General features: G+C 64.6%; 57 protein-coding genes and 1 pseudogene (2 of these 58 running past the window's edge). 27 read left to right on the plus strand and 31 right to left on the minus strand.

Annotation, left to right across the window (positions count from 1 at the left end; translation table 11 throughout):
* Positions 1 to 123: the 3' end of a TRAP transporter permease gene (locus tag DWB23_RS17375; protein WP_121744037.1), read on the plus strand. It extends 2586 nt beyond the left edge of the window; the window shows 123 of its 2709 coding nt (coding positions 2587-2709); its start codon lies beyond the left edge, outside the window; the stop codon is at positions 121 to 123.
* 139 nt (positions 124 to 262) lie between these two features.
* Here the strand turns inward: DWB23_RS17375 and DWB23_RS17380 are convergent, their stop codons facing one another.
* From DWB23_RS17380 to DWB23_RS17390, 3 genes are all read right to left on the minus strand, one after another.
* Positions 263 to 463 (minus strand): hypothetical protein, encoded by a 201-nt coding sequence (locus DWB23_RS17380; protein WP_121744038.1) that lies wholly within the window; start codon positions 461 to 463, stop codon positions 263 to 265.
* Between the two features lie 175 nt (positions 464 to 638).
* Positions 639 to 2006, minus strand: coding sequence for an aspartate aminotransferase family protein (locus DWB23_RS17385; RefSeq protein WP_121744326.1), 1368 nt, complete (start codon positions 2004 to 2006; stop codon positions 639 to 641).
* Positions 2007 to 2343: 337 nt separating this feature from the next.
* Positions 2344 to 3666, minus strand: coding sequence for a dicarboxylate/amino acid:cation symporter (locus DWB23_RS17390; RefSeq protein ID WP_121744039.1), 1323 nt, complete (start codon positions 3664 to 3666; stop codon positions 2344 to 2346).
* A gap of 331 nt (positions 3667 to 3997) precedes the next feature.
* On the opposite strand from DWB23_RS17390, the gene DWB23_RS17395 reads away from it, so the two are divergent.
* The gene (locus DWB23_RS17395; protein ID WP_238717494.1) at positions 3998 to 4870 is read left to right on the plus strand and encodes a hypothetical protein; all 873 of its coding nucleotides are present in this window, start codon (positions 3998 to 4000) and stop codon (positions 4868 to 4870) included.
* 19 nt (positions 4871 to 4889) lie between these two features.
* Here the strand turns inward: DWB23_RS17395 and DWB23_RS17400 are convergent, their stop codons facing one another.
* Complete coding sequence (locus DWB23_RS17400) at positions 4890 to 5510, minus strand: IMPACT family protein (RefSeq protein ID WP_121744041.1); 621 nt, start codon at positions 5508 to 5510, stop codon at positions 4890 to 4892.
* Positions 5511 to 5731: 221 nt separating this feature from the next.
* Here DWB23_RS17400 and DWB23_RS17405 point away from each other — a divergent pair, with 221 nt between their 5' ends.
* The gene (locus DWB23_RS17405; protein ID WP_121744042.1) at positions 5732 to 6121 is read left to right on the plus strand and encodes a DUF7522 family protein; all 390 of its coding nucleotides are present in this window, start codon (positions 5732 to 5734) and stop codon (positions 6119 to 6121) included.
* 114 nt (positions 6122 to 6235) lie between these two features.
* Here the strand turns inward: DWB23_RS17405 and DWB23_RS17410 are convergent, their stop codons facing one another.
* Positions 6236 to 6739, minus strand: a complete 504-nt coding sequence (locus DWB23_RS17410) for an amino acid-binding protein (RefSeq protein WP_121744043.1) — start codon at positions 6737 to 6739, stop codon at positions 6236 to 6238.
* Positions 6740 to 6859: 120 nt separating this feature from the next.
* On the opposite strand from DWB23_RS17410, the gene DWB23_RS17415 reads away from it, so the two are divergent.
* On the plus strand, positions 6860 to 7657 hold the full coding sequence (locus tag DWB23_RS17415; RefSeq protein ID WP_121744044.1) for a hypothetical protein: 798 nt from the start codon (positions 6860 to 6862) through the stop codon (positions 7655 to 7657).
* Between the two features lie 9 nt (positions 7658 to 7666).
* Here the strand turns inward: DWB23_RS17415 and hisB are convergent, their stop codons facing one another.
* Positions 7667 to 8254, minus strand: a complete 588-nt coding sequence (hisB, locus tag DWB23_RS17420; RefSeq protein ID WP_121744045.1) for an imidazoleglycerol-phosphate dehydratase HisB — start codon at positions 8252 to 8254, stop codon at positions 7667 to 7669.
* Between the two features lie 333 nt (positions 8255 to 8587).
* Between hisB and DWB23_RS17425 the strand changes: the two genes are divergently transcribed.
* Both DWB23_RS17425 and DWB23_RS17430 read left to right on the plus strand, forming a co-directional pair.
* A complete protein-coding gene (locus DWB23_RS17425) occupies positions 8588 to 8857 on the plus strand; it encodes a hypothetical protein (RefSeq protein ID WP_121744327.1) in 270 nt (89 codons plus the stop codon).
* Between the two features lie 124 nt (positions 8858 to 8981).
* The gene (locus tag DWB23_RS17430) at positions 8982 to 10514 is read left to right on the plus strand and encodes a TrkH family potassium uptake protein (RefSeq protein ID WP_121744046.1); all 1533 of its coding nucleotides are present in this window, start codon (positions 8982 to 8984) and stop codon (positions 10512 to 10514) included.
* A gap of 480 nt (positions 10515 to 10994) precedes the next feature.
* Here the strand turns inward: DWB23_RS17430 and hisA are convergent, their stop codons facing one another.
* Positions 10995 to 11729, minus strand: a complete 735-nt coding sequence (gene hisA, locus DWB23_RS17435) for a 1-(5-phosphoribosyl)-5-[(5-phosphoribosylamino)methylideneamino]imidazole-4-carboxamide isomerase (protein WP_121744047.1) — start codon at positions 11727 to 11729, stop codon at positions 10995 to 10997.
* A gap of 70 nt (positions 11730 to 11799) precedes the next feature.
* Here hisA and DWB23_RS17440 point away from each other — a divergent pair.
* The 3 genes and pseudogenes from DWB23_RS17440 to DWB23_RS17450 form a co-directional block, all read left to right on the plus strand.
* A pseudogene (locus DWB23_RS17440) lies at positions 11800 to 13353 on the plus strand (SLC13 family permease); the annotation flags it as partial.
* A 236-nt stretch (positions 13354 to 13589) separates the two neighbouring features.
* Complete coding sequence (locus DWB23_RS17445) at positions 13590 to 14753, plus strand: inorganic phosphate transporter (RefSeq protein WP_121744048.1); 1164 nt, start codon at positions 13590 to 13592, stop codon at positions 14751 to 14753.
* A 43-nt stretch (positions 14754 to 14796) separates the two neighbouring features.
* Positions 14797 to 15222, plus strand: a complete 426-nt coding sequence (locus DWB23_RS17450) for a universal stress protein (protein WP_121744049.1) — start codon at positions 14797 to 14799, stop codon at positions 15220 to 15222.
* A 131-nt stretch (positions 15223 to 15353) separates the two neighbouring features.
* Here the strand turns inward: DWB23_RS17450 and DWB23_RS17455 are convergent, their stop codons facing one another.
* Positions 15354 to 16043 carry a hypothetical protein gene (locus DWB23_RS17455; RefSeq protein ID WP_121744050.1) on the minus strand — a complete coding sequence of 230 codons (690 nt, stop codon included), beginning with the start codon at positions 16041 to 16043 and terminating at the stop codon, positions 15354 to 15356.
* Between the two features lie 432 nt (positions 16044 to 16475).
* Between DWB23_RS17455 and DWB23_RS17460 the strand changes: the two genes are divergently transcribed.
* The 3 genes from DWB23_RS17460 to DWB23_RS17470 all read left to right on the plus strand — a co-directional run bounded on the left by DWB23_RS17460 (position 16476) and on the right by DWB23_RS17470 (position 18659).
* Entirely contained in the window at positions 16476 to 17657 is a 1182-nt protein-coding gene (locus DWB23_RS17460; RefSeq protein WP_238717495.1) for an inorganic phosphate transporter, read from the plus strand.
* Between the two features lie 249 nt (positions 17658 to 17906).
* Positions 17907 to 18296: a ferredoxin Fer gene (gene fer, locus DWB23_RS17465; RefSeq protein WP_121744052.1), complete on the plus strand. Its 390-nt coding sequence runs from the start codon at positions 17907 to 17909 to the stop codon at positions 18294 to 18296.
* Between the two features lie 183 nt (positions 18297 to 18479).
* Positions 18480 to 18659 carry a hypothetical protein gene (locus DWB23_RS17470; protein ID WP_121744053.1) on the plus strand — a complete coding sequence of 60 codons (180 nt, stop codon included), beginning with the start codon at positions 18480 to 18482 and terminating at the stop codon, positions 18657 to 18659.
* Positions 18660 to 19005: 346 nt separating this feature from the next.
* On the opposite strand, the gene DWB23_RS17475 is transcribed toward DWB23_RS17470, so the two are convergent.
* Positions 19006 to 20355 (minus strand): DolP-mannose mannosyltransferase, encoded by a 1350-nt coding sequence (locus DWB23_RS17475; protein WP_121744054.1) that lies wholly within the window; start codon positions 20353 to 20355, stop codon positions 19006 to 19008.
* A gap of 1 nt (position 20356) precedes the next feature.
* Complete coding sequence (locus tag DWB23_RS17480) at positions 20357 to 21448, minus strand: NAD-dependent epimerase/dehydratase family protein (RefSeq protein ID WP_121744055.1); 1092 nt, start codon at positions 21446 to 21448, stop codon at positions 20357 to 20359.
* Between the two features lie 502 nt (positions 21449 to 21950).
* Between DWB23_RS17480 and DWB23_RS17485 the strand changes: the two genes are divergently transcribed.
* From DWB23_RS17485 to DWB23_RS17495, 3 genes are read left to right on the plus strand one after another with little or no spacing between them, the layout of a single operon-like run.
* Complete coding sequence (locus DWB23_RS17485; RefSeq protein WP_121744056.1) at positions 21951 to 22865, plus strand: decaprenyl-phosphate phosphoribosyltransferase; 915 nt, start codon at positions 21951 to 21953, stop codon at positions 22863 to 22865.
* A gap of 28 nt (positions 22866 to 22893) precedes the next feature.
* On the plus strand, positions 22894 to 23574 hold the full coding sequence (locus tag DWB23_RS17490; RefSeq protein ID WP_121744057.1) for a PHP domain-containing protein: 681 nt from the start codon (positions 22894 to 22896) through the stop codon (positions 23572 to 23574).
* 2 nt (positions 23575 to 23576) lie between these two features.
* Positions 23577 to 24554 (plus strand): lysylphosphatidylglycerol synthase transmembrane domain-containing protein, encoded by a 978-nt coding sequence (locus tag DWB23_RS17495; protein ID WP_121744058.1) that lies wholly within the window; start codon positions 23577 to 23579, stop codon positions 24552 to 24554.
* Positions 24555 to 24630: 76 nt separating this feature from the next.
* On the opposite strand, the gene DWB23_RS17500 is transcribed toward DWB23_RS17495, so the two are convergent.
* Positions 24631 to 26040, minus strand: a complete 1410-nt coding sequence (locus tag DWB23_RS17500; protein ID WP_121744059.1) for a sodium:solute symporter family protein — start codon at positions 26038 to 26040, stop codon at positions 24631 to 24633.
* Between the two features lie 131 nt (positions 26041 to 26171).
* On the opposite strand from DWB23_RS17500, the gene DWB23_RS17505 reads away from it, so the two are divergent.
* Both DWB23_RS17505 and DWB23_RS17515 read left to right on the plus strand, forming a co-directional pair.
* Entirely contained in the window at positions 26172 to 27344 is a 1173-nt protein-coding gene (locus DWB23_RS17505) for a M24 family metallopeptidase (protein WP_121744060.1), read from the plus strand.
* A gap of 406 nt (positions 27345 to 27750) precedes the next feature.
* Entirely contained in the window at positions 27751 to 28182 is a 432-nt protein-coding gene (locus DWB23_RS17515; protein ID WP_121744062.1) for a DoxX family protein, read from the plus strand.
* A 152-nt stretch (positions 28183 to 28334) separates the two neighbouring features.
* Here the strand turns inward: DWB23_RS17515 and DWB23_RS17520 are convergent, their stop codons facing one another.
* Positions 28335 to 28955, minus strand: coding sequence for a TetR/AcrR family transcriptional regulator (locus DWB23_RS17520; RefSeq protein WP_121744063.1), 621 nt, complete (start codon positions 28953 to 28955; stop codon positions 28335 to 28337).
* Positions 28956 to 29050: 95 nt separating this feature from the next.
* Here DWB23_RS17520 and DWB23_RS17525 point away from each other — a divergent pair, with 95 nt between their 5' ends.
* From DWB23_RS17525 to DWB23_RS17535, 3 genes are all read left to right on the plus strand, one after another.
* Entirely contained in the window at positions 29051 to 29968 is a 918-nt protein-coding gene (locus tag DWB23_RS17525; RefSeq protein ID WP_121744064.1) for an ABC transporter ATP-binding protein, read from the plus strand.
* Entirely contained in the window at positions 29961 to 30746 is a 786-nt protein-coding gene (locus DWB23_RS17530) for an ABC transporter permease (protein WP_121744065.1), read from the plus strand. The genes DWB23_RS17525 and DWB23_RS17530 overlap by 8 nt, the downstream gene beginning before the upstream one ends.
* A gap of 96 nt (positions 30747 to 30842) precedes the next feature.
* Entirely contained in the window at positions 30843 to 31913 is a 1071-nt protein-coding gene (locus DWB23_RS17535) for an A24 family peptidase C-terminal domain-containing protein (protein WP_121744066.1), read from the plus strand.
* Between the two features lie 49 nt (positions 31914 to 31962).
* Here DWB23_RS17535 and hisH read toward each other — a convergent pair whose 3' ends face one another.
* The 4 genes from hisH to DWB23_RS17555 form a co-directional block, all read right to left on the minus strand.
* Complete coding sequence (hisH, locus tag DWB23_RS17540) at positions 31963 to 32607, minus strand: imidazole glycerol phosphate synthase subunit HisH (RefSeq protein WP_121744067.1); 645 nt, start codon at positions 32605 to 32607, stop codon at positions 31963 to 31965.
* 114 nt (positions 32608 to 32721) lie between these two features.
* Complete coding sequence (locus DWB23_RS17545; RefSeq protein WP_121744068.1) at positions 32722 to 32952, minus strand: hypothetical protein; 231 nt, start codon at positions 32950 to 32952, stop codon at positions 32722 to 32724.
* Between the two features lie 80 nt (positions 32953 to 33032).
* The gene (locus DWB23_RS17550) at positions 33033 to 33452 is read right to left on the minus strand and encodes an HIT family protein (protein WP_121744069.1); all 420 of its coding nucleotides are present in this window, start codon (positions 33450 to 33452) and stop codon (positions 33033 to 33035) included.
* A gap of 581 nt (positions 33453 to 34033) precedes the next feature.
* On the minus strand, positions 34034 to 34735 hold the full coding sequence (locus tag DWB23_RS17555) for a uracil-DNA glycosylase (RefSeq protein ID WP_121744070.1): 702 nt from the start codon (positions 34733 to 34735) through the stop codon (positions 34034 to 34036).
* Positions 34736 to 34828: 93 nt separating this feature from the next.
* On the opposite strand from DWB23_RS17555, the gene DWB23_RS17560 reads away from it, so the two are divergent.
* The 3 genes from DWB23_RS17560 to DWB23_RS17570 all read left to right on the plus strand — a co-directional run bounded on the left by DWB23_RS17560 (position 34829) and on the right by DWB23_RS17570 (position 41265).
* Positions 34829 to 35071 (plus strand): hypothetical protein, encoded by a 243-nt coding sequence (locus DWB23_RS17560; RefSeq protein WP_121744071.1) that lies wholly within the window; start codon positions 34829 to 34831, stop codon positions 35069 to 35071.
* A 160-nt stretch (positions 35072 to 35231) separates the two neighbouring features.
* Positions 35232 to 38489 carry an isoleucine--tRNA ligase gene (gene ileS / locus DWB23_RS17565; RefSeq protein WP_121744072.1) on the plus strand — a complete coding sequence of 1086 codons (3258 nt, stop codon included), beginning with the start codon at positions 35232 to 35234 and terminating at the stop codon, positions 38487 to 38489.
* Positions 38490 to 39150: 661 nt separating this feature from the next.
* Positions 39151 to 41265, plus strand: coding sequence for a M61 metallopeptidase family protein (locus DWB23_RS17570; protein WP_121744073.1), 2115 nt, complete (start codon positions 39151 to 39153; stop codon positions 41263 to 41265).
* Between the two features lie 9 nt (positions 41266 to 41274).
* On the opposite strand, the gene DWB23_RS17575 is transcribed toward DWB23_RS17570, so the two are convergent.
* The 4 genes from DWB23_RS17575 to DWB23_RS17590 all read right to left on the minus strand — a co-directional run bounded on the left by DWB23_RS17575 (position 41275) and on the right by DWB23_RS17590 (position 44414).
* Positions 41275 to 41817, minus strand: coding sequence for a heme NO-binding domain-containing protein (locus DWB23_RS17575; protein ID WP_121744074.1), 543 nt, complete (start codon positions 41815 to 41817; stop codon positions 41275 to 41277).
* A 144-nt stretch (positions 41818 to 41961) separates the two neighbouring features.
* Complete coding sequence (locus tag DWB23_RS17580) at positions 41962 to 42816, minus strand: ribose-phosphate diphosphokinase (protein WP_121744075.1); 855 nt, start codon at positions 42814 to 42816, stop codon at positions 41962 to 41964.
* Between the two features lie 99 nt (positions 42817 to 42915).
* A complete protein-coding gene (locus DWB23_RS17585) occupies positions 42916 to 43440 on the minus strand; it encodes a hypothetical protein (protein WP_121744076.1) in 525 nt (174 codons plus the stop codon).
* Between the two features lie 74 nt (positions 43441 to 43514).
* Positions 43515 to 44414 carry an HVO_0234 family beta-propeller protein gene (locus DWB23_RS17590; RefSeq protein ID WP_121744077.1) on the minus strand — a complete coding sequence of 300 codons (900 nt, stop codon included), beginning with the start codon at positions 44412 to 44414 and terminating at the stop codon, positions 43515 to 43517.
* 200 nt (positions 44415 to 44614) lie between these two features.
* On the opposite strand from DWB23_RS17590, the gene glmM reads away from it, so the two are divergent.
* The gene (gene glmM, locus DWB23_RS17595; protein ID WP_121744078.1) at positions 44615 to 45979 is read left to right on the plus strand and encodes a phosphoglucosamine mutase; all 1365 of its coding nucleotides are present in this window, start codon (positions 44615 to 44617) and stop codon (positions 45977 to 45979) included.
* A gap of 64 nt (positions 45980 to 46043) precedes the next feature.
* Here the strand turns inward: glmM and DWB23_RS17600 are convergent, their stop codons facing one another.
* The 5 genes from DWB23_RS17600 to DWB23_RS17620 form a co-directional block, all read right to left on the minus strand.
* Positions 46044 to 46535 (minus strand): HPP family protein, encoded by a 492-nt coding sequence (locus DWB23_RS17600; RefSeq protein ID WP_121744079.1) that lies wholly within the window; start codon positions 46533 to 46535, stop codon positions 46044 to 46046.
* Between the two features lie 110 nt (positions 46536 to 46645).
* Complete coding sequence (locus DWB23_RS17605) at positions 46646 to 47053, minus strand: universal stress protein (RefSeq protein ID WP_121744080.1); 408 nt, start codon at positions 47051 to 47053, stop codon at positions 46646 to 46648.
* Positions 47054 to 47115: 62 nt separating this feature from the next.
* Positions 47116 to 48285 carry a DUF7118 family protein gene (locus DWB23_RS17610; RefSeq protein WP_121744081.1) on the minus strand — a complete coding sequence of 390 codons (1170 nt, stop codon included), beginning with the start codon at positions 48283 to 48285 and terminating at the stop codon, positions 47116 to 47118.
* A 6-nt stretch (positions 48286 to 48291) separates the two neighbouring features.
* Positions 48292 to 48663, minus strand: coding sequence for a phosphoribosyl-AMP cyclohydrolase (hisI, locus tag DWB23_RS17615; RefSeq protein WP_121744082.1), 372 nt, complete (start codon positions 48661 to 48663; stop codon positions 48292 to 48294).
* A 100-nt stretch (positions 48664 to 48763) separates the two neighbouring features.
* Complete coding sequence (locus DWB23_RS17620) at positions 48764 to 49057, minus strand: hypothetical protein (protein ID WP_162989862.1); 294 nt, start codon at positions 49055 to 49057, stop codon at positions 48764 to 48766.
* Between the two features lie 237 nt (positions 49058 to 49294).
* Between DWB23_RS17620 and DWB23_RS24140 the strand changes: the two genes are divergently transcribed.
* Positions 49295 to 49423: a DUF7577 domain-containing protein gene (locus DWB23_RS24140; RefSeq protein WP_275086373.1), complete on the plus strand. Its 129-nt coding sequence runs from the start codon at positions 49295 to 49297 to the stop codon at positions 49421 to 49423.
* 78 nt (positions 49424 to 49501) lie between these two features.
* Here the strand turns inward: DWB23_RS24140 and DWB23_RS17625 are convergent, their stop codons facing one another.
* The 4 genes from DWB23_RS17625 to DWB23_RS17640 all read right to left on the minus strand — a co-directional run bounded on the left by DWB23_RS17625 (position 49502) and on the right by DWB23_RS17640 (position 53342).
* Entirely contained in the window at positions 49502 to 49732 is a 231-nt protein-coding gene (locus DWB23_RS17625; protein WP_121744084.1) for a hypothetical protein, read from the minus strand.
* 167 nt (positions 49733 to 49899) lie between these two features.
* Entirely contained in the window at positions 49900 to 51486 is a 1587-nt protein-coding gene (gene serA, locus DWB23_RS17630; RefSeq protein WP_121744085.1) for a phosphoglycerate dehydrogenase, read from the minus strand.
* Between the two features lie 118 nt (positions 51487 to 51604).
* Entirely contained in the window at positions 51605 to 52501 is an 897-nt protein-coding gene (locus tag DWB23_RS17635; RefSeq protein ID WP_121744086.1) for a DMT family transporter, read from the minus strand.
* A gap of 109 nt (positions 52502 to 52610) precedes the next feature.
* Positions 52611 to 53342, minus strand: coding sequence for a hypothetical protein (locus DWB23_RS17640; protein ID WP_121744087.1), 732 nt, complete (start codon positions 53340 to 53342; stop codon positions 52611 to 52613).
* 201 nt (positions 53343 to 53543) lie between these two features.
* Between DWB23_RS17640 and serB the strand changes: the two genes are divergently transcribed.
* Both serB and DWB23_RS17650 read left to right on the plus strand, forming a co-directional pair.
* The gene (gene serB / locus DWB23_RS17645; protein WP_121744088.1) at positions 53544 to 54194 is read left to right on the plus strand and encodes a phosphoserine phosphatase SerB; all 651 of its coding nucleotides are present in this window, start codon (positions 53544 to 53546) and stop codon (positions 54192 to 54194) included.
* A gap of 462 nt (positions 54195 to 54656) precedes the next feature.
* Positions 54657 to 55067 carry a hypothetical protein gene (locus DWB23_RS17650; protein WP_121744089.1) on the plus strand — a complete coding sequence of 137 codons (411 nt, stop codon included), beginning with the start codon at positions 54657 to 54659 and terminating at the stop codon, positions 55065 to 55067.
* Positions 55068 to 55251: 184 nt separating this feature from the next.
* Here the strand turns inward: DWB23_RS17650 and DWB23_RS17655 are convergent, their stop codons facing one another.
* Together DWB23_RS17655 and metX are read right to left on the minus strand one after the other, a co-directional pair.
* On the minus strand, positions 55252 to 55437 hold the full coding sequence (locus DWB23_RS17655) for a multidrug transporter (protein ID WP_121744090.1): 186 nt from the start codon (positions 55435 to 55437) through the stop codon (positions 55252 to 55254).
* A 396-nt stretch (positions 55438 to 55833) separates the two neighbouring features.
* A protein-coding gene (gene metX, locus DWB23_RS17660) for a homoserine O-acetyltransferase MetX (RefSeq protein ID WP_121744091.1) crosses the window boundary here: on the minus strand, positions 55834 to 55850 show its 3' end. 1237 nt of this gene lie beyond the right edge of the window; the window shows 17 of its 1254 coding nt (coding positions 1238-1254); its start codon lies beyond the right edge, outside the window; its stop codon occupies positions 55834 to 55836.

Below are 55850 nucleotides of genomic sequence, written 5' to 3' on the forward strand. Positions count from 1 at the left end.
TCGGTGACGTTCCCGCTGCGAGTCATCGGCTTGGCGATTCTCGTCGCGCTGTCGTATCGCAACCACTCCCGCCTGCCGAGCAAAAGCGCCGAGACGTCGACGCCCGCGGCGGGCGACGTCTGACGACGGTTCGTTCTCGATCGACCGGTTGATTTTTTAAATACGATCGGTGTGAGATGACTCGTGAGTGCGTACGGCTCAGCGTCCACTGCCGGTGAACGCGGCGGCGGCTCGGTGACGGCGTTTCGGACGATCGTCACCGCTACAGCGGCGCACTTCCCGCCGGGCTCGTAGCGACGGCTGCGGCGGTAACGGACGGTACCCCAACCACACCTGCAACCGCGTACGAGTCGTCATCGTCCGGCGTCCGTCGAACGGAGGCGACGCGTTCGTCGTCCGGCGAGAGCTGCGGCTCCGATACCCGTCGCAGATCGTCGTACTCGGTCGCAGTACTGGCGTTCACGTACGCTGTTTCCGGGAGAAGCGTAACAGGCGTTCGCGTTCCGGTACGTCGTACGGGAAGAAAGCCTCGGAGTCAGGTTGGCGGTGGAATGACAGATCGGAAGTGCGGAGGGGGTCACAACGAAGAGTGCTCGAGGAAACGGTCGAGTGTACCGGCCCCTGATTCGGAAACCGACTCAGAGTTCAGTGAACACCGCATCGGCAGCATCGAGATACGACTCGAGGTGGGACTCGTCGTGAGCGGCCGAGAGGTGGTGGCGCTTGTACGGGTTCGGCGTGAAGAAGTGGCCGCGCTCGCGCATGCCCGCCGCGAACGCGCGGAAGCGCTCCTCGTCGAGTCCGAGCACGTCCTCGTAGTCACGGGGTTCACCGTCCACGCCGAACTGAACGGTGAAAATGCTCCGGTGGCCGACGATCCGTCCGTCGATGCCGTGGTCCTCGAGTAGGTCGGTCAGTCCCTCGCGGTAGCGATCGCCGAGATCGGTCAGATACGCCTGGATATCCTCGGCGACGATGGTATCGACGGTCTCACGTGCAGCGGCCAGTCCCGGGAGACTGCCCGAGTACGTCCCGCTGATGACAACGCCGGACTCGTTGTCCCCGCCCGCCTGAGCGAGCAAGTCCGATCGGCCGCCGACGGCCGCCACGGGATAGCCGTTGCCCAGGGCCTTCGCGACGCACGTGAGATCGGGCGTAACGTCGACCTCGCCCTGCACGCCGTGTGGCGAGTGACGGAAGCCGCTGATGACCTCGTCGAAGATCAACGGGACGTCGTGTACCGCGGTCGCCTCGCGTAGCGTTTCGAGAAACTCAGTTCGCGGGAGCAGACAGCCGACGGAGTGGGGAACGGGCTCGAGGATGACCGCCGCGAGGTCGTCGCCGTGGTCGCGGACGATCGCCTCGACCGTGTCGGGATCGTTGAACGGAGCGACCAGCGTGTTCTCGACGGCCGCTGAGAGCATGCCGTCGGACTCGGGATAGCGCTCGCCGACGCGGTCGACGGGCGGGTAGACGCTGACGTCGACGTAGTCGTGCCACCCGTGGTAACACCCCTCGAACTTCAGTATTTTCTCGTTACCGGTGGCGGCTCGCGCGAGTCGGATCGCATGATACGTCGCCTCGCTGCCGCTGTTGCAGAAATTTACCATCTCGACGCTGGGCAAGAGATCGACGAGGCGTTCGGCCACCTCGACCTCGAGAGGTGCCGTGCCCGCCCCGTACAAGACGCCGTCGTCGATCGCCGCTCGAGCCGCCGCGTCGACATCCTCGTGGGCGTGGCCGAGAACGATCGGTCCGAACCCGAGGTGGTAGTCGGTGTACTGCTCACCGGCGACGGTCGTCAGCGTGGCGCCCGACGCCGACTCGAAGGCGACGTCACCCGTGTCGTACGCCTGCGCCCGCAGCCCCGTCTGTGCGCCGCCAGGGATGATTTCGCGTGCCCGATCGACGATCGATTCGTTTCGGTCTGCGTTCGTCGCGGAATCATCTTCGACGTCCTCCGCACAACCGGCATCGTGGGATTCCGTCCGCTCGAGATCGGTCACGGTGCCCACCCCGACGACGGTACCCTCCCGACCACGGTTGCCGGTCCCGATTTGTCGGTGACGGGTCGAGGAGGTGAGCAGGTGGTCACGCCCGTCCGAGCGGATTCACTCGTTCCCACCCTACGGGCGGTGCCATCGATCCAACTCGATCGGACAGGATCGCTTTTCGGTAATCGGGACCCCCATCCACCCCCGGTTTGCCCGCTCGAGTCGCACGAGGATGTGAACCCAGACGGCCTCGTTCGTACGGCTTCAGGGCCGTATCCGTCGAGTGAATTCACGGTCGAGGTCGCGAGTGTTCGCGTATGCTGTCTCATTGTGTCGGGATAGTGGGTACTCAGTCGTCGTTCGTCATGCTAGCGGCCTCCTCACCGAACTCGGCGGGCGCGTCAGCCCATACGCCGGACGTAAGGTCGATCGCGTCGTTCCACTTCGCAACGACCGTCGTGACCGCCAGATCGCCGGCGATATTGTTCATCGTACGGAGGCGGTCGAGAAGCGGATCGATGCCCGCGATCATCCCGATCACCTCGAGCGGGAGTCCGACCTGGGTCAACACCGCGGCCATCATGACCAGACTCGCGCTGGGAACGCCCGCAGTGCCGATGCTCATGAGGAGCGCGGTCAGCAGGATGGTGAGCTGTTCGACCAGCGTGAGTGAAACGCCGGCAATGTTCGCCGCGAAGATGGCGACGATGCCGAGATACATCGCCGTCCCGTCCATGTTGATCGTGGCCCCCAGCGGGAGCGAGAAGCCGTATACGCGTTCTTTGACGCGGAGATTCTCGTCGGCGTCCGACATCGAGATGGGGAGCGTCGCGGTGGACGACCGGATGCTGAGTGCCGTAATGAGCGCCTCCTTGATGCCACGCAGGAAGGCGACGGGTGACACGCCGACCGCACCCCGAACGATGATCAGGAGGTAGACCAGCGTGATCTGGAGTCCGACGGCGATCGCGAGCGTCATCGAGAGGGAGAAATACGCTCCGACGGCCTGGACGCCGACCTCTCCGAACAGCGCCGCCATCAGCGCGAACACGCCGAGGACGCCGAATTCCATGATCCCCCAGACGATTTTGAACATAACCTCCGCGCCGGCATCGACCACGTCGAAGATGGTATCGATACCGTTTCGGACGGCCGAGTCGGGTTCGACTTCCGCTCGAACCATCGTCATTCCGAGGCCGAAGGCGAGCGTGAAGAAGATGATCGCGAGGATGTTCCCCTCCGCCATCGCAGCGATGGGGTTCTCGGGGACGATGTTGAACACCTGATCCGTCAGGGACGGCGTCTGTTCGGTCTGGACCTCCGTCTGCTCTAAGGTCATTCCCGTCCCGGGATTGATGAGGTTGCTAACGCCGAGTCCCATCCCGATGGCGACGGCCGTCGTGGCGAGATACAGGAGCACGACCTGTCCGCCGATCCGCCCCAGGTTTTTCGGGGTCAGTTCCCGCGTCGCCATCAGCAGCGTGAAAACGATGATCGGAACGATGATCATCTCGAGCAATCGGACGAACAGATCACCGATCGGCTGGAGCGACATCGCCGGCCGTCCGACAGCCAACCCGACGAGGGCGCCGAGAACGAACGCTATTCCGATCCGATAGACGATCGGGACCGATCGATATTGTCTCCATGCTGAGGTGAATGGGCTAGCCATACTCTCATGTGATACGCTTTTGAAATTAGGTGATAATACTTCCGGAGTACAGACCTACATGTCTATTCGCTATCTGTAGGACACTGCTGTCGTAGCAACTACAAGTTACCGCACACCTGATCGCACAGCTATCGGGCGATCAGTGTGTGGAAGGGTGGAGTTGTTTCTGTCAAATGAATTGATGTTGGGAAGTGATCGTCATGCCGCCGTATCACAACCGCGCCCGCCTGTCGGACGAGCAGTCGGGGCCGGAAGCGTCGCCAGCGATCGAGGTCTGCGGACGAGTTCCGAATTAGTTGTGTTTTTAACACATCCGGCCGTACAATAGCTCGTGACTGGCAACAATTTGGTCGCCCCACACGCGTCCGGCGACCGCGATAGTGGCGCTCCGGACACGGCGTTTCAGGTCATCGTTGCCATCTACAGCGGTGCGCTCCTCGCGGGACTTGCGACGATAGCAGCCACGTTGACAGGTGCCGTTCCAGCCGGTTCGCCACTCCTGGGCGCTCTCACGACCACGTACGCGGTTGGTTTCGTGATCGGCACTGTCGCTGGAGTCGCCCTCTCGAGCGTCGACCCGCACCTTCCGCGTCGGCTCGGGCGCACCCCGCTTCGACGGCTGGCGCTTGTCGCCCCAGCGGTCTTCTTCGTCGGTGTCTGGCTCGCGCCGCTCGAGGCCACCGTCGACGTCGTCGCGGTCTGGTCGACGATCGCCGTGTTGGCGACGGGGTACGTCCTCTCGCAACTGGCGGGCAATCGGTACGTCGACACTGTCACTCCCGGCGACCCCGAGGAGACGTGGCGGTGGGACCCGCCCGGCTCCGTCCGACTCGACGCCGCCCTCTTCGCGCTGTACGCGGTACTCGGAGCGGGCAACGCGGCCAGCGGGAACTGGCTGCAAGCGCTGGTGTGGCTGACGGTCGGCGCCGCCTGGATCGCGAACAGTCTCGCCGAAGGTCGGTGGTCGTTCGGTCCGAGGCGCACTCGCTGCGAAGTTCAGTTCTACGACGCCGGCCTCGTCAAACGACGACCGTACACGCGGTCGTTCGTCCCGTGGGACGAGATCACCCACGCCCGCTTGCGCGACGGCGAACTCGTCCTCGATCGCGGCCTCCGCGACGTGCGCTTCGACCGCGACGAACTCGAGGATCCCGAAGCCGTTCTCGAGGCCGTCGATCGGCGGCTGGCCCGGAACCGATCGTAACGGATCCGTATCGAACGGATCACTCGAGGTCGACCCGGCCGCTCGTCGCGCTCCGGAGTCGATCTCGAAACGCGTCGGCCTCCTCGAGCGGCACCCGGACGACGAACGAAACCGTCGCCTGATAGTCGGCCTCGAACTCGTAGCCCTCGCTCTCGAGGATGCCGCGGACGGTTCCCGAGTCGTCGTACTCGACGGTGATCGAGACGGACTCGTGGGGCCGCTCTTCGACGATGTCCGCGGCGTCGATGGCCGCTTTGACCGCGCGGGAGTACGCCCGAACGAGGCCGCCGACGCCGAGGTTCGTCCCTCCGTAGTAGCGAGTGACGACGACCGCGCAGTTCTCGATCTCCCGTTGAGCCATCACGTTCAGCGCCGGCTTGCCCGCGGAGCCGGAGGGCTCGCCGTCGTCGCTCGAGTACTCGCGGAGGAACTGGCTCTCCCGCTCGCTCTCGTCGCCGGTCCGCACCCGATAGGCGGGGACGTTGTGGGTGGCGTCCGCGTACTCCTCGCCGACGGCGTCGATGAACGCCTCGGCAGCTTCGACGGACTCGACGGGCCGAACGTGTCCGATAAACTCCGATCCCTGCACGACGAAGTCGGCGGTCGCCGGCCCCGCGACGGTGCGGTACGTTCGGCTCACGGCCGTTCACCGCGCCCGTGGCGTGCCGGTCGCGCTCTCGAGCCGTCGCTCGACGTCCCGTCGACCATGGGGTCGCTACTTCCGCCGGCGAAAAGAGCCCGTCGGTCCCCCACGAGCGATCGACGGGTCAGTCCTCGGTGGGAGCCACCATCGCAGCGTTCGTCTCGAGTTAACTCACCGGGACCAGTATGTTCTTACTTCCCACGGTGGTTCGTGACACCATGGACGACGAAGCTATCGATCCGATGCTCGCCGACGAACTGCTCAGCGCCTGCCGAACGACGGTCGGCGACGAACTGCGCAGTATTACCTACTTCACCGAGGACGTCGTCGAGCAGGTGTATCTCCGATCGGACCTCGACAGAACGGCCGATCTCGTCGGCTTCGCCGATCACGAGCGACTCGGCTTTCGCTCCCAGTCGGCGTACCGGAACACCCAGCTCGGGGAGTACCTCGCGACCGTCCGGCTGTTCGAAAACGGCTACCTCTCGCGCGTGATTCGCGGGCCACACGGCGTCTGGGTGACGACCGACGAGATGTCGATGGATCGATTTGAGGAACTCACGAGCGCGCTCGAGGCGATCCTCGACGAGGCCGAAAGCGACGACTGAGACCGGCGGCCGTTCCCGGCCGTGGGATTCGCCCCAACGCTGGCGAATCCACCGCGCCGACAGTGATCCGGAACAACGCGTCGCCGGACGCGCTTCGAGAGCCCACAGTGCGGGCTACTGGATCTCGATCTTTCGGACGAACTCGAGGTCGCGAATCGCGGTAAAGACCTCGCCCGAGAGATCCTGATCGGTGATCAGGTAGAGCTTCGGTTCGTCGGTGAACTCCGGATCCTCGCTGATCGTCTGGCGGATCGAAATTCCGTGATCGGCGAGGGTGCCGGTGACACCGGAGACGATCCCCTTCTGTTCGGCGTCACCGGGCGTGATCGTGAGCACTGTCAGGTCGAGCACCGGCGCGAGATCCATCAGGCTCGGCACCTGAGAGATGTTCTGGAAGATGCGGCGCAGTTCCGGATCCTCGAGGATGACGTCGGTCGTCGAGTCGACGACGCGCCGGTCGACGCCGATCTCGCGAGCGATACCCGTGTTCGGAATTTCGATCCCGCCCGAGACGACCCGGCCGTCGTCGTTGACCGAGAAGCCGCGCTCGAGCAGGAGCCGAATAACCGCCTGCTGGCTCGGCGAGCCCTCGAACTTCTCCATGATCTCGTCGAACATTCGTTATCGTGCGTACGCGTGCCGCGGTATAATGTCCGGTGATTGTCTCCGAGCGGTCGTCGGGTGACCGACACCCCGTCTGACGGACGATTTTTGAGGGTTCGGTCAGTAGCGCTTCCCATGCGCGAACTCCGAACGTGTGATTTCTGTGCCGGCGATGCCGCCGGCACCTTCGAAATCGTCCCGCCCGAACTCGAGCCGACCGAGGCCGAACAGCGACGCGTCGTCTGCTGTTCGGCCTGCCGGGATCGGCTCGAAGTCCTGCTCGAACCGCTGCTCGCCCGTGCGGGCGTCGGTAGTGCCGGTGCGACAGCCAGTGCTGGCACCGACGACCGCGACGGTGGCCGCGAGGAACGCCTGACGACCGCAGACGAGACCGACGAAGCTGACGACGCGAGCGGGGCCGTCGTCGCGTCCGCGAACGACTCGACACAGAAGCAATCTCGGACGTCCAGTCCGAACGCGACCGTTTCTGACGGCGACTCCGACACCGATTCGCGGATCGGTTCGGTACTCGAGGACGGGATCACGTTCGAGCGATCCGAAGCCGCGGCGTCGGACCCCGATGGCGAGGAGACGGATGCGGACGGTGCGAACGAGACGACAATCGAAGATACGACGGTCGAAGCCGCGGCCGAAAACGGGGCGAACGAGTCCGGGGCAGCGGAGGACTCGAGTGACGCCGCAGTCGACGACCCGACGGACGATGACGTCACGAGTCGGCCGCCAGCGGGCTACGGCAAGGTCATCAGACTGCTCCAAAACCGGGAGTTCCCCATCCAGCGCAACGCCGTCGAAAACCTGGCCGCCGGAGCCTACGACCTCGAGACACACGAGATCAGTGCGATCGTCGATCACGCGCTCGAGGAGGGCGAGTTCACCGAGAACCGCGACATGCTCGAGCGGCCCGATAACTAGTCGCCCGTCCTAGAGCGTCCCTTTCGTACTCGGCGTCCCCGTTCGCCGCTCGTCGATCCGCGTCGCGTCGTCGAGCGCCCGCGCGAGCGTCTTGAACAGCGCCTCGACCTCGTGGTGGGCGTTCTCGCCTGTGACCTCGAGGTGCACGGTCAGACCGGCGTTCATCGCCAGCGATTCGCCGAAGTGGCGAGCCATGTCGCTCGTGAACTCGCCGATTCGGGCCTGCGAAAACGTGCCGTCGAAGTAGAATCGGGACCGACCGCTCACGTCGACGACGGCACCGGCGACGGCCTCGTCCAGCGGGACCTGTCGGTCGGCGTAGCGCACGATCCCCGACCGATCGCCGAGCGCCTCGTCGAACGCCCCCCCGAGAACGATGGCCACGTCCTCGACCGTGTGGTGATCGTCGATCTCGAGGTCGCCGTCGCAGTCGATCTCGAGGTCGAACAGCCCGTGTTTGGCGAACGACGTCAACATGTGGTCGAAGAAGCCGATTCCGGTGTCCACGTCGGCGTCGCCGGTGCCGTCGATCGCCAGCGCACACTCGATCGACGTCTCGGCCGTCTCGCGCGTATTCGTCGCCGTTCGCTCGCTCATGACAGACCGATATCGCCGCCGGTACAAGGGGATTGCGCTCGCCGTGACACCGTTATGCACACCGTGATGACGGTACGCACATCCTGATTACGCAGCCGAAAGCCACCGCTCGAGCAAACCGGACGGGGACACTAGTTGTGACCACGGCGAACGATCACGAATAGAGTACTGTCTGAGGAGAGCGTATAAAATTTCTAAACAATTCTCAGGCCGTTTCGAAACGTCGTATCGTCTCCGTTACCGAGGTTGAAACGGACCGAAACCACGCTAATGTTCGACCCGTTATATGATCCCCGCAGTGAATGTATGGATAAGACGAGGTGCCTCGAACCGATGTCCAATCACTCCCCGCTCCCGAACGAATCGATCGGTCCGTCCGGCCCTGAATCGGACCGAAAGCACGAGCAACGCTCCCACAGAATCGTCCGCTCGCTCAAAGGCCCAGCGCAGTTCCTGTCGTTTTGGGTCGCAATCGCCCTCCCCTTTGTGCACCTCCCCCTCCTCGCACAGGGACTGGGCAATCCGCAGGTGACCCTCACGTTCCTCACGCTGCTCGCGTTCAACGTCTTCGCGCTCTACGTTGGCCACGGTCACAAGCAGTGAGAGCGGCGGTTCGACAGCTGTCTCCCCTCCACACCGCCGCTTCCGTGTCGCCGGTGGCAACGCCTCACGAACGGACAGGATCTCCAAGAGTTAATGTCCTTCCACGCTCAGATACGGTCACTCGATGAGGATCCGCGTCGACTGGCGCTCGAGTTGTAGTCTCACCGGGACGGTTCTGAAGTGGCTCGCCGTCCCGATCGCCGCCCCCCTCATACTGGCGGTGCTCGACGGCGACGACGCGCTCCCGTTCGTCGCCGCACTCGTCGCCACCGTCGCGGTCGGCGTCGCACTCGAGCAACTGAACGACGATCCGAAGTTAGAACAGCGAGAGGCGTTCCTGATGGTCGCGCTGACGTGGCTCAGCGTCGGCGTCATCGGCGCGATTCCGTTCTACCTGATCGGACTCGGTACCGATCCGAGCTCCGCGTTTTCCGGCTCCCTCGACGGCCTGATCAACGCGCTGTTCGAGAGCATAAGCGGGCTGACAACCACGGGAGCGACGGTGATGAGCGGCTGGGATTTCGAGAACCAGTCCCGCGGGCTCTTGCTCTGGCGACAACTGCTCCAGTGGCTCGGCGGCCTCGGAATCCTGATCGTCGCCATCGGCCTGCTCTCGAACCTGATGGTCGGTGGAGCCCAGCTGATGGAGACCGAGACGCAGACGAAAAACGTCCGGAAACTCCGCCCGCACATCGACGAGACCGCCCGCCTCATCTGGGGGCTGTACGTGGGTCTCACAGTGCTCGCCGCGGCGACCTTCTACGCGCTCTACTGGCTCGGAATGGCCCCCGAGATGGATCTCTTCAACGCCGTCTCCCACGCTCTGACCAGCGTCGCGACCGCCGGCTTCTCCCCGGAGGGGGAAAGCATCGCCGCGTTTACGCCCGCCGTCCAGTGGGCTATCATCCCCTTCATGATCCTCGGCTCGACGAACTTCGTCCTGCTGTACTACGTCACCCAGGGAGCGTTCCGTCAGCCACTCGAGTCGGAGGAGTTCCGGTTCTACATCGGCGTTCTGGTGGGTTTTAGCGCGATCGTCGTGGGGCTTCTCTGGACCGATCCCGCGATCGACGGCAGCGTCGAGTCGACGATCAGACACGGGATCTTCAACGTCGTTTCGATGGTGACGACGACGGGCTTCGCCTCGACGGACTTCAGCCGCTGGTCCGCCGGCGCAGCGCACATGCTGTTTCTCTGTATGTTCATCGGTGGGATGGCGGGGTCGACGACCTGTTCGATCAAAACCCTGCGCTGGCTGGTGACGCTCAAGGCGTTCCGTCGCAACCTCTTTACCTCGATTCACCCCGAAGCGGTGCGACCGCTTCGACTCAGCGACGCCGTCGTCGACGAGGACACGATCCGGGACATCTACGCCTACGTGTTGCTCGTGATCACCATCTTCTTCCTGCTGACGATTTTCGTCGTCGTCGACGCGGCCCGGTTCGCCGATCCGGACGTCACCGAGTTCGAGGCCCTCACCGCGTCGGCCTCGATCTTCCTCAACATCGGTCCCGCGTTCGGGATGGCCGGCCCGATGGACAACTACGCCGGCTTTCCCATCACCACTCGCGTCGTCATGATCGTCATGATGTGGATCGGCCGCATCGAGATCATTCCGGTGCTCGTCCTGCTGACGCCGGCGTTCTGGAAGTCATAAAGACCCAGCTTTTGCGCTGCGGTCTGACGCGCTGGTGACTTTGTCAACCAGCGCGGCGTCCCTCGGCAAAACCTGGACCAAAAGCACCGGAAGACGGTCCTGCTCGCTATTGCTCGCAGGCTGCGACTCCCGAGCCTTCGTTCGCTCCGCTCACGGAAGACACTCCTCCCTCCGTTCCGGCGGCTGTGCGGCCTTCACATCAGTCGTCGGCCCGCTCGGCCTTCGACTTCACTCGCGGTGAATAGCCGTGCAACGGCCTGCCCTCCCCCGGGTTGCACGGCTCTCGCGTCGCTCGAGCCGTGCTCTCGGCCACAGCGACTGATTGTATCAAAGAAGTCTGAACCCCGCCGAGACAGTTCACTCGGTCTGCTCGTCGCTCGTTTGAACGAGTTCCTCGATGCCGCTCTCAGGAATCTCTCTTTTGGGGTCGAAGCCGACCGTCTCGTAGTAGCACGACAGAGCGGCGAGAGCCCGACGACCTCAACGATTATCGACGGCGTTCTGCGCTTCCTCGAGCGTGAAGTTCCCCTCGTACAGCGCGCTGCCGACCACCACGGCAGCGGCACCAGCCTCCTCGAGCGCCCGCACGTCCTCGAGGGTCGCCACACCCCCGCTCGCGATAACCGGAATCTCGGTCGCCTCGACGAGTTCCCGCACCGGTTCGGTAGCCACGCCCTCGAGTCGACCCTCGACGTCGACGTTCGTAAACAGGATCGCCACAGCCCCCAGCTCCTCGTACCGCTCGGCGGCTTCGACCGGCGAAATACCGGCGCCTTCGGTCCAGCCCTCGACGACGACCTCGCCGTCTTTCGCGTCGAGGCTGACGACCACGCTGTCGGGTTGCTCCTCGCTGATCTCGGCGACGATGTCGGGGTTTTCGACCGCCGCCGTACCGAGGATGACGCGGTCGAGCCCGCGCTCGAGCAAGTCGATCGCGTCGTCGTCGGTTCGAATCCCGCCGCCCAGTTGCGTCGGGACGTCGACGGTCTCGAGGACGGCGTCGATGGCGTCGCCGTTCTTTCGCTCGCCCTCGAACGCGCCGTCGAGGTCGACGAGGTGCAGCGACTCCGCACCGGCGTCGATCCACCGCTGTGCGGCCTCGACGGGGTCGCCGTAGGTCTTCTCGGTCCCGCGCTCGCCCTGGACGAGCTGGACCACTTCGCCGTCTTGCAAATCGACGGCGGGGATCACGTCGAACGCCGGAAACACGCTCATGGCGAGTTGCAGGCGGGGCGTCCGCCTAAAGCCACCGACTTCGGCGTTCGCCTCGAGGACGAGAAGAGCACTCGGCCACCGGATGGCGTCGTACGCGGGAGACAGCGTTCACAAACAGCTGTTCGCGACCGTCCTCGCGACCAGTCCCGTCTCCGGCTTTCTCAACAACACGCCGGTCGTCGCGCTGCTCGTCCCCGTCGTCACCGACGTCGCGAATCGGGGTAACACGTCGCCCTCGAAGCTACTCATCCCGCTGTCGTACGCCTCGCAAATCGGCGGCATGCTGACCCTCATCGGAACCTCGACGAACCTCCTCGCGAGCGACGTCAGCGCTCGACTCGGCGAGGAGTACCCCGAACTCCACGGCTTCTCGATGTTCGAGTTCACGCAACTCGGCGCGGTCGTCGTCGTCGTCGGCGCGCTCTACCTGATCTTCGTCGGACACTACCTGCTCCCCCGAGCGCGTGCCGCCGCGCGCGGACTACCTCAAGGAGTACGAAGTCGGCGACTACATCGCCGACGCGGCCGTGGTTCCCGGCTCGCCGCTCGTGGACGCGACCGTCGGCGACGCGGCCGAGAGTCTGGGTGCCGAAGCCGATATCGTTCAGATCATCCGCGAGGGGGATCGGTCGATCGCGCCGTACCAAGATGTCCATCTCGGGGAGGGTGACATCCTCGTCGTTCGTACGGATCGGGACGCAATCACGGCCCTGGAGGACGCGGAGGGCGTCGAACCCGTCGGGTACCCGGACTCAGCCGTGGACCTCTCTTCCGCCGATGGAGGAATCGTTACCGAACTGGTGATCGCACTCGACTCGCGGCTCGTCGGCGAACGGCTCGATCCAGAGGGATTCCGCGAGGAGTTCGGCGCGGCCGTCCTCGGCCTCCGGCGTCGCGGCGCGCTGATCGGCGAGCGGATCGTCGGCAAACGGCTCGACGTCGGCGACACGCTCCTCGTACAGGCACCGTCCGACACCCTCGATCGGCTCTCGAGGCGCGACGACGTGATCGTCACCCGCGATCCGAGTACCGGACGGACAAGGCACCGGTCGCCGTCGTTATTATGATCGGCGTCGTCACGGTCGCTACCCTCGAGATCTATCCGGTCTTGATCTCCGCGCTCGCTGGCGTGGTCGCAATGGTCGTCGCCGACGTCCTCGATCCGAACGAACTGTACGACGCCGTCGAGTGGGACATCATCTTCCTGCTCGCCGGCGTGATCCCGCTGGGAATCGCCTTAGAGCAGTCCGGTGCGGCCGCATACCTCGCCTTCATGGTCGTCCAGACGGCCGGCGTCCTGCCGACGCTCGCGGTGTTGTGGCTGTTCTATATCGTGACGGGGCTGATCACGGAGGTGATCAGCAACAACGCGAGCGTCGTCCTCATGATCCCGGTCGCAGCGGTCGCCGCGGCGGGAATCGGTGCGAACCCGTTCGCGTTCGTGATGGCGGTCACGTTCGCCGCAAGCACCGCGTTCCTGGGACCGATCGGCTACCAGACGAACCTGTTCGTGTACGGTCCGGGCGGCTATCGCTTCGGCGACTATTTCCGAATCGGCGCGCCGCTGCAGTTGATTCTGTCGGTGGTCACCGTACTCGGCATCGCGGTAATCTGGGGCGTGTGAGGCGTCTGGGGCTCAGTGAGGCGACAAAATTCGTTCTCACGCTCGTCCCGCGGTCTGTCAGTTCGTTCCCGTGACCGGTGTGAGCCAAGCGAAACCCGGTTGCAGCGGACTGATTCGAGCGAGCGGTGAGCGGTCGGCAGTAGTAACGCAACACTCCCGGGCCCAATGACATAATTAATATGATATATCAGTAGGTCCCAGTACTTATTTGACGAACAGTCCAGTAGTCCCCCTCGATGGTCGAAACTGTGCTGTTGGTCGGGGTCATCGCCTCGATTTTCGTCGGATTCAATATCGGCGGCTCGTCGACCGGAATCGCGTGGGGACCCGCCGTAGGAGCGGGACTGCTTCGAAAGACCACGGCGGCCGCGTTGATGACGTTTTTTGTCTTTCTCGGCGGCTGGACCGTCGGGCGGAATGTAATGGACACGCTCAGCGGCGACATAATCTCGATCGAAATTTCGCTGGTGGCCGGTGTCGCCGTCCTCTTTTTCATCGGACTGGGTATTCTCATCGCGAACGTCTTCGGCGTCCCCGTTCCGACGTCGATGACGACCGTCGGCGCGATCGCCGGATTGGGGCTGGCGACCGAGACCCTCAACTACGAGACGATCACCTGGATCATCTCGTGGTGGGTCGTCACGCCGGTTCTTGGACTCTGGGTCGGGGCGACCATCGGCCGATATATCTACCCCGAACTCAATCGGCGCTTCGAGATCAGCGCGTCCGAGGGGGCGCTACTCACGCTCGATCGCAGCGGTTCGGCTCCGAAACCAGTACTCGGACCGAACACGACGTATCAGGAACTCGTCGGGACGGTCGTCGTCTTCATCATCGGCTGTTACATGGCCTTTAGCGCCGGTGCGAGCAACGTTCCAAACGCCGTCGCACCGCTGGTCAGTAGCGGCGCGCTCGAGGTCGACACCGCCATCATCATCGCTACCGTCGCGATCGGACTCGGCGGCTTTACCATCGCCCGACGGACGATGGAGTCCGTCGGGAGCGAACTCAGCGAGATCCCGCTGTTGGCGGCGCTGATCGTCATGCTCACTGCCTCGACGATCACGACCGCACTCTCGTGGATCGGCATTCCGATCAGTCTCGTGATGGCGTCGGTGATGACGATTATCGGCCTGGGCTGGGGGCGAGCCACTCGTCCGATCACGGCTCGAGATGCTATTCGTGGCGACACCGACACGGAGCTGGCGATGGGCGCACTGACCGCTGAATCCGACGCGCCGGTCACCAAAATCGGTGAAGCGGAGTCCGAAGAAGTCCTGAACGCGGGCGATCTCTTTAACCCGCGAGCTATCGTGAAGTACGTCTCGATGTGGATTATCGGACCGACGACGTCGACACTGCTTGCCTACGGGTTCTTCGTCGCCGTCGGTATCACCTGACCCACTCCACCGCGTTTATTCGCATGGCCGTCGTAGCTCGCGTATGATTTCGCGCGTTCTCGTTCCGATGGACGGCTCGGAGATGAGCGAACAGGCACTCGAGTACGCTCTCGAAGTCTACCCCGACGCCGAGATAACCGTCCTGTGCGTCGTCGGCGAACCGTCGTCGATGTGGGGGGCGGCCACGGGCATGGCACTCGCCGACGATCTCGGGGAAGTGACAGCAGAACACGCACAGCCGACGTTCGACCGCGCACGCGAACTCGCCGCCGACGCCGGTAGAGACGCGGACCTCGAGACCGTCGCGGAACTTGGCCACCCCGTTCGGGCGATCATCAACCGCGCCGACGACTACGATACCGTCGTCGTCGGCAGTCACGGAGGGACGGTCGCCGACCGCCTGTTCATCGGCAACGTCGCGGAGAAGGTCGTTCGTCGATCACCGGTCCCGGTGGTGGTCGTTCGATAACCGAGACCGTACTGAAATCGCAACGCATCGCGAAGCGACGCAAAGCGCTCGGCCTGTTCGATCTGTAGCCGATCGAAGTCGTTGAAAACGATAGCACTGCAGCCCTCCGACGCGACCGTAATCGATACCGATCAGTTGTCGTCAGTGCGTTCCGTCTCCTCTTCGTCCTCGTCGGCAGATCTCTCGAGCAACTCCTCGATTTCGTCCTCGCGAGGACGACGGTCGATGCGCTCGTCGACGGCTTTGACCTCCGCTTGCATCTCCTCGAGTTGTTCTCCGACGGTTCGCTCGACGGCCTCTTCGACGGTCTCGCCGACCGTCTTCTCGACCGTCTCGCTGACGCTCTCCTCGACCGTCTCCCCAACTTTCTCCTCTACCGTCTCGCTGACGCTCTCCTCGACCGTTTCTCCAACTTTCTCCTCTACCGTCTCGCTGACACTCTCCTCGACCGTTTCTCCAACTTTCTCCTCTACCGTCTCGCCGACGCTCTTCTCGACCGTTTCTCCAACTTTCTCCTCTACCGTCTCGCTGACACTCTCCTCGACGGTCTCGCCGACGCTCTTCTCGACCGTTTCGCCCACGCTTTCTTCGACCGTCTCGCTGACGCTCTCCTCGACCGACTCCTGGACGGCCCTAGTCATCCAGTCGGGGTCGAAGCGCGCCATCTTCCAGACGACGTGGATGACGTACGAGGCGAACACCCCCACTCCGAACGCGATTCCGACGTTCGTGCCGAGAACCATGATTAGCACGATCGAGAGGGCGATCAACGCCCCGTAGGCGAGGTCCACGGCCGCATCGACCCGGACCGGACTCAGCATAGCCGATCGCCACCGTCACGGACGAGTCGGAGGGGTTCCACGCGTTCGTCGACGAGATCGATCCCGACGCGGCGGGGAGGCGATCCAGTTCGCCCCCGATGGTCTCTCGAGTCGAATTTCCGGTCGAAGTACATGATACTGTATTCCATGCGATGACTGTTGAAGTTCTTTAGGATCGAGCGTCTCCGTGAACCGCCTCGAGGTACTCGGCCCGTCCGGTTCGTCGACCGTCGCTCGGGGGACGGTTCCGACGATAGCGGCGACTGATTCGGACCGGCGACGCAGTCGGCCGGCTACTCGAGCGATTCGAGGTCGAAACTGACGCGGACCGGCAGGGTATCGGTTTCGTTCGGAAGACGCTCCACCGCCTGTAGTTGACGCCCGCGGCCGAAAATGGGCGCGTTTTTAGGGACGGAACGTGTTGGATCTGGTGTGACAGAAGTACTGCTTATCGTGGGGCTCATCGTTGCAGTCTTCGTCGGCTACAATATCGGTGGTGCGACGACGGGACCGGCGTTCGGTCCTGCCGTCGGAGCCAACGTAATTACGAAACTGATGGCGGCCGGACTGATGTCGATTTTCTTCTTCGTTGGCGCGATCACGATCGGCCCGGAGGTCGTCACGACCCTGGGAGGCGAACTCGTGAACACGACCGATATATTCACCCTCCGATCGAACGTCGCCGTCCTCTTTTTCATCGGCGGCGCGCTGTTCGTCGGTAACTACTTCGGCGTCCCCGCCTCGACGTCGATGACCGCGGTCGGTGCGATCGCCGCCCTCGGCCTCGCGACCGGAGAACTCGACGTCGCGGTCTTAGGCGAGATCGTCATCTGGTGGGTCGTCGCCCCGATCATCGGGTTCTGGGTGGCCGGCGTCATCGGTCGTTACTTCTATCCGCGCATCAACGCGTGGATCGCGATCGAGGGGAACCGGGAGGGGCGGCAGATGATCACCGTCGATCGATCGGGACCGGTTCCGCGACTCCAGTTCGGGGAGAACGCGGATCGCCGAGAGATCACCGGTGCCTTCGTGGTCGTCGGAATCGGCTGTCTGATGGCCTTTTCCTCGGGAACGAGCAACATCGCGAACGCGATCGCCCCGATCTACGGCACCGGAGACGTCGACATGATCCCGCTCGTCCTGATCGGTTCGGCGGCCGTCTCGGTTGGCTGTTTCACGATCGCCCGCCGGACCCTCGACACGCTCGGGAACGACATCACGAACCTCCCGCTGACGGCAGCGATCGTCGTCGCGGTCATCAGTTCGACGATCGTGATCGGCCTCTCGTCCATCGGCATCCCCGCGAGTTTCGTCGTCATCGCGACGATGTCCATTATCGGCCTCGGCTGGGGTCGGGCGACCCGGACGACGACGCTCTCGGACGTCCGAAAGGGCGAGGAGACGCGGGTTTCCGTGGGGGCGCTCACCGCCGAGGAGGAAGGCGAACGGGCCCCGGGTATCGGCGAAGAAAAGCCGGAGGATATCCCGAGAGCGTCGGATCTCTTTAATCCCTCGACCACGGCTCGAGTGATCATCATGCAAAACGTCGTGCCGCTCATCTCGACGGTCGGGGCGTTCCTCACCTTCCGATTCGTGCCGATCTTCGGCTTTTGACCGGCTAAATCTCACGAGCGGTTTTCGTGCAAATGCGATTCAGGACCACGGTGTGTGACACGACGACGAATGCGGCAAACGATTCGAGACTTGTAAAGTGCGGTGTAACTTTTCGTTTTCTTTGCCGTTTTTCGACTCATCGTTCAACGAATAGTGACGTTCTTTGCTCCTAATGTTACAATTCCGAGTGAAAGACAATTTAGGACTGAACAGCAAGCTATACCAGTGCGGGACTCGAATCGGCGATTGATGCCCACGGTAGAATACCTCAACTACGAAGTGCTGGACGACCACGGCTGGGAGATGGATGACGACGACCTCTTCGATGAGGCCGCAGACGCTGGCCTCGACGAAGAGGACTACGGTACCCTCGACGTTGCCGAGGGTGAATATATCCTCGAGGCAGCCGAGGCGCAGGGCTACGACTGGCCCTTCTCCTGCCGGGCAGGTGCCTGTGCAAACTGTGCGGCCATCGTCTTCGAGGGTGAAATCGACATGGACATGCAGCAGATCCTCTCCGACGAGGAAGTCGAGGAGAAGAACGTCCGACTGACCTGCATCGGCTCCGCCGAGACCGACGAGGTCAAGATCGTTTACAACGCGAAACACCTCGACTACCTGCAGAACCGCGTCATTTAAATCGTCGCTCGCGCGACGCCCCTTCGGGCGTTGCGTTCTCGTTCGTCGAATCGCCGTATACGCGACGAGCAGCGGCTGTACTCGAGTGCGCGTCACGTCGGATCGCGTCGCCGCCGCCTGCGTCGGTGACGGTCAAACGCGGCGTGGTGCTCGCGACGGTGACGATGCCGCACGATCGCGGCCATGGAAGACAACCCTCTTACTCGCTTACCGAACCAGCTCAGCGAACTGGCGACGTCTCTCGACTGCAACGTGGACGTCGATTGGAGAACCGGAAACTGGAGAGCGGTCTGGATCGGGTTCGCCGTCGCGATCGTCGTCGCCGACGACGTACCCCGGATCGAGGAGACGTCCGGGACCTGACCGTTCGCGGACGGATACGCACCGCGGCGATAACCGCGTGACCGGTCGTTCACGGACCGAGCGCGGACGGTAGCGTGGGATCGTGGGAGTAAAGAAATATTTCTCGTCGCCGTGTGCGAGAAATAGTAACCTAATCGGATCAGTGGAACCGGTCCCCGCCGACGGTTCTACATCGCGCGTTCGCGGGCCGGCCCGGTCGCCACGTTCGGCGGTCGTACCACGGACGTGCGAACGGGGCGCTGGGCTCGGTCGGTTCGGAGAGCGACGGCTTCGCGCCGCAGGCATCGAATCGGCCGTACCGTCCCGTACGCGACCGACATTCCGCGGCTCGCTCGAGTCGCCGGAGTTAGTCGCGGTCGATTCGATCCGGCCACGTGCCGCACTCGCGCGCGTCCAACCGGTCGTCGGTCATCGAGATCCACCGCACCTCGTTCCAGCTCAGCCGGTAGTGACAGGTCTCCGGTTTCAGCTGCTCCCAGTAGATGGTCTGCATCGACGGGACGTCCCCGTCGGCCGGCGTTATCGGCAGCTCCTCGCCCTCCGGTTCGGCCTCCTGTTGCATCGCCTCCAGCGTGGATTGTGGCGACAGCGAGCTGTGGTTCCAGACCATTCCGGAGACGACGAGCAGTCCGACAACGGCGACGACGGCGACGATCGCTACCCGACGGTGGCTCGTTCGAGCCGCGTCGCCGCCGCGACGGTCCGTCGTCGACCGCCACGACACCGCGCGCTCGACGGCGATAGCCACGCCGAACGCGACGAAGGCGAGCCAGAGGAGCGCGTCCGTCGCACCGTCCATGTCGACGAACAGGACCTGCAGGCCGAGGATCAAGCCGCCCGCCGGAACCCACCACCGCGATCGGTCGCGGACGACCGCGTCCGCCCAGCCGTAGACCGCCACCGGGATGAGCACCGATGCGTACCCGAACACGAGCAGTATCGAGTAGACGCGCTCCGCCAATGTGTACGGCGACCCTGCGACGAGCGGCGCGAGGATCGTCTGTACGATCATGGGAACGAGTGCGCCCGCGGCCGCGAATACGAGGACGACCGCCCCGGTCACGACGCCACCTCCCGCGATCGCCGAGAGCGCGCCCCTTCCGCCGGCTCGCTGGTAGGCCATTCCGACGATCAGCGGCGCGAACGCGCCGCCCGATTGCCACGAACCGGCGGCCAGCGCCGCGGCGACCCCGGCGAGGAACGGCCGGTCGCGGAGGGCGAGCGCGAGCGCCGCGACGCCGAAGAACAGCGCGTAGAACTGCGCTCGAACCCCTTGCATGGGGAGGATGAAGAGCGCCGGGAGGACGAACATCGAGAGGCCGGCGGCGATCGCGGCGATATCTTCGCCGGTGAGGAGGCGCGCCACCCATCCGACGAGCAGGACGCTCGCGGCGGCGACGGTCACCGTGAGCGCCACGCTGAGGGCGTGTAGAACGAACATATCGCCGCCCGAGACGGCGGCGAGAGCGGCCGTGATCCCGAACGGTACGGGCGGGTTCACGTCCCAGACGTCGACGTACGGAACGCCGCCCTGGAGGACGTACCAGCCCGTGTGCTGGAAGAACGCCGGATCGGTCACCATCGGCGGGTCCTCGACGCGATAGATGGCGAAGCCGACGACGAACATGAGCACGACGATCGGGCCGAGGACGACGAGCCAATCGGAGCGACGGCCGACGCGTGAACGCACGGCCATTTCAGATCCGCTTCGAGATCGTCTTCGCGACGGCGAGAGCGCCCTGGTCCCACGCGACGCGGTGGTCGAGTCCGGTCTCGTCGTCGACCTCGTCGACCTCGTAGTTCTCGAGATACCACTCGTACGTCTCCACGAGCGCCTCCCGGTTGGAGTACTCGGGCTCCCACCCGAGGCGTTTCAGCTTCTCGACGGAGACGTAGGAATCCTCGTGGGCCGTCTCGTAGACCCACGGGTACAGCGGCGAGAGGTTCAGTCGGTCCAGGACGCGAAGGACCGCGACCGTGAGGAAGGCGGGCGTTCCGATCGTGCGCTTGCCCGTCCCCGCGTAATCGATGGGAGCCTGAAAGTCCTCTCTCATCGTGGCGAACTCGTCGGCGCCGACGTTGAACGTATCGTTCACCTCGTCCTCGTCCCCGGTGAGCATCAGTTCGATGGCGGAGACGAGATCGCGGACGTGCAACAGCTGGTACCGGTTGTTCCCCCGCCCGACCAGCGGGACGTTCGCACCGTCTTCGATCCAGTCGAACAGCACCTGGAACACGCCGAGTCGCTGCGGACCGACGAACGTCTTGGGACGGAGAACGGGAACGCACAGGCCCATGCGGCGGAAGTCCCGACAGATCTTCTCGGCCTGAATCTTGGCCCGTCCGTAAGGACCGACGCCGTCCAAGGGCGAGTCCTCGGTGATGGGATGTTCGTCGTGGGTCCCGTAAACCGACGTGGAGGAGACGTAACAAACCCGCTCGACGTCGCGGTCCGTCGCCGCCCAGAGCACGTTTCGCGTCCCGTCGATGGTCGTCTCCCGAATGCGGTCTGCGTCCCACAGGGGGAGCGCCGCCGCTGCGTGAACCACGGACGTAGCGCCGCTCTCCTCGAGCGCGTCGGTCACGGACGTCTCGCTCCGGACGTCACCCTCGACGAAGTCGATGTCGTCGGTGTCGTCCGCCGCGTCGAAGGGCTTGAGGTCGAACGCAGTGACGTCCCACCCGCGGTCGCGGAAGTACTGACACGTGTGGAGACCGAGAAATCCGGTTCCGCCCGTAACGAGAACCGAACCGTTCGAGTCGTCGCCGGTGCGCGCACCATCGCTCATCGTGGTATCGACTCCTCGAGACGACGAGTAAATAGTGTATCGCCGGCTAACAGTCGTATACCGAGTCAAATTTCCGCGTATTCGGCGAAACGAGAGCATTACCGCGGCGAACGATCGCCTGACTCGAGCGACCGCTCGTCGTGGTTCCCGCGGGTTCGTCCCGCGGTGAAACGGCGGTTTTCGCCTCACTTTTCAACCGACAGACCCATACTCGTTCCGTCATTTTCGCGCGAGCTAGTCGTCTCCGCGCCTCTCAACGGAGATATCTGCCGGTTCGCTCGGTGAACCGGATCACAGGTATGGAACACGAACCGCCGTTCAAATCACGGTTATCGCGTCGCGGTCTTTCGATCGCTCGGCTTGAATCGAGCAGTCCACGGCGTCGGGAGCCGACGCTGCCGTTCTGACGACCGTTTTCTCGTTAGCTCGATATTGAGGTGCGTAACAGAGTGACAAGTAAGCCGCGTCTTTTTGCCGTCCTGTGTTCGAGAGACACCGATCGATGGCGGAAGTATACGCCGACCGAAGCCGGGTCGTGGTGGCCGTCTCCGGCCTGATCAAGGAGATACGCCCCTGGCAGTGGTACAAACAGAGCATTCTGCTCCTGGGGTTCGTGTTCTCCGAGAGCCTGTTCGATCCGGTGGCCGTTACGAACGTCTCTCTCGGCGTTGTCGCCTTCTGTGCCATCACGGGCGCGACGTACATCGGCAACGACATCGCCGACATCGAGGAAGATCGTAACCATCCGCGAAAGAAACACCGCCCCATCGCCAGCGGACAGGTTTCGATCCCCGTCGCGGTGATGTTCGGAGCGCTGCTCTTCGTCGGCGGACTCGCCCTCTCCTGGTATCTGGGTCCGCTGTTCGTGCTGATCGTCCTCGCGTACCTCGCTCAGAACGCGTTTTACTCCGTGTTCCTGAAACAGATCGTCATCGTCGACGCGATGGTCATCGCCATCGGGTTCGTGCTGCGAGCCGTCGCGGGCGTCGTCGCCATCGACGTCTACCTGAGTCCCTGGCTCGTCGTCTGTACGTTCCTCGGGGCGCTACTGCTGGCGTTCGGCAAGCGTCGCCACGAGATGATAGTCAGCGACGATCCGTCCTCGTCGCGCTCAATACTCGCCGAGTACACCGAGGAGATTCTCGACCAGTTTCTCGTCGTCGTCCTGGCGGCGCTTCTCGTCTCCTACTCGCTCTACACGGTCTTCGGCAGCGGACCGTGGATGATGTCCACGCTTCCGTTCGCCTTCTTCGCGGCCTTCCGATACCACTACCTCGCCTACACGCGGGATCTGGGCGGCGACCCGAAGTTCCTCTTCGCCGACCGTCCGTTCTTCATCAACCTCGTCGTCTGGGGCGTTCTGGTCGTCGGAGTTCTTTACGAGGTCCCGCTTTACCTCCTCGGAGCGATCGCGTGATTTCCGCCGTTCCCCCACCGAACACACCATGACGCGCCGATACGATCTTCAGGTTCACACGGACGCCTCGCCCTGCTCGAGCGCGCCGCCCGAGCGCGTCGCCGCGGCAGCGGTCGACGCCGGACTCGACGGCATTGCCGTCACCGACCACGATACGCTCGCGAACGTCGACGCCGTTCGGGACGCCGCGCCCGAGGGCCTCGAGGTGATCGCCGCGGTAGAGGTGACGACGACCGAGGGACACCTCCTGGCGCTCGACGTCTCGAAGGCCCCGCCGCGGACCGACCCGCTGACGGCGATCGATCACGTCCACGACCAGGGGGGCGTCGCCGTCCTCTCGCACCCGTTCGACACGCTCCGGCAGTACTACGAGACGGACCTCGACGCCCTCGCCGACGCCGTCGACGGCGTCGAAGCGGTGAACTCCCGCTGCGTCCGCCGCCGATACAACGAGCGCGCCGCGGCGTTCGCGAGCGCCCGCGGTCTGCCGACGACCGGCGGGAGCGACGCCCACTTCCCGATGGAAGTCGGCCGCGCGTACACCAGCGTCGAGGGCGACGGATCGCTCGCGGACGCCGTGCGGGACGGCCGCGTGCGGCCGGGCGGCCGCGGCCGGTACCTCTCCGGTCACGTCGCGACGAAGCTCCACCGGTTTCGAACCGCCTCCGGTCGCACCGCCGCGAACCTCGTCTCGAGGAGGCTTCCGTAACGATGAGCGGTGAGACCGGCGATATCGGAGGGAACGTCGTCGACCGCTGTCGGCGAGTCGTTCAAACCCACGGAGTCTGGCTGACGGCGCTGCTCTCGGTCGTCGTCTTCTTCGGTCTCGTCGCCTACGCCGACGTCGGAGCCGTGACGAGCGCTCTCGCCGCCGTAGACCCGGTGACGTTCGGAGCCGTCATCGGTCTGACGACCGTCGGCTACGGCTTCCGGTTCGCCAAGTGGCACTACTACCTCCGGTACCTCGGCGTCGACGTCCCGCTCGAGGCGAGCGCGATCACCTTCTTCAGCGGCCTGATGATGGTCGTCACGCCGGGCAAGGCCGGCGAGGTCTGGAAGGCATGGTTCCTCCGCGACGAACGCGGCGTCCCCGCGAGCGAGACCGCCTCCGTCGTCGGCGCCGAGCGCATCACGGACCTCGTCGCGCTGAGCGCGATGGCCGCGCTCGGAGTGCTGGTCTACAGCCGATCGTCGGTTCCGATCGTCGCCCTCGTCGTCGCCCTCGCGGCCGGGATCGGGTTGCTCCAGTGGCGGCGGGCCTGTCTGACGATCCTCGAGCGCCTCGAGTCGGTCCCGGTCGTCGGCGACTACGCGGCCGACGTGGAGCGGTTCTACGAGAGCACGTACCGCCTGTTTCGGTTCCGTCCGCTGGTCGTCTCGACGCTGCTCAGCCTCGCGGCGTGGGGGTTAGAGGGGATCGCCTTCTGGCTGGTGCTCGACGGATTCGGCACCGAAACAGGCGTCGTGATCGGTCTGTTCGTCTTCGGCTTCGGGTCGGTCATCGGCGCGGTGTCGATGCTACCCGGCGGACTCGCGGCGACGGAGGCGTCGATGGTCGGCGTACTGGTCGCGCTCGGCTACTCCGAGGCCGTCGCGGCCGCCGCCACGATCGCGATCCGCGTGGGGACGCTGTGGTACGCTGCGGCCCTCGGAACGGCGGTATTCCTCGCGTACAAGGCGACTCGCTGAGCGAGCCGCGTCCCGACGAGCGGATCGGTCGCCCGCGAGGGCCCGAACCGCTGCACGGACGGTCCCCGACGAGCGATCAGGCTCGAGTCGGCGTCGGTGACGTCGGCGTGTTCGTGAGATAGCTGACGAGGACGATGAGCGCGCACGCGACCGGTGCCGCGACGATCACCGCGTCCAGTCCGTAGGGGCTTCCGAGCGCCGTGTCCCAGGTGATCGCGAGCACGGCGCCAGCGACCATCCCGGTGAGGCCGCCGATCTTGGTCAGGCGCTTGCGCATCAGAAAAATCGCCAGCAACGGCGGCGTGATCGCGGCACCGTAGGCCGTGTACGAGTACATCTGGACCTCGAGGATGGTCGGGAAGTACTGTCCGAGAACGAACGCGAAGACGCCGAGCACGACGACGAACGCCCGCGTCAACCAGAAAACCCGCTCGTCGGACGCGTCGGGATTGATGAACCCCTTGTACAGGTCCTGAGAGAGGTTCGTACAGGCCGACAACAGGTACGAGCTTCCGGTCGTGATGATGAACGCCGCGGCGGCGGCCAGCAGGATGCCCCCGACCCACGTCGGAAGCACGGTGGTCGTCGCGATCAGTGCCATTCCCGGATCGAGTTCGGGGAACATCGCCCGCGAAGCGAACGCGATCAGCGGGACCAGCGTCATCGTCGCGACGGCGCCGACGAACCAGGCAATGAGTCCGACGTTCGTTCCCTCGTCCGTTTCGCCGGCGATGATACGCTGGTACATGTTTTGGTCGGCGAGGATCAACAGCAACGGGGGCGCCCAGAGCCCGAAGAACTCGAAGAGGGAGAGGTCGCCGAGCGCGTCGAGGTGGGTCGCGGGGACGTTCGCGGTGATCCCCGACCAGCCGCCGGCCTCGAGAACCACGAACGGAACCGCGATCACGAGACCCAGGAGCATCAGGAAGGCGCTGATCGCGTCCGTGTACGCGACCGACATGAGTCCGCCCATCGCCGCGAGTGCGATGATGATTCCCGTCCCGATGATCGTCCCCTGCGTGACCGAGATTCCGGTCGTGACGTTCAGCACGAAGCCGAGCCCGATGAACTGGTAGGAGACGATCCCCACGTATGCGAACGCGATGACGAGCAAACTGATGATTCGGCCCTCTCGACCCAACTCCTCTTCGATCAGTTCGGGGATCGTCAGCTTGTCGAACTGCCTGATACGCGGTGCGAGCGCCTTGAGAGCGGTGATGCCGATGAGAGACGCCGTCCCGAAGAGGATCGCGGGCCACAGGCCGTTGTCGTACGCGACCGAGTTCGCGCCGCCGGTCACCGTTCCGGACCCCATCCACGTCGCCAGCAGCGTTCCGGCGATGATGGCCGCGCCGAGGCTTCGGCCGGCGACCATGAAATCTTCCGCGGTCTTCGTCTTTCCGTACGCCCAGACGCCGACGCCGAGCATCACGGCGAGATACCCGGCGACGATGTACAGCAGTGTCACGTCGCTTTGAACCGCCATACTATGAGAATTGAAGACGCGTGTGATAAAATCACCTCTAAGCACACTTAAATTACAATAAATTAACTATTTGGTGAGACGTACAAGGGTCGGGTTCGGTTTTAAGATACCGACGAAGCTACTGGTATCCGATGACAGATCTCGCGATCACCGAGCCAGAATACCGCGAACGTAAACGGACGTTGCTGGAGCGAGCCGAAGCGGACGGATACGACGGTCTCGTTCTGTTCGGTTCGCTGAACATCCACTACGCGAGCGGAATGTACCACTTGCCGACTGAACGGCCGGTCGCACTCGGTATCGCCGACGAGCGAGTCGAGGCGGTCGTTCCTCGCCTGGAGCGAGAGCACGCCGCCCGAGACGACTTCCTGATCGACGGCGTGACGTCGTACTTCGAGTACCCGCAGGACGAGCCGATGGAGTCGGTCGCCGAGATGTGCGGTCGACTCGGAATCGCAGACGGCGCTATCGCGGTCGATTCCGACGGCAGCCCGGCGCGGAACGGGTACACCGGGCCGGCGCTCTCGTCGGTCGTCGCCGCGGACGTTGGCGTCGAATCGTACGTCACGGAACTGCGAGAGACGAAGAGCGACAGCGAGATCGAACTCGTTCGGGAGGCGAGCGTCTGGGCCAATCTCGGTCATCGGCTCCTGCAAGAGCGGATCGAGGTCGGGCGTCGCCCCATCGAGGTCCGGGCGGAAGTCGAAGCCGAGGCGGTAAAGACGATGCTCGACGCGCTCGGCGACCGGTACGAGATGCGCTCGTGGGCGAACCCGATGCAGTGTCTGTTCACGGCGGGCGACGTGACCGCGCTTCCGCACAGCATGGATCAGACGACGAGGATCGAACGCGGCGACAACGTCGTCACCATCGTCAAACCGACCGTCGGCGGCTACACGACTGAGCTCGAGCGGACGATGTTCGTCGGAGAGGTGAGCGACGACCAACGGACGTACTTCGAGATCATGCGGGAATCGCAGGAGATCGCGATCGACGCGATCGGACCGGGCGTCGAGTACGCCGCGGTCGAGGAAGCCGTCGTCGACTACTACGAGGAACAGGGGGTCGTCGAGTACACCCAACACCACGTCGGCCATAACATCGGTCTGGAGGGACACGAACGCCCGTTTCTCGACGTCGCCTCCGAGGGCACGATCCGGCCGGGCGAACTGTTCACCGTCGAACCGGGGTTCTACGTCCCCGGACTGGGCGGCTTTCGCCACTCGGACACCGTGGCGGTGACCGAAGACGGGACGGAGACGCTGACGTATTATCCTCGCGACCTCGAGCGCCTGATCGTTTGAGGACGCGTCGACGCAGGCGTTCTCGAGCCTCGAGGGGCGATTTCCGTCTACTTCTGTGATCAATCACCTTCATTCAACCATTTGGTTAAATATGAGCGCGTCGTAGACTCCACCGACGGATCGAACGGCCCTTCGACGAGTCCGACCGGCCGGCTGAACCGGTAGCGCGTCGCTCGGACGGACCGGTTCGACCCGTCAGCCGCCCGTTCGAAGACTGATGATCGATGGCGAACGAGACGATCAACAGATCCGCGATCGGACCCGACTCGGCCGATTCGATCGCGCGGTGAACGTTCGTCTCGTCCGAACGCGTTCGCGAGGTGGGATCGCCTCCCAGGCGCGAGCGTCCGACCGCGGTACTCGGCACGAGCGGTAGCGAATTACGGAACTCGGGACGTGAGTCCATATGACCGCACAAATAACCAACAACATACGGAGGAACATCGGTAACTTGCGATCGAGGAGTCGGATCGTCAACTATTCGCTGTGGATCGTGCAGACAGCGCTCGCGCTCATCTTCCTGATCGCGGGAGTCGCGAAATTCGCCACGCCGATGGAGATGATGACGGCACAACTGCCGATCGCGCTGCCGGGGGCGTTCATCCTGTTCATCGGCGCCGCCGAGATACTCGGTGCGATCGGATTGCTCCTCCCCGGACTCCTGCACGTCCGGGAGGAACTGACGCCGCTGGCCGCTGCGGGATTGGTGAGTATCATGGTCGGAGCCACGGCGCTCACGCTCATCGACGGCGGTATCGTGTTGGCGCTGATTCCGTTGGCGGTGGGCCTTCTCGCAGCGTTCGTCGCGTACGGCCGCTGGCACTACCTGTCGCCGTAGGCGGCGGACGCGATCGGCCGGCGAAAAACGCTCGTTTTCGAGTGACGGTCCGCCCGCTTCGACGGCGAGGATCGGTCGAGTTAGTCCGCGAACGTCGGCGAAGACACGCTTCTTCTCACGGAACGCCGGATCGGTAGCGAGCTCTCGACCGATTACGCCGACGGATCGGCCGTCAACCCCCGAGCGAGCGTCGCGATGAGCAACTCCTGGACCTGCTCGTAGTAGTCGTCTCTGTACTCTTCGTAATCCTCCCTGTGGAGGGCCAGCAACTCGATCGTTCCGACCATTCCGAGAATCGTCACCGGATCGCGTTCCGCGAGCAACCCGTCGCTGCGCTCTTGAAAGAACTCGATGTACGGAACGATTTCGCCGATGCCCTCCTGTTCGATCTCCGCGAGTCGCTCCGGTGGAACGGTATCGCGAAACATTCGGTAGTCGTCCTCGCGGAACAGCTGTTGGACGAGCGGGTTGTTTTCGACGAACGCCTTGTAGCACCAGCACAACCGTTCGAACCCCTCACGCGGGTCCTCGACGCCGTCGAGTTCGGCCTCGAGGCTCTCGGTGAACTCGTCGACCTCGTGTCGCATGATCTCGAGGTAGAGTTCGGCTTTCGAGTCGAAAAACAGGTAAAACGTACTTTTAGCGATTCCGACTGGGTCGGTGATATCCGCGACGTTCGTCTTCTTCAAGCCGAACGTGAGGACTTTCTCGCGTCCAACCGCCAGGAGTTCTTCCCGGATTCGATCCCGTTCCTCGTCACTGAAGCCGTGCATGGCGGTCGTTGGCGTCGAAACTTGATAACTAACTCGGTCATTAGTCACGGACTCATGACCGCAAAACGTATCTATTCATGGAGTCAAGAGAGGATATGGCAGTCATCGAAGTGGCCGATCTGACGAAGGACTACGGGAGCGTCCTCGGTGCCGATTCCCTCTCGTTCACCGTCGAGGCGGGCGAGGTGTTCGGCTTTTTGGGGCCGAACGGAGCCGGGAAGACGACGACGATCCGCACGCTGCTCGGACTGCTCTCGCCCACCTCGGGAACGGCGACCGTGCTCGGGGCCGACGTTCGCGACGAAGCCGCGCTGCTCGAGGAGAAACGTCGGATCGGGTACCTACCCGCCCACCTCGGGTTCAACGAGGAGGTGACCGGCGAGCGAATTCTCGACTATCACGCCTCGATCAAGGGCGACAGCCGTCGGGACGAGCTCCTCGAGATCTTCACGCCGCCCGTCGAGCGGCCGATCCGCGAGTACTCGACCGGGAACGAGCGGATGATCGGGATCGTTCAGGCGTTCATGCACGATCCGGATCTCGTCATCATGGACGAGCCGACGTCGGGGCTCGACCCGCTCAAACAGGAGGCGTTCAACGAGTTCATCCGAGAGGAACGCGAGCGCGGAACGACGATTTTCTTCTCATCGCACGTGTTGAGCGAGGTTCGGCGCATCTGCGACCGCGTCGGCATCCTCCGCGAGGGACGGCTCGTCGGCCTCGAGGACGTCGAAACGCTGCTCGATCAGGGCGGCAAACGCGTTCGCGTCCAGACGGTCGACGGGGCCAGTTCGGGGCTGACGTCCCTCGACGGCGTCATCGACGTGAGCACGTTCGCCGAGGGCGTTCAGTTCATCTACACCGGTGACTACAACACGCTGCTCAGCGAGCTCGCGTCCTACGACGTTCGCGAGGTGGAGATCAGCGAACCGCCGCTCGAGGACGTCTTCATGCACTACTACGGAACGAACGGTTCCGAAACGGCCGGCCGAGAGGTGACGTCCGATGTTTGAAACCGCCCGGTACGAAGCGAGCCGTCGCGTTCGCGGAACGGCGATTCTGACGGTCGCACTGAGCCTCTACGTGGCGTTTATCGTCTGGTACTTCACCGTACTGGAGGGCGTCGACTACGACCAGATGCTCGAGTCGATGCCGCCCGCGATGATGGACGCGTTCGGCATCGAGACGATGGCGACGATCGAGGGCTTCCTCGGGTCGCAGATCTACAATTTCGTGTGGCTGCTCGGTCTGGGACTGTACTTCGCGTACGCGGGCGGCGGGCTCATCTCGAAGGATATCGAACGGGAGCGAATGGATCTATTGATCTCGTTTCCGGTCTCTCGATCGCGGCTGCTCGTCGAGAAGGTCGCCTCGTTACTGCTCCCGCTCGTCGCGCTCAACGTCGTCATCGGCGTCGTCACCTATGTGCTGGTGGTGGCGATCGGCGAGACGATCGATCCGATGCACCTCGCGTTAGCGCACCTGCTGTCGATTCCGTACCTGCTCGTCTGCGTGGCGATCGGCGTGGTGTTCTCGGTCGTCGTCGATCGAGCCGCCATCGCGGAACGAGCAGCCGTCGGCGTCGTCTTCGTGCTCTTTCTCGTCGAGTCGGTCGTCGGCGGCGCGAACGATTTCGAGTGGATCCAGTACGTCAGCCCGACGCACTACTACGAGCCGACGCCGATCCTCATCGACGGCTCGTACGAACTCGCCGACAGCGGGATCCTGCTTGTGCTGTTCGTGGCCCTGCTGCTCGTCGGTCAGTTCCTCTTCCGACGACGGGACATCTGAGTCGCCCCGTTCGCTCTCCTCGTACCCGTTTCGGCGACGACCGCGACACCTCACGGATCCGAAACAATAACGACGCCGCACCCGAGAGAAGGTCGTGTGACACTCGCTGGCGCGTCGGCAACGACTCCGGACCTCATTCGGCTCGTTGCCGTCCCCGTTTTCGCCTGGGTTGCGGTTCGCGACATCAAGACCAGACGGGTCTCGAGTACCGTCTGGATCCCGCTATCGATGCTGGGTGCCGTCTTGCTCGTCTGGGACGGCTGGATCGCCTGGACCGCCGATAGCTACGCCTGGAGCCACGAGTTCCTCGTTCCGACAGCGGTGAGCCTCGGCTTCGTCGTCCCCATCGCGTACCTGTTCTGGTGGTTCGGCGGCTTCGGCGGTGCCGACGCGAAGGCGTTGCTCGTCCTGGCTCTGCTGTTTCCGACCGCCCCACAGTATACGGTCGGCTCGTGGACGATTCCGTGGGCGATGACCGACGCCGAGACGTTCTCGTCGTTTTCGTTTACGATTCTGACGAACGCCGTCGTTATCGGCATCGCCATTCCGGTCGTCCTCGCGCTCCGTAACGCCGCTTCCGGCCGGTTCACGTCGGTGATGGTCATCGGCTGGCCCGTCTCGTGGGACCGAATCCCCGAGTTGCACGGGCGACTCCTCGAGACGCCCGAGGGCCGCTCTCGCGGCGGCCTCGATCTCGACGCCCTCCGAATGTATCTGCGCTGGCGCGATCTCGGGCTGGCCGACGTTCGAGCGGCCCCGGACCGGTACCGCGATCCGGCGACCCTGCCCGACGAGCCGAACCCGCCGACCGACGGTGCCGTCACCGCGGCGGTTCGCAGCGACGGCGGGACGGCGCTCGAGGGCGAGCCCTCGAGCGACGAGACGACGAGAGAGACAACTGCCGAGACGTCAAGCGAGACCGACTTCGAGACGACTGCCGATTCCGATCCCGAATACGATGATCCGTGGGGTGCGGACGCGTTCCTGGCGGATATCGAGGGCACGGCCTACGGCACCACGTCCGCGGAGCTTCGGGAAGGACTCGAGGTGCTCGTCGACAAGGAAACGGTCTGGATCTCGCCGGGAACGCCGTTTCTCGTGCCGGTGTTCCTCGGCCTGGTGATCGCGTTCGTCTACGGCGACCTGCTCGTCGGGACGCTCATCTAACTCCGGCTTCTCGGAGGCGTGCGGTTTGGTTTCGCCACCGGACGCCGCGTCAGGAGACGAAGACCCGGTCGCGGTGATACGCTTCGGCGTACTCGACGAAGTTTCGAAGGATTCGGAGACCGATCGGCCCGCTCTTTTCGGGATGGAACTGCGTTCCCATCACGTTTCCAGCCTCGTTCGTGGCAACGGCAGCGAAGTCGAACCCGTACGCACAGGACGCGACGGTGTGGGCGTCGACGGCCGACCCGTAGGAGTGAACGAAATACACGTACTCCCCGTCGTCGACGCCCGCGACGATCGGGTGGTCCCGTTCGATCGCGAGCTGGTTCCAACCCATGTGTGGCACTTTGACCTCGGTGCTCGGGAGACGCTCGACTCGTCCCGAAATGAGATCGAGCCCCGCGATCGTCTCGCCATCCGGGACGCCCTCGGTGCTCTCGGTGAACATGAGTTGAAACCCCACACAGATTCCGAGAACGGGCGTATCCTCGGCCGCCTCGACGAGAACGTCGTGAAACGGTCTGGAGTTGCGAACGCACTCTCCGAACGCGCCCACGCCGGGAAGAACGAGCGCCTCGGCGGCGGCGATCTGCGCTGGATCGTCAGAGACCTCGACCGTCGCGTCGGCCTGTTCGAGTCCGCGCCGAAGACTCCGGAGATTTCCGACCCCGTAGTCGATGATCGTTACCTTCACGACTGGAGTTCGAAGCCGATTCACAAATGGTTACTCCTCCGCACCGGCCTCGTACCGAACGGGTTGCAATCTGCGGCCGTCCGTCGAGCACCGATGCTGAGCGGAGAGAACGGACTAGCTGTATAGAAACCGCTCGTACAACGGCACCAGCACCGTCCAGAACACGACGAACACCGCACCGGTTCCGATCAGCGCGAGCCACGGCTCCCCGCGACCGACCGGCGGCCCGCTCGAGAGGAGCGCGAGGGTTCCCACGAACAGCAGGAAACAGACGAAGACGCTTCCGAGCTCGAGAGCCGTGGCGACGGGATGAGCTCGAAACTGGGCGGCGAGGCCGGCGATCATATCCGAGGGTCACGCGCGAGTGGTAAAAGCGTCACGGCGGCTCGGCTGCCGGCGGAGCGAGTCGGCTGACGGTCGCGCGCTCACGTCCGCGATTCGATATCAGCGGCGATATCGTCGAGTTCGTCGTCCGCGAGGTCAGGCCGCTCGCCGGCGATAGCGTGGATGGGGCCGCCGCCGTCGCCTTCGAAGCGAGGAACGATGTGGCAGTGGACGTGGGGGACTTCCTGGCCGGCGTCCTCGCCGTTGTTGAACGCGACGGTCGTCGCGTCGGCGTCGACGCTCTCCTCGACGGCGGGGATCAGCCGGTGAATCGTCGCGTAAAGATCGGTAGCCGCGTCGTCGGGAACGTCGTTTAACCGCTCGTACTCGTCTTTCGGGATGACCAGCGTGTGACCGGGAGCCAGCGGGTTGGCGTCGAGGAACGCCAGCGTCGTCTCGTCTTCGTACACGATTCGTGCGGGGATCTCTCCCGCGGCGATCTGGCTGAAGATGGTGCTCATACCCGTGTCTGTGTCGGCCCACTGTAAGAAGTTTACCCGCGTGAACGAAAGAGTACCAGAATCGAACGGTTCCGATCGAGGAACGGCAGGTCCGGCGCGCAAAAACTGGGTTGAACTCTCAGTAACTCCGATAATTCGTCGAAAAGTGAATGCGACGATCGGTGGCGTTCAATACTCGCGTCCGTCTCGAGTCGAGTGCCCACCGAGGGCAGTTGTGTCGTACCGGCACCGAAACCATCACGTACCCACCTACCACCACCGCGGTCGATTTTTTGCCGACGGCCGGCTGAAACCGGCGGCGAGCGACGAACGCACTCGAGCGCTGTTACGCGCCATCGGCGACTCCACGGGATGGCACCGGGCCGTCTCTGATAGACAGCGCCGATCAGAGACGGTTACAGGAAACTCGTCGTCGAATCGGTCCGCCGGGTTTCGTTCTTTGTAACACTCTTCGCCGCCGGCACGCTGATCCTCTGAACGTCTCGAGAAGGGGTTTTCGGCACGGTGTCGATTCACACTGATCGTCACGACGCCGATTCACACTGATCACGTTCCACGGGCGAGGCGGGGAGAGCAGCGAACTATGCCGCCTCTGATACCAGTTCGTCCAGGGTCTCGCCGATCGCCTCCCGATACGTCGCCGGCTCGTAGCCGAGTCGGCCGATCCAGACGTCCTGATACGACGGATGCAGGATCGGAACGAGCCAGACGTCGAGGCGTTCACACCACAGCGGCTCGAGGGCGGCCTCGATGAATCCATCGATTTCGCGGTCTTCGGCGGCGAGAATCGTCTTCGTCGCGTGTTTTCCGGTCGCGAGAACGACGGTCGGTTCGATCGTCTCGAGTTCGGTTCGCAGGTGGGTTCGACAGTTCGCCCGCTCGTCGTCGGTCGGTTCGCGATTCGTCGTCGGATCCTCGGGATCGGCGGGGAAGCACTTCACCGCGTTCGTGTAGTACGCCTCGGTTCCGTAGCCGACCCGCTCGAGCAGTCGCCGAATGCGCCGTCCGGAGTGTCTCGAGGTGTAGGCCTTGCCGGTCCAGTTGCCGCCCCGCCAACGGTCGGCGTCCGGAACGCCGGCCCCGGGTGCCTCGCCGACGACGACGATCGTCGCGTCGAGCGGACCGGTTCCCCAGGAGATGCACTCGCGGCGTTCGGTGAGCGCCGGACAGCGCTCGCAGCCCGATTCGACGACGTTCCGTGTGGTCGGGAAGTCGGGGTCGCTCGTGGACGTCCCGCCGCCGTCAGCGGCGTTCGACTCGTGATCGTGGGGAGACGGAGACACACCGGAATAGTGGTGTCCGTGAAAGGTAGGCTTCTCGGATACGAGTCCCGCCGAGGGATAGATTTACCTTCGCCGAGTGGTTCCCCAGTGATAATGGGATCGGCTACCCCGGAAATACTCACAGAATTGCTTCCGCTGCTCGCCTATACGATCGTGGCTAGCGTCCTCACGGCGGGCGGCGTCGCTGCCGAATACGCGAGCTTCCAGCACCTCGGCTCCGGTGAAGCGATGGTCGGCGTCTGGCTCGCCGCGATCGGCTGTGTCATGCTCTATGCGGGCGTGTACGGCCTCGGATACCAGAAAGTGATCGCTCGAGTACTCGGAGTCGCTCAGTAACGACGAATCCGAACGGCAGCCAGTCGCTTATCCGATAGCTAACAACCGATCGAGCGGAGGCTGTCTCGGTTGGCATTCGATGGCACTATCGGATCGGAGGAGCCGCGGCGACGCTTACAGGACCGATTCCCCTTTAATCACGGAGTGAGTGTGCTCTCATATGAGCAGGTTCGCCGAGGTCGACGACCAGTACGACCCCGCAGAACTCGAGCAGCGGGTGTTCGACTACTGGGACGACGTCGATGCCTACGAGCAGACGGTCGAGCACCGCGAGGACGGTGAATCGTACTTCTTCGTCGACGGCCCACCGTACACGTCGGGATCGGCGCACATGGGAACCACCTGGAACAAGTCCCTCAAGGACGTCTACCTGCGCTTCCTGCGGATGCAGGGGTACGACGTCACCGATCGACCGGGCTACGACATGCACGGGCTTCCGATCGAGACCCGCGTCGAGGAACGCCTCGGCTTCGAGAACAAGAAGGACATCGAGGAGTTCGGCGAGGAGAACTTCATCCAGGAGTGCAAGGACTACGCTGACGAGCAACTCGAGGGACTCCAGGACGACTTCAAGTCCTTCGGCGTCTGGATGGACTGGGACGACCCCTACCGGACGGTCAGTCCCGAGTACATGGAGGCCGCCTGGTGGGGCTTCTCGAAGGCCGCCGATCGCGGCCTCGTCGAGAAGGGGCACCGATCGATCTCCCAGTGTCCGCGGTGTGAGACCGCCATCGCGAACAACGAAGTCGAGTACGAGGACGTCGAGGATCCGTCGATCTACGTCAAGTTCGATCTCGTCGATCGCGAAGGCTCGGTCGTCATCTGGACGACGACGCCCTGGACCATCCCCGCAAACACGTTCACGGCCGTCGATCCCGAGGGCGACTACGTCGGGGTTCGCGCGGAGAAGGACGGGGAGGAGGAACTGCTGTACCTCGCCGAGGCGAAACACGAGGAAGTCCTCAAGGAAGGTCGCTACGAGGAGTACGAGGTCGTCGAAGAGCTCACCGGCGAGGAACTGATCGGCTGGTCGTACGAACACCCGCTCGCCGAGGAGGTCCCGAACCGCGTCGACGCCGAAGGCGTCTTCGAGGTCTACGCCGCCGACTACGTCGACACCCACGGCGACGGCACTGGGCTCGTCCACTCCGCACCCGGCCACGGTGAGGTCGACTTCGAGCGCGGTCGCGAACTCGGCTTCCCCATCTTCTGTCCCGTCGGCGGCGACGGCGTCTACACCGCGGAGGCCGGCAAGTACGAGGGCCAGTTCGTCAAGGAGGCCGATCCGGAGATCACGGCCGATCTCGAGGACAACGGCGCGCTCCTCGCGTCGGGCACCGTCCACCACAGTTACGGCCACTGTTGGCGGTGTGATACGGGCATCCTCCAGATCGTCACCGACCAGTGGTTCATCACGATCACGGACGTCAAAGACGAGTTGCTCGACAACATCGAGGACAGCGAGTGGCACCCCGAGTGGGCCCGGGATAATCGCTTCCGGGACTTCGTCGAGGAGGCACCCGACTGGAACGTCTCGCGACAGCGTTACTGGGGCATTCCGCTGCCGGTCTGGACTCCGGAAGATCGGGACGACGACGAGGATCGAATCGTCATCAGCGACCGCGAGGAACTCGCCGAGCGCGTCGATCAGGATATCGATCCCGAGGACGTCGACCTCCACAAGGACACCGTCGACGATCTGACGATCACCGACGGGGACACCACCTACACCCGCGTCCCCGACGTGTTCGACGTCTGGCTCGACTCCTCCGTCGCGTCGTGGGGCACCCTCGACTTCCCCTCGGACGACAGCCGCTTCGACGAACTCTGGCCCGCGGACTTCATCCTCGAGGCCCACGACCAGACGCGGGGTTGGTTCTGGTCTCAGCTGGGAATGGGCACCGCCGCGATGGGCGAGAGCCCGTATCAGGAGGTCCTGATGCACGGCCACGCGCTGATGCCCGACGGTCGCGCGATGAGCAAGTCCAAGGACATCCTGATCGACCCCCACGAGGCCATCGACCGCCACGGCCGAGACGTCATGCGCATGTTCCTGCTGTCGAACAACCCGCAGGGCGACGACATGCGCTTTTCCTGGGACGGCATGCAGACGATGGAGAACCACCTCCGGACGCTGTGGAACGTCTTCCGGTTCCCGTTGCCGTACATGCGCTTGGACGGGTTCGAGCCGGGCGTTGCGACTCCGTCGCAACGAGACGAAGGCGGCGAAGCCGCCGAAGCGACGACGCTGGACGAGGTCGACGAGGACCTCGAACTGATCGACGAGTGGGTGCTCGCCCGCCTGCAGTCCACGAAGGACGAGATGACCGAGCATTTCGAGGAGTTCCGTCAGGACCGCGCGCTCGAGGCGCTCATCGAGTTCGTCGTCGAGGACGTCTCGCGGTTCTACGTGCAGGCGGTCCGCGAACGCATGTGGGCCGAGGAGGACAGCGGCTCGAAGCGAGCCGCCTACGCGACGATCTATCGCGTGCTCCGGGAGAGCGTCGCCCTGCTCGCGCCGTACGCACCCTTCATCAGCGAGGAGATCTACGGGACGCTGACCGACGACGACGGGTTCGACACCGTCCACATGGAGGACTGGCCCGAAGTCGACGACTACTGGCAGGACGAGCAACTCGAGGGGGACGTCGCCATCCTCCGTGCGATCGAGGAAGCCGGCGCGAACGCGCGCCAGCAGGCCGGCCGCAAACTGCGCTGGCCCGTTCCGCGCGTCGTCGTCGCCGCCGACGACCAGCGCGTGGTCGAGGCCGTCGAGCGTCACACGACGCTGCTCGAGGATCGACTCAACGCCCGCAGTATCGAACTCGTCTCGCCGGACGACCGGTGGGGCGAACTCGCGTACAGCGCCGAAGCGGACATGAGCGAACTCGGCCCGGCCTTCGGCGACCGCGCCGGACGGGTCATGAACGCGCTCAACGAGGCCCGAATCGAGGAGCCGAGCCTCGAGGCGATCGAGTCGGCCGTCGCGGACGTGCTCGAAGCGGGCGAAGAGATCACCGAGGAGATGGTCTCGTTCGTCACCCAGACGCCCGACGGCGTCGCGGGGACCGCCTTCGGTCTGAACGGCGACGACCGCGGCGTCGCCTACGTCGACGCCTCGCTGACCGACGACATCGAGAGCGAGGGCTACGCTCGCGAGGTCATCCGGCGGGTACAGGAGATGCGAAAGGACCTCGAACTCGACGTCGAGGAGCGGATCGCGCTGGATCTCTCGATCGACGACGACCGCGTCGCCTCGCTGGTCGAGGAACGGATGGATCTCATCCGCGAGGAGGTCCGTGCGGACGAGATCGGTGCCCTCGAGGTCGACAACGGCAACCGAAAGGAGTGGGAGGTCGAAGGCGTGACGATGGAGATCGCGATCGAGCCGTTGGCGGCCGCTGAAGCATCAGACTGACACCGTAACTCCCAGAGCGGGAGGCGAAGCCGACCGCGCTGGTCTTTTTTGGTCCAGGTTTTTCGAGGAGTGGTGAGGGAGTGAAGCGAGCGAACCCGACGAGAAAAAGGTGGATGCCGAGATCGCGATCGAGCCGTTGGCGGCCGCTGAGGCGTCGGACTCCAGTAGTTGACGGTACAAATTCGGTACTCAGAACCGATGTCCGAAACGCGGCCGCGACGGTGCGTACGCGTGCGTACCGAAGCGCAATACTCGAGGGCGATCGTAGTCGGTGCTCGAGGGCGGTTGTAGTGACAACAAGCGTCCTGCTACCGTGGCGACGGGGAATCGCCGCGTCCTCCCCAGCCGATTCGCTCACTCCGTTCTGCTCACGGGCGCTTCGCGCCCGTTCGCATGATATGCGGGACCGTCGGTCCCGCGCTGTTCGCTCATCCACAGGAAGACGTTTCGCGTCTTCCAAGCCGTCACTCGCTACCGCTCGCGACGACCTCGCACGGGTCTATCGGTCAGCCTCGCTATCGCTCGGCTGACCGACAGCGCGCGCCACCGCCCGGCGATTCCGCGAGACGGTGGTCCTCGAGGTCGTCGAGGGAACGGTCCGATCTGACGGACAGTATCGGTGCCACAAAAGTCATGCCCGTTGATTCACCAAAGAGAGGTAGTGAGCTTCCGGATCTCCGTTCTGGTCGTGGTGCTGTTGGTATCCGGTGCCGTTCCGGCCGGTGTCGCAGGTGGTGTCGACGCTTCGGCCGCGACCGGTCCCGATCTCGGCGGTGGCGAACCGTCAGTCACGACCGACGTACACGGCGATTCGAGCGCGACCATGGCCGATGCGGATGAAATCCTCCACCGGACGACCGAACTCCGCCACCTGCCCGACCGACCGGGCGAGTTCGAAGCCGAGATGACGTTCGAGGTCCCGGAGTCTGTGAGCAGGCTCGAGATCACCCTCGAGTCCGAGGCCGACGTGCGCTCCGTCGAGGGGTTCGAGGCGAACGGAGACGGAACGTACCGGTGGACCGAGGGGACCGACGAGCCGACGGTCCGGTTTACGATGCCGGCCGATCGGACGGGACCCGTCGGCTACCAGCACGACGGGGACGGCTACACGTTCGTCGATACCGGTGACTGGGGCGTCGTGCAGGTTCCCGGCGTCGGTCTCTCTTACCGAACGCCCGGATCGGTCACCCTGGGTATCGAGGAGACGGTCAGCGTAGCTGGTCCCGGTGCGGCCGGCACCGACGTGGCCTTTTTCGGCCGGGTGACCGAACACGAACGGACCGTCGACGGCGAGACCATCAGGCTGGTCGTCCCCGACGCCGCCGACCTGCGAGAACGGCCGGACGACATCCTCGAGAGCCTCGCGACCGCGAGCGGGCAGCTCGAGGTCGGCTCGAGCGACACCGAGGTGTTCGTCGTCGCCGTTCCGACCGACGTCGACTGGGGGCCGCGGGGCGTCCAGTACGGGCAGTCGGACGCGTGGGTCGTCGCCGACGCCCCTCTGGAGGAGGCGAGCAACGTCTGGCTCCACGAGTACGTCCACGTCAGGCAAGGGTTCGCCAATCCGAACGTCGGCACGACGACCGAGGTCGAGTGGCTCGTCGAGGCACAGGCCGACTACTACGCCGGGTTACTCGCCTACGAGCAGGGATTGATCCGCTTCAGCGAGTTCAGCCAACATCTAGAGCGTGGCGAGCGATCGCCCTACGCGGACGGCACGCTCGCGGACCCACGAAGCTGGGAGGACGAACGCACCGACTACGTGAAGGGCGCGCTGGTCGCCGGCGAACTGGACCGCCGGCTGCGGCTGGCGAGCGACGGCGATCGGACCCTCGCCGACGTGTTCCGGCAGCTGAACGCCCAACACGAGCGGGTGAGCGAGACCGACCTCCTGACGGCGCTCGAGGAGGCAGGTGGCGAGGCGGTGCGAGACGCCGCCGAGCGGTACACGCGAACCCCGGAAACCCCCGACGCGTGGAACCGCTTCGAACACGGGGCCGCCTTCGAGCTGTCGCGGGCGACCATCGCGTACGAACTCGGGTCGGCACCGATCGAGGTCGCGGACCGGCCCTGGGAGCGCTGGGACCGCGACGAACTGGACGGTGTCGGGGCTGGGAGCACGGCCGGTGACACGCGGACCGACCGAGGCGTGATGGCGGTGCCGGCCGGCGAAACCGTCGCCGTTCCGGTCGCGATCGATAACGTCGACGACCGGGCCGGAACCGCCGACGCGACGCTGCAGGTCGACGGCGGTATCGTCGACTACGAACGGCTGCGCCTCGAGGCCGGCGACGGCGCGACCGAGACGCTCTCGTGGACGCCGACGGAACCCGGCGTCTACGACGTCAGCATCGGTTCGGATCGACTGACGGTGTTCGTTCGATCGACCTCGAGCCTGACCGTGACCGAGCTACGGGTCGAACCGGACGGCGTCGATCCCGGCGAGTCGGTGACGGCGACCGCGACGGTGACGAACGACGGCACCTACCCCGCCGCCGGCCGCCTCGAGTTCCGGACTGCGGCGGAAACGGCTGCCGGACCGCCGATCGCGCTCGCTCCCGGCGAGGACGGGACGGTCGAGGCGAGGCTCGCGTTCGACGACGAGGGGCGCTACGAACTCACCGCCGGCGGTCAGTCGGTCACGGTCACCGTCGGGGGCCTCCTCGGAACCGTCGAGTCGATGCCCGGATTCGGCGTCGGGATCGTCGCGGCGGGACTGGTGCTCGCGACAGTGGTGCTCGGTCGGCGTCGCTGGCGCGAGCCGCCGGGACGGTAGCGACGACGCTCACTGCCGCTCCACCCGAAACGCACACGTCTCGTCGCCGTCGCGAACGCAGGCCGTCTCCGTAACCGTCGTCTCGCCGTCGAAGGCGTCGGCGAGTCCCTCGAGAATTCCCTGTGCCAGCCCGCAGTGGACCCGCTCCCGATCGGTCCGGTACGTAACGCGGACGCGTTCGGCCGACACGCGCGTACCGGACACGGTCGGCAGCGAGTTCGCGTTGGTCGCTGCGCCGACACCGGCGGTGATCGACTCGAGGTGTTCGAGAACGTCGAACAGGTCCCAATCGTCACGGAAGTGGGCGTTGAACGTCGTCAGGAGTTCGGGAGCGAGCGTTCGGCCGAAGTCGCGCTCGATCTGTCGTCCGTTCTGCACCGCCATCGACGACAGCGTCTCGAGGATGCGATCGATCTCGTGATCGTCGTACGAGGAGATGGGGAGATATAGCGTCGGCTCGAGGTCGACGCGGTCGACGATCATCTCCCACGTCTCTGCGTCGGTCTTCGCGACGACGTATTCTTTGAGAGTCTTGTGAATGATTCCGTGCATCTGGTCACACAGGCGCTGGTTCGGCGTCTCGAGAGCGCGATTGGTCGGGAACCCCCCACGACCGATTCGGGTTCCGATTACCTAAGCCAGTGTATGGTAGTCACTTAACAGTTACAGAAATTTCGAGATGGAGACCGGTTGCGCTCAGAACCGGGCCGCAAGCGCCGGTGCGACCGAGACGGCGCTCGTCTGTCGCTCGATCGTGTCCGTCCCGTAGATCGCCTCGACGCCGGCTCGAGAGAGTTTCGTGACGGCGTTGTTCGCGAGCAGCGGGTGGACGCAGGTGACGAAGACGCGGCCGACGCCGCGATCCCGTAAGACGCCGACGGCTTCGCTCATGGTCGACCCCGTCGCGATGATATCGTCCGTCACGACGACGTCGCGGCCGGCCACGTCGACGTCGCTGGGGGTGATCTCGACCGCCGTTCCGGAGTGGCGCGTCTTCTCGAAGTAGTCCGTCTCGCCGTCGCCGTAGGCGTCCCGGACCGTCTCGGCGAGATCCGTCGCCCCCGCATCGGGAGAGAGGAAGACGGGATCCTCGAGGGCGTCGGGGAGCGGGTCGGCCAGCCGTCCCGCCGCGTCGACAGCGGTCGCCGTGGGCTCGAAGAAGTCACACACCGCTCGCTCGTGGGGATTGACGGTCAGTATCCGATCCGCGCCGGTCGAGATCGCGCGGGCGACCGCCCGCGCGGAGACGGGGTGGCCCGCCTCGAAGGCATCGTCCTGTCGGCCGTAGCCCATGTACGGCAGGACGGTGACGACCTCCGCCGCACCGGCTTCCCGGACAGCGTCTTGCAGTTGAAGCAGTTCGAGATGGGCGTCGCTCGAGACGGTCGAGGCGACGACGATCGCGCGGTCGTCGTCGAAGCCGGGTACGGAAGCGAGCAGTTCGCCGTCGGGAAATCGGTCGTACTCGACGGCGGCGAGCGGTTCCTCGAGTTCGCGGGCGAGCCCAGCGGCGAGCGCCTGGGACGCGGAGCCGCTGACGATAGTGGTCATACTCGAGTGGACAGCGCGGGGGATAAACCCGTTTTCGTTCTCGCATCGGTCGGGAACCGTGCGAACGGAATCGTGATCGCGGCCGACGCCGCTCGCGAGTTACTCCTCCGCGTCGGAATCGGCGTCGCCGTCGCTGCAGGGACCGCCGTCGGTGGTGCCGGGGATCGTCAACGTCCCGCTGGAATCGATTCGCACGAGGAGATTGAGACAGTTCGGTTCGTTCCACTTCGCCGGCGTGACTTCCACCAGTTCCTCCTGATCGAGACGAGCCGTGACCCGGAACTGGCCCGGATCCGTCGGCCAGTTGCGCTCGAGCGTCACGTCCTCGTTGGCCTCGAGCGATTCGGTCTTCCAGGCCTCGATCTCCCGGTCGAACTCGACGATGACGTCGACCGCGTGCGACGTATCGTCCGAATTATTGACCGTAATCTCGCCGAGAATCGTTCCGTCGACTTCCGTGGAACTCCCCGTCTCACCTTCGTCGGGGGACTCGTCGTCGTTTTCGGCGGCTTCGTTCTCGGACTCGTCCTCGTCCTCGCCGTCGTCGCTCGAGCAGCCGGCGATAGCGCCGGTGAGGGCGGCGCCGGTCGCGGCGAGAAGCCGGCGGCGTGGTAACGTACTCATACGTTAGCTGAACAGTAACGAGGACAGATAAATGTCCGTCAGACGCCCCGAGCGACTCGGGCGCACAGTGACGTTCAGTGGCTACGATAGTCGCCGCGGGGAACGACAAGTCCGGTCACGTCACCGACACCGAGCGTTCGCGAGCGCCACGGACCGTTTCCATCCCCTGGCGTCGCCGCGAGGAACGTCCCCCGTTCCGTAACGGCGTACGCCGTTGGACCGTATCCGAATCCGACGATCGGAGCGTTCGAGCGGTCGTACTCCCGCCACGTTTCGTCGTCGGCGTCGTACGCGTAAACCGTCGTTCCGGAAACCGCGTGGGCTCGAGCCAGTCGACCCCGTTCCGAGTGCGGGTCCGCATCGACGGTTTCGAACGGTCCCTCGAGCGTTTCCATCCAGCCGTTGCCGAGTTTGTAGAGCCCGTCGGCGGTGGCGGCGAGGGGAACGCCGTTCGCGGAGACGTCCCGGACATCCGTGAGGCCGGCGTGGTCGAGACCGCCGTCGTGGACGCGGTAGACGCCCGCGTCGGTCCCGACGAGGTCGCCGTCGATCGCTCGGACCGTCGCGACGCCGTCGCTCTCTACGGGCTCCCACTCCCCGCCGGTCGCGTCGGCGTCCGCGCCCCCTGGCAGGCGGAACACGTCGCCGTCGGGTCCGGCCGCGACCAGTTCCGCGCCGTCGTAACCGACGGCGACCGCGGGACCGAACCCGGTTCCGACGAAGGTCGCATCCGCTTCGGTCGCCTCGTCGCGGGCACCCTCGAGTTGCAGGATCCGGACGTCTTCGTCCGTCGCGATGGCGACGGTACCGCCAGTCGCCGCGATATCGCGAGCGTTACAACGGTTGCAGAGGCCGAACTCCCCGACGGTGTCGCCGGCAACGCGAACGCGGACGACACCGATCGAACTCGCGACGTACGCCTCGACGGCTCCCTCGCGGTCGCCGTAGACGCGCTTCTCCTCGATCGAATCCATACGTAGACGTCGGGTTCGCGCGGGGAAAGCGTTCTGTCTGCTCGAGACCGTTCGGGTGAGGAACTATCCGACAGCGGGGACCGTACGGCTGAACAGTGAGAGAAGTGTGCCGAAACGAACAGCTGTAGAACGATGCCGTTACGCCGAGTTCCGTCCCAGTTACGCAATCCCTTTGGGGAGGGCACACCGAATAACCACTAATGCAGGTATTCGGATCGAGCGGAACACGAGGCGTCGCCAACGAGGAGCTGACGCCCGCGTTCGTTTTACGCGTCGCGAAAGCGGCGGGGACGGCCTGGGGGGCCGATCGGGTTGCCATCGCGCGAGACACGCGCTACACCGGGCGGATGCTGGCCGATGCGGCTGCGAGCGGCCTCGCGAGCACGGGAACCGATATCGACCGTATCGGAGTCGTTCCGACGCCGGGTGCACAGGCGTACGCCGAGCGGGAGGGCGTTCCCGTGATGGTTATCACCGCCTCGCACAACCCGCCGCAGTACAACGGCGTCAAACTCGTCGGGAGCGACGGGATCGAACTCGCGGTATCCGACCTCGAGTCCATCGAGGAGGTGTTGCTCACCGAGGCGTTCGACGTCGCCCCGTGGGATGAGACCGGGCGGGTTCGCGAGATCGAAGGCGTCACGCGGGAGTACGTGGACGAACTGCTCGTCTCGGCCGATCGGGAGACCATCGCCGACGCCGACCTCACGGTCGCGCTCGATCCGGGCCACGGCGCCGGGACGCTCACGAGCCCCGAGTTCTTCCGCGATCTGGGCTGTCGCGTCGTCACCGTCAACGGCCAACCCGACGGCCACTTCCTCGGCCGGGACCCCGAGCCCGTCCCCGATAACCTCGAGGACCTGGGCAAGCTGGTCCGGGCCACCGACGCCGACATCGGAATCGCCCACGACGGCGACGCCGACCGCGCCATCTTCTTCGACGAGGACGGCACGTACGTCGAGGGCGACGCCACCCTCGCCGCGCTCGCCGAAGCGGAACTCGAGGCCGGCGACACGACGGTTTCGGCGGTCAACGTCTCCCAGCGGCTGGTCGACGTCGTCACCGAGATCGGTGCCGACCTCGAACTCACCCCCATCGGCTCGACGAACATCATCACGAGAATCGAGGAGCTCGAGGCGAAGGGCAAGCGCGTTCCGATCGCGGGCGAGGGCAACGGCGGGATCTTCTTCCCGTCGTACCGGCTCTCGCGGGACGGCGCGTTCACCGCGGCGCGGTTCCTCGAACTCGTCGCCGAGCGTCCGGTCAGCGAGATCGTCGCTCCCTACGACGGCTACGCGAACGTCCGGCACAACATCGAGTACGAGTCGACGGCCGAACGCGACGCGATGATCGACGCCGCGGCGAACCACGCCAAGGCGTCCGACGCCGAACTCAACACGCGCGACGGCTACCGACTGGATCACGGCGACGCGTGGGTGCTCGCCCGTCCCTCCGGCACCGAGCCGCTCGTCCGCGTCTACGCCGAGGCCCGCGACGAGGATCGGGCGCGCGAACTGGCCGACGAGATGTACGAGACGCTGGCCGACGCGAAAGCCGAGGCCTGAGTCGGTCGAGTCGTCCCGTCGCCGCCACTCGGTGTTGGTCGAGCCGAGACGGTGTTTCGAGGCATCAGTTGGTCGAGATCAGTCGTATCGTAGCGAGCAGTAGCCGGTGTGCGGCCACTAGCACGGTCACCGCGGCGACGATCAACACACCCTCGAGCAGCGTCGGCAACAGTCCGAGCGAGACGATCAGCGTCGTTGCACAGGCGGGCGGGTGGCGGGTGTCGGTCGCGAGCATCCCGCCGGCGGTCACCGTCGTCGCGAGGATCCCGCTCGCGGCGAGTCGAAGTCCCTCGAGCGATCCGGGATCGGTCGCGGCCGTCATGGACACACCGGTCGCGAGCAGGTGATACGCCAGTAGTCCGGCGACGACGCCGATCGCGTGACCGCCGATCACCCGCCTCGGAGACGTCGCGTCGCCGTCCTGAAACAGCGCCAGCACGAACGCGGAGGGTCCGAGGCTCGGAAACAACATCGGAAGGCCGGACAGCCAGAACAACGCTGCAGTCGTCGACAAGAGGAGGGCAGTGTGCAGCGTCGTTCCCACCCGGTCGTCCATACCGGTCACTTCGTGATTCGCACGAAAAACACCCCTGATTCGACAATCGTCAGCCGATCGAGTGGAAACGCCGGTGAGACCGGTCGAACGGTCGGTTTACGAGCGTGCGATCAGGGGACGATCGTCACGGGGAGGGGTGACCGCCGCGTGACCGCCTCCGCGACGCTGCCGAGGAGCATCCGGGAGACCCCCGATCGCCCCTCGCTCCCCATCACGATCTGGTCGACGTTCGCCTCGTCGGCGTACTCGAGGATGGCGTCCGCCGAGGTCCCCTCGATAACGGTCGTCTCGACGGGTCTGTCGTAGCGCTTGGCGATCGATCGCACGTCCGCGAAGAACTCGGGTTCGTCGCCCTCGTCACCGACCGCCGCCGGCGGCCGACCGCCGTACCCCGCCTCGAGGTCGTCGACCGCGTGAACCACCGTTACCTCGTCGTTCGGAAAGACCTCGAGGGCGTGCTCGAGGGCCGCCCGAGCGGTCTCGGAGTCGTCCATCGGAACGAGTAGCTGTCTGGGCATAGTCGTCGTAGGACGGGACGCCCCTTCAGTAACGGGGCAGTCACACGGAACGGTCGAAGCGGTCAGATCGGATCCTCGACCTCGAGTGCGTCCTCGAGTCGGTCCCGCTCGGTTCGTCGCGCCTCGAGTTCGGCCGCAACCTGTCCGTCGGCCAGGCGGTCGCGTTCCGCGGGCGTGAGCTGATCGACCGCCCGGGCCGCCGTCTGCAGGCGGTCGTACTCGAATTCAGGGTCGGTCGTCAGCCGGCGAATCGACCGGAGTCGGGCGACGGTATCCTCATCGGCGACGCGAGACACGAACGGACGGACCTCGCGTGCCTTTCGCTGGAGGACGCCCGCGTCACCCGGCGGCCATTCGATGGTCAACGGCTCGGCGTCGATCCCGTCCAGAAACGTCTGCTGGGTCGCGACCTTCCGTTTGAGTTCGTCCGCGCTCTCGACGTAGTGCGAGAGCTTCGACCGGGAGTAGTTCGCGTACTCGAGCAGTTCCGGGATCGTATACTCGCCGGCCGGGTCCTCCCGAACGTAGCCGGCCAGATCCGCCGGCGGCTGTTCGTAGGGAACGAAGGGGTACCAGCGACTGCGGTCGAGCAAGGCGAACACCTCGCGCGCCGCGGTCTCGAGGCGGAATTCCTCGAAGGCGGTCTCGATCGCGTCGTTGTACGCGTCGATGGGTTCCCGGAGCGTCTCGACCGGTGCATCGAGGTCGGCGGTCGCGAGTTCGAGGAGTCGCTCTCGGTCCTCGATTTCGTCGTCGAGTCGTCGGCGTCGCTTGGCCGCGGCCGTTCGCGCGTCGTCGAGCGCCTCGCGAGCGGCTTCGCGTTCGTCGAGCAGGCTGGCGTACTGGGCCGCCGGCTCCAGAGCGTCGTGGGCGCGTTCGAAGTCCGATTCGCTGAGTCGACGTTTGTCGATCCGCTCGAGGGCCTCCTCGAACGCCTCGCGCCCCTTCAGATCGTCGGGCAGGCTCGTGACCAGCGAGTCGAACTTTCCCTCGAGTTCGACGTAGGCCTTGAAGTTCTCCCGGCCGGTGCCCGTCGCTCGATCGACGTAGTCGTCGAGCATCCCCGTCGCATCCCGGTAGGCCTCGGCGGCGTTGGCGACCGCCTCGCCGCCGTGGTCCTCGATTCGCTCCTCGGCCCGTTCGAAGCGCTCGCGGGCCGCCTCGAGGCCCTCGAGTGGAGTCCGTTCAGCTGCGTCAGATCCCGCGTCGGAGTGATGGACGCGTTCGCTCATCGGTGGTCAGTCGTCGTAGACTGCGTCGGGATCGAACACTCGTTCGCCGACGTTCTCCCCCTCGATCGTCCGGTAGAAACACGACCGGCGGCCGGTGTGACACGCGCCGCCTTCCTGGTCGACCAGATAGAGCAGCGTATCGGCGTCACAGTCGACGCGTACCTCCGCGACGTCCTGGGTGTGGCCGCTCGTCTTCCCCTTTTGCCACAACTCGTCTCGGCTCCGGGAATAGTAGTGAGCCAGGCCGGTCTCGCGCGTCCGGTCGAGGGCCTCGGGCGAAACGTAGGCGAGCATGAGTACCTCTCCCGTCTCGACGTCCTGTGCAACGGCAGGGACAAGTCCATCCTCGTCGAAGTCGATCGCAATGCCGTCGTCCATGTGTCGACGGTTGTCCGGTAAGGCGATAGGTCTTTTGCCACGGTCTCAACCGCTGGGAATCGAGAGCCCGGCGGGACCTGACAGCTACGCGGTGTGACGATCAGTTCGGGCGCTGTTGCGCCGCTTCGTCGTCGGGATCCTCGGAGGGAATCGCGAGCACCATCAACACGAGCGCGATACAGACGATCGAACCGCCGAGTGCGAACGCCCCAATCGCGGTCGGGACGCTGATAAACCCCGCCAGAACGGAGAGTCCGATCGACAACAGGACAAGTCCGACGATCGAGGAAACGGCGAGCCCGACGCCCTTGCGGAGCATCCAGCGCGTCTCCTCGGCGTCTTCGATGGAACTCGAGGTCGGTTGTGATTCGGGTGGATGGCTTGCGGAAGACATAGCTCGTAACTCGCCTAGAGAAACGGTCCCACGTACCATATCCTTGTGTGCTGGCGAATCGGACTGTCAGGGGCGAGCGGGAGAACCGCAGTCTCGAGTTTCACGCCCGCTACGGGTGCTCTCCGTCCGGATCGGTGTGGGAACGGAGCCGACGGCAGACCGCGGCTGAGACCGACTCGAGTCGTGCTTGCAAACGTCTGCGAGTCGAGTATTTAGCTCGGCGGCTGAGTACCAGTGATGAGTACGCAGACCACGACCGACCGGCCAGTCACTTGCCGAGTGTGTGGCGCGGAGAACGATCACTTCTACACCTACTGTCGTAACTGCCTCCAGACGCTCCCCGCACGGCCCGACCGGAATCGCTGAGCCCGCTCAGACGCGTCCCCGCCGCGATTCGAAGCGACGAGCGACGGGTTCGATCCGTCCCGCGGTCGCCGAGACCGATCAGTCGTAGGGATCCGTAGCGTCGTCGAGCGGCAACTCGATATCCGCTTCGGCGACCGCTGTGACGCGGGTCGTCACCCGCAGCGGCTCGCTACAGGTCGGACACGGAACCACCAGATCGATCCCCAGCGAGTCGTCGGCCGGATAGATCTCGAGAACGGTCAGATCAGCGGCCGAGAGGTACTCAGCGTCCAGTTCGTGCTCGTGCGTCTCCGCCTCATTGGCCGTCATACCGCTCCTACGCCGGAGCGACGGGAGAGTGTTTTGCCGACTGTTCGTGCAATTCGTGCAGAGAGACAGGAGTGTACCGGCCGGGACCGAGTACCCGAGCGACGGCGAAACGCGAACCGGATACAGGTGATCACTGCGCTCGAGTCGGGAGCACTACGTCGAACCGATCAGGGCTGGCCGTTCAGCGTGATGTAGTTGACGCCGATGATCCGATCGTCACTCTCGAGTTCCTCCTTCGCGGCGTCGGGAACCTGGTTGTCGACGTTGTAGACCGTCAGCGCCTCGCCGCCGATGGTCTCGCGGGCGTTGAACATGCCGGCGATGTTGACGCCGTGTTTCCCCATCACGGAGCCGATGAGCCCGATAACGCCGGGTTCGTCGGTGTTGCGCGTGACGACCATCTTGCCATGGGGGATGGCGTCCACGCGGTAGCCGTCGACGCGAACGATTCGCGGGTCGTCACCCGCAAAGAGGGTCCCGTCGACGGACACTTCGTCGTCGTCGTTGCTGACGGTGACCGAGATCAGGCTCTGGAAGTCCTCGGCCTGCCGGGTCTTGGACTCGGTGACGTCGACGCCGCGGTCCTCGGCGATCTGGGGCGCGTTGACGGCGTTGACCTGCCACTCGAGCGGCTGGAAGACGCCCTTGAGCGCGCTCGCGGTGACGAATTCGACATCTTCGTCGACGATCTCGCCCTTGTAGGTGACTTCGATGGTCTCGATGCGGCCGTCGAGCAGCTGTGCGGCGACCTTGCCGGCGGTCTCGGCGATCTCGATGTACGGCTCGACGCGGGGGAAGGCGCTCTCGTCGATCGACGGCGCGTTGAGCGCGTTCGCGACGGGTTCGCCCGCAATTGCGGCGTTGACCTGCTCGGCCGTCGAGATGGCGACGTTCTCCTGGGCGGCCTCCGTCGAAGCGCCGAGGTGGGGCGTGACGATAACGTCGTCGTGCTCGAGCAGCGGCGAGTCCTCGGAAAGGGGCTCCTCGGCGAAGACGTCCAGCGCTGCGCCGGCGACGACTCCGTCGTCGATCTTGGCGGCGAGCGCGTCCTCGTCGATGATGCCGCCGCGGCCGACGTTGACCACGTAGCCGTCACCGAGCAAGTCGAGTTCGTCCGCGCCGATCATCCCCTCCGTCTCGGGGGTCAGCGGCGTGTGGATGGTCAGGAAGTCGGCGGCCTCGAGACACTCCTCGAACTCGACGAGCTTCGCGCCGAGACGGTCGGCGCGTTCCTCGGAGATGTAGGGATCGAAAGCGACGAGGTCCATGCCGAGCGAATCGAGCTTCTTGGCGACCTCCTGGCCGACGCGGCCGAGGCCGACGATGCCGAGCGTCTTGTCGTCGAGTTCGGTTCCGAGATACTCGCTTTTCGCCCACTCGCCGTTTTTCAGGCGAATGTGAGCCTGCGGGATCGAGCGCGCGGCCGCGAAGGTCATCGCGACGGTGTGTTCGGACGCCGCGCGAACGTTCCCTTCGGGAGCGTTGGCGACGATGACACCGTTGTCCGTCGCGGCGTCGATGTCGATATTGTCGACGCCGATGCCCGCCCGACCGACGATGACGAGTTCGTCGGCCGCCTCGAGCACCTCGTCCGTGACTTCCGTCCCGGAGCGAACGATGAGCCCGTTCGCGTCCGATACCGCCTCGAGGAGGTCCGCTCCCTCGAGGTCGTAGCCTGTCTCGACGTCGTGGCCGGCGTCTCTGAGTACGTCCAGACCCGCGTCCGCGATGGGGTCCGTGACCAGTACTTTCATGCGCGAGACAATCGCGTGGAGCAGGTAAACCCTTCCGTTGTTGACAGCGGTGGCAAAAACTACCTCGTCGGCGGCCAGACGCCGTTTTTCGGAAACCACTCGGGGCGATTCGGACCGTTCAGAGCGTGATTAACACGGCACCGACGACGACCAGTGTCGCGCCCGCGACGATGCCTTTCGTCACCCGTTCGAGGTCGCGCAGCAAAACGGCGGCGAACAGCAGCGTAAACAGCGGTGCGGTCGCGACCAGCGGGTCGACGACGGCGATTCGCCCTTCCTCGAGTCCGAGCGCGGCCATCAGCGAGAGCATCGCGGCGGTCGTAAGGAGGCCACTGCCGGCGAAATACCGGTAGGACGCCCGAGGCCGCTCGAGGACGTCCCGTCCGCTCACGGCGACCACGTAGGCGAGGAGCGCGATCAGCCCGGCCGTTTCGTTGAGCGCGACGGCCTCGAGCGCCGAAATCGGCGTCTCGAGCATGCCGTACCGCCGAGAGACGTTCGCAACGGCGAACGTCACGGCGGCGGCGATCGGCCACAGCAGATCGCGGGGCTGCCAGCCGGTGAGATCGCCACCTTTCGAGGCAGTCAATGCGGCGAGACCCGCGACGAGGATGACGATACCGACACCCGTCACCGGACCCAGCGGTTCGCCGAGGAAGACGAGCGCGATCATCGTCGCGAACAGCGGCCGCGTGCTGAGAATCGTGCTGTTGAGGCTTGCTCCCACTTTGTCGACGCCGACGAAAATCGTGACTCGACCGAGGGCGGTGCCGACGACGCCGGCGAAGGCGAAGACGGCGAGCACTTCGAGAGTCAACCCAGAAAAGGCCGAGCGACCGTAGACCGCGGCGATGACGAGCCAGTAGATCGCCGAGTCGACGATGACGACGACCAGCGACGCCTGTACGGAGCCGCCGCCCGCAGCCATGCCGCGCTTGTCGAAGATGGGCGAGAATCCCCAGAGAACCGCCGGGAGGAGGGCGAGGGCGAGAACCTCGAGGGTCGTGCTCGTCATCGCGTCACCCCACCTGGCTCCGATCGCTCATCGACGGATGTGGGACCGGGAACCGGGTCAACGTTGCGGTGGCGGTCCGATTCGCTGGCTCTCACGGCCCGGGACGGCCTCAGTCGGTTTCGTCGACCAGTTCGATCAAACTCACCTCGAGTATTCGCGGGAGGGCGGCGACGGCAGCGCCCAAGAGGACGAACACGAGCGCAGTTCTGGAGACCGCCACGACGGTGTCGAGATCGGTCGCGATCGAGATCGTCTCCGGTCCGTCCCCGGTATCGCCGTCCGTCGAAGGTGTCCAGCTGGTGACCATCGCGAGGCCGACGGCGAGAACGACGTAGCTCGCGACCATCGAGCCGACCGCGAGCGCGCCCTCCCGGACCGTCTCGAGGGAGACGTATCGAACGAAAAGATAGCCGGCGGCGAGCAACACGGCGACCGGAATCAACGCCGAGACGTCGGAGGCCAGCCCCGGGGCGTACGATCTTCCGAACCCGCCTTCGATCGGCTCCCCGTCAAGTTCGATCGCCGCGCCGTGGCTCGCGAGGCTGGTCAGTCCCGCGAGCACCCACCGGCTCGGCCCGTCTTCCAGGCCCGCGAACGCGCCCGTCGCGTCCATCGATGCGGCTAGCTGATAGGTCGCGGCGAAGACGACCGCGAACGCGCTCACGCCCGAGACGATCCCGGCTTTCCACGGCGGGACGGCCACGCGCGGTCGGTTCCTGTCGGGCGACTCGCTCTGGCCGTCCGTTTCGGAACCGTCAGCGTCGCGCTCGGATTCGTCGGCCTCCTGCTCGTCTTCGATCCGGGGTCCTTTATCGTACTCGAACCGTCGATTCGACGACATAATTTCGGCAACGGATCCGGCCTGGGAATACGTTTCGGTCGGCTATAGTAGCCACTGAAAGTCAATACGCACCTAATCGCACGATGGCTGTGCGATCAGTGTGTAAATCGTTTCAGTTGTTACTATAACGTATCGAGCGAACGAGTTCGACGGGACGCGAAACCTGAACTGGTATATTCGGGGCCCCACAATCGGCGAGCGATGACAGTCGTCGCTTTCGACTTCGACGGGACGCTTTCCGACTCCGAGATGACCGTGTTGCTCGGCGACCGCTGCGGCGTCGCCGACGACATGGCCGAGATCACCGACCGATCGATGAACGACGAGATCGACTACGCCGAGAGCCTCCGCAAGCGGGCGGCCCTGCTCGAGGGGCTCCCGGAAGCCGACGTCGCGGCGGCCTTCGGCGAGGTCGAACTCCGCGAGGGGGCGGCGGACCTGATTCGGGAACTGAACGAAGCCGGCGTGACGACCGCGATTCTCACCGGCGGATTCGAACGCGGCGTTGCAGCCGCTCTCGAGCGCGAGGGCGTCTCCGTGGACCATATCGTTTCGAATCGGCTGCCGATGAACACCGATGAAACCGAACTGACCGGCGACGTCGAGGGGCCGCTCATCGAGGGCACCAAGGACGACGCGCTCGAGAACCTCGCCGACGAGGTGGGCGTCGACCTCGCGGACACCGTCGCGGTCGGCGACGGCGCGAACGACCTCCCGATGTTGAACGTCGCCGGTCTCTCGATCGGTTTCGAGCCCAAGCCGGCGGTCGAACCTCACTGCGAGATCGTCGTGACTTCGATGGCCGAGGCCCGCGAGGTGTTCCTCGAGGAAGGCATCCTCGAGGAAGTCTAACATCTGAGTACCACGATCGAGCGTCGTACCCGTTCTTTACAGCGAGTTTCGACTGGACGAATTCCCGGCGGTCGACGGCGCTCGAGCGCTCGATCTCGGGTGCGAATCAGCTCGTTACCGCCGGAGAAACGAGCGGACGTCGAGGCATTCGCCGACGACAACGTCGTCGATCGAGACGGGAACTGGTACACTGCGACCGACGACTAACTCGTTCGATCCGGCTGCCGGATTCTCGAACGCGGTGTGATACCCAACCGGTAATGCGTGCTGAACAGCGCCATCGCGTTCCGATCCGTCGGTGCTGAGAACCGGTCTCGGAGTAGAATCCGATTTTTAACGGCTTTCGTTGCGTTCGCCCTGGGGCGGCCTGACTCGGTACCCGTCCGAAACCGTGACTATCCGTATCAACAGCCGATTTCGATACCGAGAAAGTTATTAACTCAACGTCGAGTAAGTGATTTCATGATGTGGCAAGACCTCGTGTTCATGCTCGGGAGCGGTCTTTCGATCGTCTTCCTGGCACCGACGCTTCGCGATGCCAGTGCGCGCGTTCCGCTCGGAACGAGTCTCCCTTCGATGGGGATCGGATTCGTCTACGCTACGACTTTCTTCACGCTCGGAATGAACTTTTCCGCGATGGGATCACTCGCCGCGGGAACGATGTGGTCGCTGATCGCCCTCATCCGATCGCCGAACGGTATCGGCATCTCGACGCGACTCGCTCGCATGGAAAGCCCCGTGCTGTTCGCTCGAGACCTCACCCGCTGGATCGGGAGCTACCGCGCCTCGTCGCCGGGCGTCAACCAGTACGTGACGTTCGACGGCGGCCGCGAACAGCAGTACCGACAGACCGCAGAAAACACCGCGGACTGACGTACGACGTTCGGTTTCGACGGGAGTTCCACCCGAGCGCTCGAGTTGGACGCTCGTTTCAAGCGATCCCGTTGAAGTCCCATCCTTCAGCCAAGCGGTTCCGGAACGAGACGATCGCTATGAGTGCGTATCGAGCGGCAGTAGGAGGGTGGAGTCACCGCTCCATCGAGAAGGCCTCCTTCGCTCACTCCAGTACACTTCTGGCGACAACGACGACAGCGACACCGGCAACGGTGACGCCGATAATCGTCGGGATGAGTCGTCCAGACCCCCATTCCCAGCCGAGAAACTGTGTTCCGACGATAGCGACGCTGGCGATGAGGAGCCCGAACGCAGTGACCAGCGACGACTGGTTGCTATACTGTGCCATGCTAGGATATTGTTGTGAATGGAACATGATTACTGTTCGCCTCGTGTCAACTAATCCGCCTGAGTGCCTTTTTGCTGCGGGTCTTCGCTCCCTTCGGTCGCTCGAACCGCTTGAAAACCTACGCTAAAAAGGCAGCCCCAACGGGCTTTGCCCGTCTCGGCGGTGAACTGCTCGCTTCGTTCGCAGACGCTTGTCGCGGTGACGGCTCCGCTCGAACTTGTCGCTAAGCATGCCAGATTCACCGCTTCATGTGGTGGCGAAAGGGTCGAATCCCCGGAATTACTCGAGCGTGCGCTGATGGTCTCGAGATCGGTAGTGCGCCGGTCGAACCGCTCGGCGCGACAGAAACGCCGGCGGCGGTCGAGATATCGGGCCAACGGAAGCGCTTGTCCGGCGTTATTTCGAGAACAGGC

The organism is Natronorubrum halophilum (genome assembly GCF_003670115.1).
Taxonomy (GTDB): Archaea; Halobacteriota; Halobacteria; order Halobacteriales; family Natrialbaceae; genus Natronorubrum; species Natronorubrum halophilum.

Excerpts from the sequence above, each read along its gene's own strand:
- DWB23_RS17390 (WP_121744039.1), bottom strand. The coding sequence starts at position 3,666 with ATGGCTAGCCCATTCACCTCAGCATGGAGACAATATCGATCGGTCCCG.
- DWB23_RS17405 (WP_121744042.1), top strand. The coding sequence starts at position 5,732 with ATGGACGACGAAGCTATCGATCCGATGCTCGCCGACGAACTGCTCAGC.
- DWB23_RS17410 (WP_121744043.1), bottom strand. The coding sequence starts at position 6,739 with ATGTTCGACGAGATCATGGAGAAGTTCGAGGGCTCGCCGAGCCAGCAG.
- DWB23_RS17415 (WP_121744044.1), top strand. The coding sequence starts at position 6,860 with ATGCGCGAACTCCGAACGTGTGATTTCTGTGCCGGCGATGCCGCCGGC.
- hisB (WP_121744045.1), bottom strand. The coding sequence starts at position 8,254 with ATGAGCGAGCGAACGGCGACGAATACGCGCGAGACGGCCGAGACGTCG.
- DWB23_RS17425 (WP_121744327.1), top strand. The coding sequence starts at position 8,588 with ATGTCCAATCACTCCCCGCTCCCGAACGAATCGATCGGTCCGTCCGGC.
- DWB23_RS17430 (WP_121744046.1), top strand. The coding sequence starts at position 8,982 with ATGAGGATCCGCGTCGACTGGCGCTCGAGTTGTAGTCTCACCGGGACG.
- hisA (WP_121744047.1), bottom strand. The coding sequence starts at position 11,729 with ATGAGCGTGTTTCCGGCGTTCGACGTGATCCCCGCCGTCGATTTGCAA.
- DWB23_RS17445 (WP_121744048.1), top strand. The coding sequence starts at position 13,590 with ATGGTCGAAACTGTGCTGTTGGTCGGGGTCATCGCCTCGATTTTCGTC.
- DWB23_RS17450 (WP_121744049.1), top strand. The coding sequence starts at position 14,797 with ATGATTTCGCGCGTTCTCGTTCCGATGGACGGCTCGGAGATGAGCGAA.
- DWB23_RS17455 (WP_121744050.1), bottom strand. The coding sequence starts at position 16,043 with ATGCTGAGTCCGGTCCGGGTCGATGCGGCCGTGGACCTCGCCTACGGG.
- fer (WP_121744052.1), top strand. The coding sequence starts at position 17,907 with ATGCCCACGGTAGAATACCTCAACTACGAAGTGCTGGACGACCACGGC.
- DWB23_RS17470 (WP_121744053.1), top strand. The coding sequence starts at position 18,480 with ATGGAAGACAACCCTCTTACTCGCTTACCGAACCAGCTCAGCGAACTG.
- DWB23_RS17475 (WP_121744054.1), bottom strand. The coding sequence starts at position 20,355 with ATGGCCGTGCGTTCACGCGTCGGCCGTCGCTCCGATTGGCTCGTCGTC.
- DWB23_RS17480 (WP_121744055.1), bottom strand. The coding sequence starts at position 21,448 with ATGAGCGATGGTGCGCGCACCGGCGACGACTCGAACGGTTCGGTTCTC.
- DWB23_RS17485 (WP_121744056.1), top strand. The coding sequence starts at position 21,951 with ATGGCGGAAGTATACGCCGACCGAAGCCGGGTCGTGGTGGCCGTCTCC.
- DWB23_RS17490 (WP_121744057.1), top strand. The coding sequence starts at position 22,894 with ATGACGCGCCGATACGATCTTCAGGTTCACACGGACGCCTCGCCCTGC.
- DWB23_RS17495 (WP_121744058.1), top strand. The coding sequence starts at position 23,577 with ATGAGCGGTGAGACCGGCGATATCGGAGGGAACGTCGTCGACCGCTGT.
- DWB23_RS17500 (WP_121744059.1), bottom strand. The coding sequence starts at position 26,040 with ATGGCGGTTCAAAGCGACGTGACACTGCTGTACATCGTCGCCGGGTAT.
- DWB23_RS17505 (WP_121744060.1), top strand. The coding sequence starts at position 26,172 with ATGACAGATCTCGCGATCACCGAGCCAGAATACCGCGAACGTAAACGG.
- DWB23_RS17515 (WP_121744062.1), top strand. The coding sequence starts at position 27,751 with ATGACCGCACAAATAACCAACAACATACGGAGGAACATCGGTAACTTG.
- DWB23_RS17520 (WP_121744063.1), bottom strand. The coding sequence starts at position 28,955 with ATGCACGGCTTCAGTGACGAGGAACGGGATCGAATCCGGGAAGAACTC.
- DWB23_RS17525 (WP_121744064.1), top strand. The coding sequence starts at position 29,051 with ATGGCAGTCATCGAAGTGGCCGATCTGACGAAGGACTACGGGAGCGTC.
- DWB23_RS17530 (WP_121744065.1), top strand. The coding sequence starts at position 29,961 with ATGTTTGAAACCGCCCGGTACGAAGCGAGCCGTCGCGTTCGCGGAACG.
- DWB23_RS17545 (WP_121744068.1), bottom strand. The coding sequence starts at position 32,952 with ATGATCGCCGGCCTCGCCGCCCAGTTTCGAGCTCATCCCGTCGCCACG.
- DWB23_RS17550 (WP_121744069.1), bottom strand. The coding sequence starts at position 33,452 with ATGAGCACCATCTTCAGCCAGATCGCCGCGGGAGAGATCCCCGCACGA.
- DWB23_RS17560 (WP_121744071.1), top strand. The coding sequence starts at position 34,829 with ATGGGATCGGCTACCCCGGAAATACTCACAGAATTGCTTCCGCTGCTC.
- ileS (WP_121744072.1), top strand. The coding sequence starts at position 35,232 with ATGAGCAGGTTCGCCGAGGTCGACGACCAGTACGACCCCGCAGAACTC.
- DWB23_RS17575 (WP_121744074.1), bottom strand. The coding sequence starts at position 41,817 with ATGCACGGAATCATTCACAAGACTCTCAAAGAATACGTCGTCGCGAAG.
- DWB23_RS17580 (WP_121744075.1), bottom strand. The coding sequence starts at position 42,816 with ATGACCACTATCGTCAGCGGCTCCGCGTCCCAGGCGCTCGCCGCTGGG.
- DWB23_RS17585 (WP_121744076.1), bottom strand. The coding sequence starts at position 43,440 with ATGAGTACGTTACCACGCCGCCGGCTTCTCGCCGCGACCGGCGCCGCC.
- DWB23_RS17590 (WP_121744077.1), bottom strand. The coding sequence starts at position 44,414 with ATGGATTCGATCGAGGAGAAGCGCGTCTACGGCGACCGCGAGGGAGCC.
- glmM (WP_121744078.1), top strand. The coding sequence starts at position 44,615 with ATGCAGGTATTCGGATCGAGCGGAACACGAGGCGTCGCCAACGAGGAG.
- DWB23_RS17600 (WP_121744079.1), bottom strand. The coding sequence starts at position 46,535 with ATGGACGACCGGGTGGGAACGACGCTGCACACTGCCCTCCTCTTGTCG.
- DWB23_RS17605 (WP_121744080.1), bottom strand. The coding sequence starts at position 47,053 with ATGCCCAGACAGCTACTCGTTCCGATGGACGACTCCGAGACCGCTCGG.
- DWB23_RS17610 (WP_121744081.1), bottom strand. The coding sequence starts at position 48,285 with ATGAGCGAACGCGTCCATCACTCCGACGCGGGATCTGACGCAGCTGAA.
- hisI (WP_121744082.1), bottom strand. The coding sequence starts at position 48,663 with ATGGACGACGGCATTGCGATCGACTTCGACGAGGATGGACTTGTCCCT.
- DWB23_RS17620 (WP_162989862.1), bottom strand. The coding sequence starts at position 49,057 with ATGTCTTCCGCAAGCCATCCACCCGAATCACAACCGACCTCGAGTTCC.
- DWB23_RS24140 (WP_275086373.1), top strand. The coding sequence starts at position 49,295 with ATGAGTACGCAGACCACGACCGACCGGCCAGTCACTTGCCGAGTGTGT.
- DWB23_RS17625 (WP_121744084.1), bottom strand. The coding sequence starts at position 49,732 with ATGACGGCCAATGAGGCGGAGACGCACGAGCACGAACTGGACGCTGAG.
- serA (WP_121744085.1), bottom strand. The coding sequence starts at position 51,486 with ATGAAAGTACTGGTCACGGACCCCATCGCGGACGCGGGTCTGGACGTA.
- DWB23_RS17635 (WP_121744086.1), bottom strand. The coding sequence starts at position 52,501 with ATGACGAGCACGACCCTCGAGGTTCTCGCCCTCGCCCTCCTCCCGGCG.
- DWB23_RS17640 (WP_121744087.1), bottom strand. The coding sequence starts at position 53,342 with ATGTCGTCGAATCGACGGTTCGAGTACGATAAAGGACCCCGGATCGAA.
- serB (WP_121744088.1), top strand. The coding sequence starts at position 53,544 with ATGACAGTCGTCGCTTTCGACTTCGACGGGACGCTTTCCGACTCCGAG.
- DWB23_RS17650 (WP_121744089.1), top strand. The coding sequence starts at position 54,657 with ATGATGTGGCAAGACCTCGTGTTCATGCTCGGGAGCGGTCTTTCGATC.
- DWB23_RS17655 (WP_121744090.1), bottom strand. The coding sequence starts at position 55,437 with ATGGCACAGTATAGCAACCAGTCGTCGCTGGTCACTGCGTTCGGGCTC.